The organism is Streptomyces sp. NPDC051218 (genome assembly GCF_044455475.1).
GTDB lineage: Bacteria > Actinomycetota > Actinomycetes > Streptomycetales > Streptomycetaceae > Streptomyces.
Genome location: NZ_JBITEU010000007.1, coordinates 447,141 through 504,811 on the forward strand (window position 1 = coordinate 447,141; position 57,671 = coordinate 504,811).

At 70.0% G+C, this 57,671-nt stretch carries 24 protein-coding genes and 2 pseudogenes (2 of these 26 cut by a window edge); 17 read left to right on the forward strand and 9 right to left on the reverse strand.

Features of this window, described 5'->3' with window-relative positions:
• Positions 1–471, reverse strand: the start of a protein-coding gene (locus ACIBCK_RS23295) for an AAA family ATPase (protein ID WP_399393066.1). Its footprint begins 2,508 nt before the window's first position; only the first 471 of its 2,979 coding nucleotides appear in the window; its start codon is at positions 469–471; the stop codon falls past the left edge of the window.
• A 101-nt stretch (positions 472–572) separates the two neighbouring features.
• Complete coding sequence (locus tag ACIBCK_RS23300) at positions 573–1,169, reverse strand: TetR/AcrR family transcriptional regulator (protein WP_399393067.1); 597 nt, start codon at positions 1,167–1,169, stop codon at positions 573–575.
• Positions 1,170–1,343: 174 nt separating this feature from the next.
• On the opposite strand from ACIBCK_RS23300, the gene ACIBCK_RS23305 reads away from it, so the two are divergent.
• Positions 1,344–1,769, forward strand: a complete 426-nt coding sequence (locus ACIBCK_RS23305; protein ID WP_399393069.1) for a RidA family protein — start codon at positions 1,344–1,346, stop codon at positions 1,767–1,769.
• A 59-nt stretch (positions 1,770–1,828) separates the two neighbouring features.
• On the forward strand, positions 1,829–2,926 hold the full coding sequence (locus ACIBCK_RS23310; protein WP_399393071.1) for an alkene reductase: 1,098 nt from the start codon (positions 1,829–1,831) through the stop codon (positions 2,924–2,926).
• Between the two features lie 1,168 nt (positions 2,927–4,094).
• Here the strand turns inward: ACIBCK_RS23310 and ACIBCK_RS23315 are convergent.
• Both ACIBCK_RS23315 and ACIBCK_RS23320 read right to left on the reverse strand, forming a co-directional pair.
• Positions 4,095–4,622, reverse strand: coding sequence for a GNAT family N-acetyltransferase (locus ACIBCK_RS23315; protein WP_399393132.1), 528 nt, complete (start codon positions 4,620–4,622; stop codon positions 4,095–4,097).
• Positions 4,623–4,721: 99 nt separating this feature from the next.
• Positions 4,722–5,117, reverse strand: a pseudogene (locus ACIBCK_RS23320) (GNAT family N-acetyltransferase); the annotation flags it as partial.
• Positions 5,118–6,209: 1,092 nt separating this feature from the next.
• Here ACIBCK_RS23320 and ACIBCK_RS23325 point away from each other — a divergent pair.
• From ACIBCK_RS23325 to ACIBCK_RS23345, 5 genes are all read left to right on the forward strand, one after another.
• Positions 6,210–7,184 carry a hypothetical protein gene (locus ACIBCK_RS23325; protein WP_399393073.1) on the forward strand — a complete coding sequence of 325 codons (975 nt, stop codon included), beginning with the start codon at positions 6,210–6,212 and terminating at the stop codon, positions 7,182–7,184.
• Positions 7,185–7,208: 24 nt separating this feature from the next.
• Positions 7,209–7,484, forward strand: coding sequence for a hypothetical protein (locus ACIBCK_RS23330; RefSeq protein WP_399393075.1), 276 nt, complete (start codon positions 7,209–7,211; stop codon positions 7,482–7,484).
• 351 nt (positions 7,485–7,835) lie between these two features.
• Positions 7,836–8,891 carry a type II toxin-antitoxin system Phd/YefM family antitoxin gene (locus ACIBCK_RS23335; RefSeq protein WP_399393077.1) on the forward strand — a complete coding sequence of 352 codons (1,056 nt, stop codon included), beginning with the start codon at positions 7,836–7,838 and terminating at the stop codon, positions 8,889–8,891.
• Positions 8,892–9,393: 502 nt separating this feature from the next.
• Entirely contained in the window at positions 9,394–9,924 is a 531-nt protein-coding gene (locus ACIBCK_RS23340; RefSeq protein ID WP_399393133.1) for an immunity 26/phosphotriesterase HocA family protein, read from the forward strand.
• Positions 9,809–10,333 carry a DUF6985 domain-containing protein gene (locus ACIBCK_RS23345; protein WP_399393135.1) on the forward strand — a complete coding sequence of 175 codons (525 nt, stop codon included), beginning with the start codon at positions 9,809–9,811 and terminating at the stop codon, positions 10,331–10,333. The genes ACIBCK_RS23340 and ACIBCK_RS23345 overlap by 116 nt, the downstream gene beginning before the upstream one ends.
• Before the next feature lie 22 nt (positions 10,334–10,355).
• Here ACIBCK_RS23345 and ACIBCK_RS23350 read toward each other — a convergent pair.
• Positions 10,356–10,775, reverse strand: a pseudogene (locus ACIBCK_RS23350) (transposase); the annotation flags it as partial.
• A gap of 570 nt (positions 10,776–11,345) precedes the next feature.
• On the opposite strand from ACIBCK_RS23350, the gene rfbA reads away from it, so the two are divergent.
• Entirely contained in the window at positions 11,346–12,218 is an 873-nt protein-coding gene (gene rfbA, locus ACIBCK_RS23355; protein ID WP_399393079.1) for a glucose-1-phosphate thymidylyltransferase RfbA, read from the forward strand.
• Between the two features lie 9 nt (positions 12,219–12,227).
• Positions 12,228–13,214: a dTDP-glucose 4,6-dehydratase gene (gene rfbB, locus ACIBCK_RS23360; protein ID WP_399393081.1), complete on the forward strand. Its 987-nt coding sequence runs from the start codon at positions 12,228–12,230 to the stop codon at positions 13,212–13,214.
• Positions 13,215–13,452: 238 nt separating this feature from the next.
• On the opposite strand, the gene ACIBCK_RS23365 is transcribed toward rfbB, so the two are convergent.
• Together ACIBCK_RS23365 and ACIBCK_RS23370 are read right to left on the reverse strand one after the other, a co-directional pair.
• On the reverse strand, positions 13,453–14,220 hold the full coding sequence (locus ACIBCK_RS23365) for a thioesterase II family protein (RefSeq protein ID WP_399393083.1): 768 nt from the start codon (positions 14,218–14,220) through the stop codon (positions 13,453–13,455).
• Between the two features lie 306 nt (positions 14,221–14,526).
• Positions 14,527–17,397 (reverse strand): AAA family ATPase, encoded by a 2,871-nt coding sequence (locus ACIBCK_RS23370; RefSeq protein WP_399393085.1) that lies wholly within the window; start codon positions 17,395–17,397, stop codon positions 14,527–14,529.
• A 600-nt stretch (positions 17,398–17,997) separates the two neighbouring features.
• Here ACIBCK_RS23370 and ACIBCK_RS23375 point away from each other — a divergent pair.
• Complete coding sequence (locus tag ACIBCK_RS23375; protein ID WP_399393087.1) at positions 17,998–19,596, forward strand: acyl-CoA carboxylase subunit beta; 1,599 nt, start codon at positions 17,998–18,000, stop codon at positions 19,594–19,596.
• A gap of 43 nt (positions 19,597–19,639) precedes the next feature.
• Here the strand turns inward: ACIBCK_RS23375 and ACIBCK_RS23380 are convergent, their stop codons facing one another.
• The gene (locus tag ACIBCK_RS23380) at positions 19,640–21,424 is read right to left on the reverse strand and encodes a fatty acyl-AMP ligase (protein WP_399393089.1); all 1,785 of its coding nucleotides are present in this window, start codon (positions 21,422–21,424) and stop codon (positions 19,640–19,642) included.
• Between ACIBCK_RS23380 and ACIBCK_RS23385 the strand changes: the two genes are divergently transcribed.
• The 3 genes from ACIBCK_RS23385 (at position 21,423) to ACIBCK_RS23395 (ending at position 24,354) form a co-directional block, all read left to right on the forward strand.
• Positions 21,423–21,656, forward strand: coding sequence for a hypothetical protein (locus ACIBCK_RS23385; RefSeq protein ID WP_399393091.1), 234 nt, complete (start codon positions 21,423–21,425; stop codon positions 21,654–21,656). The two genes, ACIBCK_RS23380 and ACIBCK_RS23385, sit on opposite strands and share 2 nt — an antisense overlap.
• A 256-nt stretch (positions 21,657–21,912) precedes the next feature.
• Positions 21,913–23,169 carry an activator-dependent family glycosyltransferase gene (locus ACIBCK_RS23390; RefSeq protein WP_399393093.1) on the forward strand — a complete coding sequence of 419 codons (1,257 nt, stop codon included), beginning with the start codon at positions 21,913–21,915 and terminating at the stop codon, positions 23,167–23,169.
• A gap of 75 nt (positions 23,170–23,244) precedes the next feature.
• Positions 23,245–24,354, forward strand: coding sequence for a DegT/DnrJ/EryC1/StrS family aminotransferase (locus tag ACIBCK_RS23395; protein WP_399393095.1), 1,110 nt, complete (start codon positions 23,245–23,247; stop codon positions 24,352–24,354).
• Between the two features lie 88 nt (positions 24,355–24,442).
• Here the strand turns inward: ACIBCK_RS23395 and ACIBCK_RS23400 are convergent, their stop codons facing one another.
• Positions 24,443–25,639, reverse strand: a complete 1,197-nt coding sequence (locus tag ACIBCK_RS23400; protein WP_399393097.1) for a cytochrome P450 — start codon at positions 25,637–25,639, stop codon at positions 24,443–24,445.
• 379 nt (positions 25,640–26,018) lie between these two features.
• On the opposite strand from ACIBCK_RS23400, the gene ACIBCK_RS23405 reads away from it, so the two are divergent.
• The 4 genes from ACIBCK_RS23405 to ACIBCK_RS23420 all read left to right on the forward strand — a co-directional run.
• Complete coding sequence (locus ACIBCK_RS23405; RefSeq protein ID WP_399393099.1) at positions 26,019–27,263, forward strand: cytochrome P450; 1,245 nt, start codon at positions 26,019–26,021, stop codon at positions 27,261–27,263.
• A 201-nt stretch (positions 27,264–27,464) separates the two neighbouring features.
• Complete coding sequence (locus ACIBCK_RS23410; protein ID WP_399393101.1) at positions 27,465–43,730, forward strand: type I polyketide synthase; 16,266 nt, start codon at positions 27,465–27,467, stop codon at positions 43,728–43,730.
• Positions 43,727–48,478, forward strand: a complete 4,752-nt coding sequence (locus tag ACIBCK_RS23415; protein ID WP_399393103.1) for a type I polyketide synthase — start codon at positions 43,727–43,729, stop codon at positions 48,476–48,478. The genes ACIBCK_RS23410 and ACIBCK_RS23415 overlap by 4 nt, the downstream gene beginning before the upstream one ends.
• A 50-nt stretch (positions 48,479–48,528) precedes the next feature.
• Positions 48,529–57,671, forward strand: partial view of an SDR family NAD(P)-dependent oxidoreductase gene (locus ACIBCK_RS23420; protein WP_399393137.1) — the 5' portion only. It continues 1,465 nt past the right edge of the window; the window shows 9,143 of its 10,608 coding nt (coding positions 1–9,143); it begins with the start codon at positions 48,529–48,531; its stop codon lies off the right edge, out of view.

Here is a 57,671-nt window from a genome sequence, read left to right on the forward strand (position 1 = left end):
ACGCGAGGATTGGTCCGCCCAGTGGAGGTCCTCGATGACCAGGAGAAGCGGGTTCAGGGGCGTCAGATCGGCGAGGAGGCCGGCGATACCCTCAAAGAGCTGGAGGCGGCTGCCTGCGTCGGGCACAGGGCCCGCCCCCGCTGCCGTACCGATGAGGCGCTCCACTGCGGGATACGCGGCGAAGGCAGGGGCGAGCCGTTCGTCGGCGGCAGCCGCACCGAGGATCTCCGTGAACGGGAGGTACGGCAGGCCGACATCCCCGAGGTCCACGCAGTGGCCGGTCAGGACGGTCGTGCCGAGGGTTGCGGCGTGCGCTGCGGCCACGGTCAGCATGCGGGTCTTGCCGACGCCGGCGTCCCCGGCCACGAGGACGGCGCGCGGGTCGCCGGCCGCGGCCCGCTCCAGTACGCCGGTGAGCCGGGCGAGTTCGCTCGTCCGGCCGACGAACGGTGTATCGATTGTCTGGGCCACAGGTCCATCCAAGCACGCCCGGCCGGTACCGCTCGTGGGTCCCGCCGCGCTCCCCGGAGTGCGCGGATGCGGTGCGGGGAGCGCGGGGGTTGCTCTGTAGCTCACTCCGTGTTCGGCCGGGGCTTGAGGCCCAGCAGGACGTCCTGGACGAGGTCGGCGCTGCGCCTGACTGCGTCGTCGCCGAAGCCCAGGAAGTGCCGGTAGTGGATCGGCGCGTAGAAGAGGTCGACCATGACGTCGGTGGGGACGTCGGAGCGGAGTTGTCCGGCGGCGACGGCGGATTCCAGGCGGGCGCGGCACTCGACGATGCTGGGTTCGAGGATCGTTTCGCGGAAGGCTTTCATCAGCGCGGGGTCGTTCTGGGCCTCACCCATGACGCCTCTGAACGCTTCGCTGATCCTGCCGGTGATCAGACGCTGGCTCACCGCGGTGATTTGGCTCGTGAGGTCGGCGGCGATGTCACCGGTGTCAGGGAAGGCGAAGTCGTCACCGAGTTCCTCGTTCATCGCTTCCAGCACCACCGCCCCCTTGGACCGCCACCACCGGTAGATCGTGGGCTTGCCCACGCCTGCCTCGGCGGCGATGCCTTCGATGGTCACCTTCGCGAAGCCCTTACGGCTCACCAGGTCAAACGCCGCCTTGAGGATCGCCAGGCGTGCGCGCTCACTGCGCCGTTCACTGTTCGGATCGGGGGTCATGGTCCTCACCCTACCGCTCGCGTGACGTTACGTTTCGTTTTGACAAGCCCGCTTCGGGTGGCCTAGCTTCACATCGCGTTACGAAACGTTCCGTAACGCAAGGGTGGGGGCGGCGCAGGTTTGGCCCGAACAAGCGGTGACCGGGCGCGGGTCCCCCTGAGCAAGGAGAACGGCATGTCCAGCAACGAGAGCGCGGCCCGCGAGGAGCGCGTGAGCAAGATCGCGACCACCCCGGACTGGTACGCGCCGTACCTGATATCCCAGGCCGTCCGAGCCGGAGGCTTCGTGTACGTGTCCGGTCAAGCGGGCTTCGAGGAAGACGGAACGACCGTCGACGGCGGGTTCCTGGAGCAGGGGCGGCAGGCGTTCAAGAACGTCGCAAGAGTGCTCGAAGCAGCCGGTCTCGACTTCACCGACGTGATCAAAGTCGGCATCTTCGTACGGGACATGGCGGCGAACCTCCCGCATGTGATCACGCTGCGCGGCGAGTTCCTGATGGAGCCCTACCCCGCCGACACCCTGATCGAAGTGGTCTCGCTGGCCCAGCCCGACTGGCAGATCGAGGTCGAGGTCATCGCGCTGGACCGGAGCACCGCATGAACCCCGGGGTCATGACGGGACGGGCACAGGACGCAAAGACGCCGGAAGAGGGAGCAAGGATGCAGGAGTTGCTGGAGCCGTACCGGGCAGGGCGCCTGGAACTGGCGAACCGGGTGGCGATGGCCCCCATGACGCGGGGCCGCGCCGACGACGTCACGGGAGTGCCGAGCCCGCACGCGGCGACGTACTATCGCCAGCGCGCCGGAGCCGGATTGCTGATCACCGAGGGCGCGTACGTGAACGCGCTGGCCAAGGGCGGACCCGGTATCCCGGGGCTGGTGAGCGACGCGCAGACGCGCGGCTGGCGAGAAGTGACGGACGCGGTGCACGCAGAGGGCGGCACGATCTTCGCCCAGCTGTGGCACGTGGGCCGGATGACCCACCCGCTCACGCTCCCGGACGGCGAGCTGCCGGTCGCCCCGTCGGCCATCGGCATCGGGGGGAAGCAGATCTTCACCCGGGACGGGTTGCTCGACCATGTCACCCCGCGGGAGCTGACGACCCGTGAAATCGCTGAGACAGTGGCGGACTTCGCGTCGGCAGCCCGGCGTGCGGTAGAGGCGGGCTTCGACGGCGTGGAGATCCACGGAGCGAACGGCTACCTCATCCACCAGTTCGTCGCCGACAACACCAACCAGCGCACGGACCAGTACGGCGGCTCTACCACCGGCCGACTGCGGTTCGCGACGGAGATCGTCGAGGCGGTCGTCAGCGAAGTCGGCGCGGACCGCGTGGGCTTGCGCATCTCGCCGGACAACGCCGAGAACCAGCTCGTCGAGACCGACCCGCGCAGCACGTACCGTGCGCTGGTGGACACGCTCGACCCGCTGGGCCTGGCCTATCTGCACGTGCTGGAGAACGGCGCCTATGGAGCCATCGCAGATCTGCGGACCCGCTGGTCGGGGACGCTCGTCGCCAACACGAACGGTCCGGTGCCCAGCACCCCCGCGGCGGGCGCCCGGCTGATCCGGGACAAGCACGCCGACATCATCGCCCTCGGCCGCCTGTTCATGACCAATCCGGACCTGCCTGCCCGCCTGGCCAACGGCACCCCGCTCGCGGGGCCGCCGACGGAGAACCTGTACGGAGGTGGCGCGGAGGGCTACATCGACTACCCCGCCGCGACGGCCGACCCCCAGGTTCTGGCAGTCGCCTAACACACCCGGCCCGCGGCCCGCTGCCCTACGTATGGGCTGCTGCCGGCCAACCCGGGGCCAAGAGTGATGCGCTCTCGGGAGTCGCCGCGGGCACGGGCGGGGGTGCGGGTGTGGTGCCAACGCCGCAACACCACTGAGTAGGCGAGGACGTGCCCCTGCACGTCCGAACCGAAACGGTGCGCACCTTGCAGGACGGCTCCTAGGCCCTGCTGGCCGACACCCCGGGCCGGGAACGTCGACTTCTACCAGGACCCGGCGGGGGAGGTCGACTCCACCTGGAACGAGGAGAACAAACTCAGGAGACCTCAAGGGCCCCCAGGACCGGGTGACGACGTACGAGTACAACAACAACAATGACGTCCGCACGGAGACCGCCTACCGCGGCGGCACCGTGTACAAGTTCGACGTCGACAAGTCCAGCCGCCCGAAAAGATCAAGGCCCAACTTCGAGAGGCACCCGCACACAGCTCTGTCGATTCGGATGCCTGAACGTCGGTGGCGTGTGCGTCGACACTGATCATGCGGTTCCTGGCTCGGGGCGGGTCCGGCTGTAGTGGGTGGGTCCCGGTAGCCTGCGGCCATGGAAGACATAGTCGAGACAGCGTGTCGCATTTTGCGGACTGGATGACGGCGAGGCGCTGTTCGAGCACGGTTTTCCGAACTACGTCATCTGCGATTGCTGCGGCAATGAGTCCGGGATTGGTGACGACGATGTCATGCAGGTGCGGGAACTGCGGGGCTACTGGACCGGCCACGGTGCTCAGTGGGACCGCCCAAGGCGGAGGCCAGGTGACTGGGACCTGCTGACGCAGCTTGCCAACGTGCCACCCCGCTGGCGCTAGCTGCGCCCCTCCGACCGACGAGGCTCCTCAGACGATGGGATCAGCGCCACTGGGGAGGGACGTTGGTCAGATGCCTCAGCAGATCCCAGCCCCGCCCCTTCCGGATTCGTTCCTCCAGTGTGCTGTCCCACTGGGCACCGTGCCCCAGCCAATAGCCGCGGTAGTGGCGCAGACCGGCCGCGCTTGCGTCGGCGACATCGGACTGGTTGCCGCAACACGGGCCCGTACCAGCGCTGACCCTGATCCTTGCGTCCCGCGCGGGTACACGCTCCCTCTCTCGCTTTTGGCCGGGCCGCAATGGTGGAAGCTCCGCGGTGGCAAGGGCATCAGAAGGGCAGGCCCCGCAGGTCCACGCTGATGGTTGGGTGAGGCAGGCTGGTCAGGTCGTAGATCATGGTGGTCAGTGGCGAGGGCCGTGCGCCGTCGGGCTGCTGGATGGTGACGGGCACGGAGAGTTGGCTCCATCCCAGCTGCGTGAAGAGCTGTACCAGGTCCGGACGGCAGAGCAGAATCATCGTCTCGGCGCCGGCCGCTCGTGCGTGTTCGACCGCCACGCTGATCATCGTCCGGGCGATGCCCTGGCCTCGATAGGCAGGGTGCACCAGTACACCGCCCAGCCCCGCGGCACGGCGCGGCAATCCGTCGAAGGCCATGTCTCGCAGTATCCATCCTGCGGAAGCCACCGGTCGGCCTTCGGAGACAGTGGTGAGGGTGTGCTGCTTGTCAGCCCACACCAGACCGGTCCCGTTCAGCCCGAAGGGGTCGGGCAGGCCATCGTGGAGTACGTCATTGTCATCCGGAGAACCGGGTCCCAGCGCATGGATCAGCTGGAGGTCCGCGCAACCGTCGTCCACCGCATGCTCCGCAGCGGCGGTTACGGCGGGGTCGAACCGGTAACGCAAACAGTGCAGGCCACTGGAGTGGACAGTCCCGTCAGCGTGGGCGCCCAGGCGACGCAGTACCGCGATCGACGCCATATTGCCGGGCAGGACAAACGCGGAAACAGCAGGGAGTGAGAGGCGGCGAAACGCCAGGTCCAGGCACGCACGTCCTGCCTCGCCGGCGATTCCACGGCCTTGGGCCCGTGGGTGGAGGGCGAAACCGAGGTCAACTCCGTGCTGGGCCCGATTACGCAATCCCACCCGGCCGAGGAACGCGTGCGTTTCGGCATCCCTGACCGCGAAGTCGCCGTAGCCGTGTCTGGCCCAGTGGGCGACGTGGTCGTCGCACATGGCCCTGGCCGCGGATCGGCTGTCCGCCCGGCCGGTCGCCAGCCATTGCATGACGCTGTCCTGACTGACCACGGCCTCAAAGAGATCGTCGCTGTCTCTGCGGCGGATCGGCTCCATCACAAGCCTCTGGGTGCGCAGAACGGGTCCACTTAACCGGGCCACTCAACAACTCCTCTCGATCACGGACTGAAGGAGCGTACCCGGCGACTCCTTGGAGCGATCGGGAGGCAACCGGTGAACCGATTGGGCCACGTCACTAGACCGGTCAAGCTGCCATGGGCCTCCTCGGGTTGTCACGATTGAGTGCGCGGCGGCGGATTGTGGTGGTGTTGCCTGAACGCGACTGGTGCTTCCCGCCTGTGCTCGCAGCCATCGGGACAGCCGCAGCTCGTACCCGAACGACGATCGACGTGCACACCACCGGCTACGGCGACCACGGATGGCACCGGCTCACCCGACTTTCCCACCACCTGGCAGCGGCGGAGGGATTGCTCATCACGCCCCCGGGACCTGCCGGCGCCGCAGTTGCCGCACGCACCCGCCTGTTGCGAGAACTCCCGCTGCCGTACGTCCTTTTGGAACGAGCACCGTCTGGCATTGGTGACCCCAGCGAGCACGTGTCCACCGATTACGCCGGCGGCGTCTATCTCGCCCTCGCACACCTGGCCGCATTGGGCCACCGCGATGTGGCGCTCGCCTGCCACCGCTGGCAGGCGCCAATCAGGTCCAGGAACTCCAGGGCGTGGTTGACCTGATGGCGGGCGGCGTCGTCGGTCATGGCCGGTTGGCAGACAAGCCGTCGGAGGAATTCAGGTTCGGCAGGTCGGTTCGCCGGCCTGCCGAACCCCGGGGTTGCAGCCCTAGAGCTGTCCTGCGGCGGGCAGGTTGATGGGCTGGTGGCATGAAAACGGCAACGGGGGGCGCTGCCTGCACGGAGATCGGAGGTACCGGCGTGGAGGATGGTGATCTCTGATGAATATTTGGCTTCGCAGGTTGCTTTGATTTTGGACCTGAGATTGGAAGGTTATATAGGCGAGAATCCTTAGATCGTTTGAATATTTGAGGCTGATTTATGACTCTCGCCACAGCGTGTCCCGCTCTGTGTGTGATGGAGTTGATCTTGACCACAAGGCCTGGCAAACACCCATCGCCCTGACAGGGGTGGGTTGCGAGCCATGCCTGAAAAGCACGTTCAAAGGAGTACGGCGCGTGCAGAACAGCACACACCGTCGCCAGTTCAGCAAGCTTTCCCTCGCTGCTGTATCCGCCACCGCTGGGGCAGCGCTCTTCGCCGCCGCGATCCCGGCCAACGCCACTACCGCCACCACGCGTTCGGATGACGCGGCCCAGGCCGCTGCTGTCGTGGAAGCTGCCACGGGGACGGCCGACATCGCTGCGTCAACGGTGGCTCCGGGCACGCCGGCCAAGGCGGTCACCACCGCGGACGGAGCCGCCCTCACGGTCACCGCACCGGAGAAGGCGAACGGCGCCCTGCACGCGGCCGATGACAGCGGCTCTTCGTTCGGCCTCACGCTGCCGGGCGCCAAGGATGTCGCCGGAGTCAAGGTCGGCGCGGGCACGGTGATCTACCCCGACGCCGCTCCGGCCACGGACATCGCGGTGCAGCCGACCACGGACGGCGGAGCCCGCACCTTGGTCACGCTCAAGGACGATAAAGCCTCAGAAACCCATCGTTTCCGGCTCAACATTCCGCAGGATGCGAACATCGCCGAGGACGGCCAAGGTGGCTTCGAGATCACGCGTGAGGCCGCCGAGGGCATTCACGTCCCGGTCGCCACGATCGACGCGCCGTGGGCGAAGGACGCGAACGGCAAGAGCGTGCCCACCAGTTACAAGCTGGACGGCAACGACCTCATCCAGACCATAGAGACCGGCGGGGAGACCGCGTTCCCGGTGGTCGCCGACCCGAAGATGACGTGGGGCATCGTGACGGGCACCGCGTACTTCAACAAGAAGGAGACCAAGGCGATCGCCACCAATGGCGCTCTGTCCGGCGTGGTTTCGGGCTTCCTCCCGCCTGGCCTGAACATCTACTGGGGAGCGCACGCCGCGGTCATCACCACGACGGCGCTGAAGGCGAAGAACGCCAAGAAGTGCATCAAGGTCAAGTTTGCGGCTGGGATTTTCATCCCCGGCCAGTACTCCGGCGGAAACTGCAAGTAGCAACAACAGCAAGACGATCGGAGAATGGCTTTGAACAGCTCGTGGCTCATCTACAGCGGAGCCCTGTTGGTCCTCCTGTCCATCGGGGTCCTGTTCTTCGTCGGCAGACCTACGACGCCCGCCTGGCGCGACACCACGTCGATAGCCTGCGGCATCGTCGTTTTTGCCGTTGTGTGTGTTCTGGCGCTGCTCCTCCATGCACCGGCTCAGATTGCGGTGGCCGGCGCGTGCTTCTGGATGGCTGCAGCGATCACCGGCGTGCACGCCGTACGCGGCGGCCGTAACAGCTCGCAAAGTTGATCACGACGGCCCGCACCCTCGGCATGAATCGCCAGGAGTGCGGGCCGTTTTGCGTTGCACCGGCTGGCTGCATAGCTTTCAACGGGATCTGATCCACTTCTTGTGGTCACGTTACGCAGTGTGTTGCTGTCCCCTTGGTAGAGGACGTGTTGGTGGAGTCGGTCATGGTGACCGACGCGGTGGTGCGGGTCGAGGGCGGAGTAGGTGTCGGCAGGCGGCCTGCCCGGGGTGCGGCTGTCGCTACCAAGAAGCCTCTATGGCAGTTCCTCAGGTGGACCGGGCGCATGTGCCGTCCACGGCACCGTGCCCCTCGGCCCGGCCGCCGCATAGCCGCGCGTAATGTCCCCTCGCATGGACCACATTGAACTAAGCGATGCCATAGCGGACTTCGCGCGTCTGATCGGCCGCGTCGAAGAGACCGGCGAGCGGATGTGCATCATCGATGGCGGCGAGCCGACGAGTGTGCTCCTCCCCGCGGCCGAACTCGCCGAGCTGGAACACTTCGCCCAACGGGCCCCCAGCGGCGCGCGGCACCGGCCCAGAACCAGATCGGGGCAGGGGCACCCGTTCGGCCCGGACCCGCAGGGCCCGTACATCCGCTACGTGCACGCTGACGGGGAGCGGATGACCTTCGTGCGAGACCGGGTGGTGGTGGCCGAGTTGAGGTCGGTGGAGGAGATCGACTGGCTGGAGGACAGGGCGCGCACGGCCCGCCAGAGCTACATGCCCCCGAAGCAGGCGGACGCGTTCGAGGAGTTCCTCGCCCGCCAGGGCCCGGTGGGCGACGGCGTGGCGTGGATCGCCGACAGTTGGCGGAACCAAGAGCCCTTCACGGAAATCGTGTTCATCAACGGGTCGACCGCCGAGGATGTGGCCCTCGCCTACGGGGCCGACGCGCAGGACATCGCCGACGGGCTGCTGCTCCACCAGGTCGAGGAACAAGACGCACGGGAGGGTACCGACAACCTGACCCGTGTGCTGGCCTTTGGGGAGGAGAACGGCTGGACGTGGCTGGGCTACCACGACTTCGACCATGCCTTCTCGCGCTCCCTGAACCCGCCACCCGAGCAGCAGATCACGCTCAGCGCGACCATGGCCAAGGCCATCTACGAGTTCAGCTACTTCGAGGATGGGGCGTACCAGAACCCCTTCCCGATCGAGGACGGTGCCGAAGACCGGCGGGACATGTACGAACTCATCTGGTACACCCCGGGGGAGGCGCCGTTCGCCCCGGAAGCGCCGCTGTCCTTCCTCAACCTCCACCTCCGCATCGCGGAGAAGGCAGGCAACTGGACGGACAACATCGCGCTGTTCTTCGAAGGCCTGGAACGGGCCTTCGGCCTCGCCTTGCCCCGGGACGCGATCACCTCCGGCAACGTGCGCTGCGCCCGTCCGGCCCGCCGCTGAACCAGGGGTGGACCCGGACAGCGGCGAGGAATCGGCTGCTGCCTGCGATGACTATCCCGGTGCGCGCGACGCTGAACCACCCCTGTCGCGCCTCGGTCGGAGGCGGCTGCAGGGACCGCATCGCGGTCCGAGGTCCTCATCCGTGACGTCAAGAGGCTCCGGCAGGCTCAGCCCGTACGAGTGCAGGCACCAGAGGTCGAAGATCTCGCTCCCGTCTGCCCACTCCGGCTGATCCGGCGCGAATGGACGAGGCCGAGGACATCTGCGAGTCGCTCGAGCGAGGGGATCGCCACCCGCGCGGCCTCGTCAACCCCGTTCAGAGCGTCGACGTGACCAAGCACGAGCTCCCGTGCGTCCTCGACCCGTTCCATACGGCGTTACCCCCCCCTGAGCCCGTGGTTGAAGGGATTGGTCCATGGGCCGCTGACGTCTCCGCAGGACGACATTCTGAAACGATCAGTAAGCGACTTCCGGCAGGATTGCCTGTATGCCTTTGAAGGAGATGAGGGGTCAGCGTCGTAAGCATGTGGCTGGGGACGTCTTTGCCCTTCAGCTGGACGACGCAAGTTATCGGTTCGGCCGGATCGTGAGGATCGGTGAGAGTGGCCCGGCAGGTCGTTTTCCCGGCGGGATCCTCGCGTACCTCTACGACGTTCCCTCGACCGACCAGGATCCAGATCTGTCCGTACTGACCCCGGACCGGCTCCTGATGCCCCCCTTCTTCACTGTGAGTTGGGTATGGAACAAGGGCTATTTCTGCACCGTGGCCCACGAAGATCTGGTGCCTTCCCAACTGCTGGAGCAGCACTGCTTCTATGACGCGTTGCGGGACTGGTGGGTGGCGCGCTGTGCGTCGTCACGTCGTCTTGGCGTGTGCGCCGTGCTCTGGGTGAAGGCCGTAGAGTTCCCGAATGGAGATCCCCGGCCTCGGCCCCGTGACCGTCGATGCCGACCTTGGCGCCTACGTGAGTCCGTTGCTTCCCGTTCCCGTGTTCGGGGGTGCTCTGTGTCAACTCCTGGTCGCCGGCTATGACGATGACGGCGCGAAGGTCGACTTCGAGACGGCCATCAGCGCGTTTCTGGGGCTTGACGAGGCTGCTCTGCGGTCCGCTTCGGTGCCGGTCTTTCAGTACTACCTGGATGTGAAGGCCGAGGCGGGCGACCATGACAACCTCGTGTCGATCGCCACTCCGGACGACGTGTGGTCGCATGTCCGGCCCGGCGGCGAGGTGACCGTCCAGCGGGAGGACGCCCACGGGGACCGGCAGGTGCATGTCTCCGTTGAGTGCGAATGTGCTTGGGAGCCCGAACACGGGCTTCAGATGGTGTTCCGCCGCGGTTGCTCGGTGTCGAAGGTGGGTCCGTTCGACAGTCACCTCACCAATGTCTCCTCCTTCGACCGTACGGATCTCGCTGACGTCGTCTATCACCGGTTCGGCTAAGAGGTCGTTTCATCCTGTTGTTTCATCCCTGGCTGCGGCTTTGGTGTGCTGGTGTCGAGTCTCGCCAGGAGATGGTGTTCTCGCCGGTGATACGGCGGGCCATGAGGTCGGTCATGGCGAGGTGGATCATGGCTTCGGAGCGGTGCGGGCGCCTCTCGTAGTCGCGGGCCAGGCGGCGATGCAGCATCAGCCAGCCATAGGTCCGCTCGGCCGCCCAGCGTTTGGGAATCGGAGCGAAACCCCTGGGTCCGGGGATGAGTTGAACGATTTCGAGGTCGATACCGAGGGTGGCTGTGTGCTCGATGAAGTGTTTGCGGTAGCCGCCGTCGACCCAGGCCTTGCGCAGGCCGGGATGGTCGGAGGCGGCCTGGTCGAGCAGGGTGCGGCCGGCGGTGGAGTCCTGGACGCTGGCCGCGGTGACCAGCACGGCCAGCAGCAGGCCTTGGACGAACTCAAGGGCAAGAAGTCGACCGATGAGGCCACCCGGCGACGCGACCGCAGCACGCCACACGCCGACGACGATTCCTATTACGGCGTAATAGCGGACGCCACGGAGAGTGCGGGAACGGGAACGCCCGCACCTGAAGCTGAACCTCCTCAACACCACACCCCAGAGCCGCACGCTCGGGCAGAGGAGCCGAGACAGCGAGAACCGCTGCCAGACCTGCCGAGAAGCTGGAACAGCTGATCGAACTCCTCACCAACCGAACCTGAACCACTGCGCTGACGTGGCCACTCCTCAGCCTGTTGGCTGGGGAGGGGAGCGGGCGCGGGCGCAGCCGGTCGGCGTACGCGGCCACGCCGCTGTGCGAGGGGAGTGCTTCGCAGCTGTAAAGACTGGTGAGGTCGTCCTCGGACCTCCGATCGCCTTCGACGAGAAGAATAGCGTGACAGTGGACGCCATCACGCGCTGAGCGATATTCTCAATCCCTGACTTCGGCATGATCTCGGTTGAGTGGCGGTTCGCCCGATCCACCCTGAGTTCATCATCGGACACGGGGGGTTAACCAGCATGAAAGGTATCGTTCTGGCCGGGGGGAGTGGGACGCGACTTTATCCGCTCACCCATGCCGTGTCCAAGCACTTACTGCCCGTCTACAACAAGCCGATGATCTACTACCCGCTCTCGGTCCTCATGCTCGGCGGCATCAAGGACATTCTGGTGATATCGACCCCATCGCATATCAGTCTCTTCCGGGAGTTGTTGGGTGACGGGAGTCACCTTGGTCTCTCCGTCGAATACGCCGAGCAGCCACGGGCCAACGGCATCGCGGAGGCCTTGGTCATCGGTGAGAAATTCATCGGCGATGACTCGGTAGCGTTAATTCTGGGCGACAACATCTTTCATGGCCCCGGTCTTTCGGCTCTACTGAGCGATCAGTGCAAGAATGTCGACGGATGTGTGCTGTTCGGTTACGCGGTGAAGGACCCGGAACGCTACGGCGTAGGGGAGACCGATGACCGGGGTGAGCTGGTTTCGCTGGAGGAGAAGCCGGTCAATCCTAGGTCTAACCTGGCGATCACCGGGCTCTACATCTACGACAACGGCGTGGTGGACATCGCGCGAAAGGTTCGGCCCTCCGCCCGTGGCGAACTGGAGATCACCGATGTCAATCAGGTGTATCTCCAGCAGGGCAGGGCCAGGATGGTCGACCTGGGGCGCGGATTCGCCTGGCTCGACACCGGAACACACGATTCCCTGCTCCAGGCCGGGCAGTACGTACAGGTTCTGGAGGAGCGTCAGGGCGTACGGATCGCCTGCCTGGAGGAGATTGCCTTCCGTATGGGATTCATCGACTCCGCCGCCTGCTACGCACTGGGCGGGCAGCTGGGGAATTCGGACTACGGTTCCTATCTCATGGCCATCGCGAGCGCGGATCACTGAGGGGGCGGCATGCGCATCGTAGTGACCGGCGGAGCCGGGTTCATTGGTTCCCACTTCGTCCGACAGGCCGTGGCCGGCGCGTATACCGGTGGCACCGCGCCCGAGGTGGTGGTGCTTGACAAGCTCACGTACGCGGGCAACAGGGCCAACCTGGCTCAGGTTCAGGACGATCCGCGACTGACCTTCGTGCACGGCGATATCTGTGACCACGCACTGGTCGCGGAGACACTCAAGGGTGGTGACCTGGTCGTACATTTCGCCGCGGAGTCACATGTGGACCGCTCGATCAGCGGGTCCGAGGAGTTTATCCGGACTAATGTGCTCGGTACCCAGGTACTGCTGGACGCCTCGATGCGTGCCGAGGTGGGGAAGTTCGTCCACGTCTCGACGGACGAGGTCTATGGCTCGATCGATGAGGGGTCATGGACTGAGGACCGGCCCCTGGAGCCCAACTCCCCCTATTCGGCGTCCAAGGCGTCTTCCGATCTTCTGGTACGAGCTTTCCATCGCACCCACGGACTACCGGTGTGCATTACCCGGTGTTCCAACAACTACGGGCCGTACCAGAACCCCGAGAAGATGATTCCTCTTTTTGTGACGCAGCTGCTGGACGGGTGGAAGGTGCCGCTGTACGGGGACGGCGGTAATGTGCGGGACTGGTTGCATGTGGACGACCACTGTCGGGCCATCGCGCTGGTGGCGGATAAGGGAAAATCGGGCGCGGTCTACAACGTCGGCGGCGGTACCGAGTTGACGAACCGTGAACTTACCGAGCGGCTACTGCGTATGGTCGGCGCGGATTGGTCCATGGTGGAGAACGTGGCGGATCGAAAGGGCCACGATCGTCGATACTCGGTCGACATCACGACTATCTCCACGGAACTCGGCTACCGACCGCGGGTCTCTTTTGATGAGGGTCTTGCGGAGACCGTCGAATGGTACAAGACGCAGCGCGATTGGTGGGAACCGCTGAAGAGGCGGAGAGGGAATGGGTAGGGCGGCATCACGCCGCGGCGGCACTCCCGCATTCTGAACTCCCGCATTCTGACCGCCGAGAATTCGGATGGAATCCCCGTGCGGTGACCGGTGAATACGAAGCGAGCCCTACCTCGTCAGCCAGGAGAAATGCGCGTGACTCGAGAGCCGGCATACGTCGAGCTGAACCGCCGCTATGGAAAGGCATCGGTAAAGCCGAGATTCTCGTAAGCAAACGTAATGGAGGAGTGTCCGGTCGCTAGCGTCCGGCAGTGGCGGCGGGCACCAACCATCCGGCGATCTCCTCGGTCACCGCCGGAGCATGGGCGTTCAGGAAGAAGTGGCCGCCCGGGTAGAGGGTCATCTCGAACTGTCCCGTGGTGTGGTCGGCCCATTTGCGCACTTCGTCGGTGGTGGCCTTGGGGTCGGCGTCCCCCGTCAGGGCGTAGACGGGCGTCGACAGCGGCGGACCGGGCTCGTAACGGTAGGTCTCAGCGGCCTTGTAGTCGGCGCGGATCGACGGCAGGACCATGCGCCTGATCTCGTCGTCTTCGAGCAGCTGGGACTGGGTGCCGTCGAGTCGCCTGATCTCCTCCAACAGGCCCTCGTCGCCGCGCAGATGCACCCGCTCGTCCCGGAGCGCGCTCGGCGCCCGCCGCCCGGACGCGATGAGCGCGGCGGGCAGAGTCCCCTGTGCTTCCAGACGCAGAGCCACCTCGAAGGCGACCGAGGCACCCAGACTGTGTCCGAACAGCGCCAGCGGCTTGTCCTGCCACGGACCGAGGGCCTTGACGATCTGGTCGGCCAGGTCCCGCACCGTCTCCAGGCACGGTTCGTTCCTGCGGTCCTGCCTGCCCGGGTACTGCACGGCCAGGGTTTCGACGCGCGGAGCGAGACGTTGTGAGACCGGGTAGAAGTAGCTCGCGGAGCCCCCCGCGTGCGGCAGGCAGAGCAGTCTGACCGGCGCCTGGGGTGCAGGATGGAAGCGGCGCACCCACAGGTCGCTCGCGTCGCTGCTCGTCGCCATCGTTCGTCGTCCCTTCAAACCGGTGTCATTCGCCCCCGGGTGGGAGACGTCCTCGGCGTTCGCCGCCAACGCCGCCGTCGGCGCGCGGCCGCACATCGGCCCAGGCCCAGACGATCGCAGCGCCACCAGTCGCCGACAACCCCTAACGATCGCGGACGAGCGCCCAGCCGGCGCCGACAGCCGCCCCAACTGCCCGCCGCACGCTCCACCCCTGAGCGTTTCGCTAGGGGGCCGGGCGAGTAGGGGTAAGGGGGTAAGGCGTCAACCGCCGCGCACCGTATGGCGGTTGACGCACGTTCGGCCGACCTACGCCATCGGCTCGGCGAGAGCCATGAGCCGGTTCGGCAGGTCCGTGCGGCTCTTGACGTCCAGCTTCCGGTACACCCGGGTGAGGTGCTGCTCCACCGTGCTCACCGTGATGTAGAGCTCGTTGGAGATCTGCCGGTTGGTACGCCCCCGGGCCGCCAGTACCGCGACCCGGCGCTCCGCCTCGCTCAGCAGCCTGTCCTGATCCCGCGCATCGAAGTCGTCCGAAGGCGAATCCGAAGGCGAATCCGAAAGCGAGTCCGACAGCGAATCCGAGGGCGAAACCGCCGTCGATGCCGCGCCGCTGGGCGCGCTCCGCCGCTCCCTCTGCTGCGGCAGCTCCGGCGCCCTGCCCGAGCTCTGTGCCAGCCGGTTGGCGCGATGTACGAACAGCCGGGCCCGTGTGGAGCCACCGGCCTGTTGGAGCGCCTGACTCGTGTCGGACAGGGCCCGGGCCAGCTCCTGTTGGTCGCTGCACGACTGCAACACGGTCACCGCCTTGGACAGCAGCTTGCGCCGGTGATCCGGCGCGGCCGTGGAAGCGAGCAGCCGCAGCGCCCGGCCCCGGGTACGATCGTCCAGCCCATGGGCCACCCGCAGCTGCTCATGCAGCAGCTGCGCGGCGTGCGTTCTGTTGCCGAGGCTGAAGTGCACTCGAGCCAGCTCCAGGCGCCACGGAACCAGTCCGGCTACGTCGATGCCCCAGGAACGGACCAACTCACCGCACCGGTGCAGATCGGCGGAGGCCGCCTGGTGCCGCCCCATGGCCAAATGCTGTCGGCTCCGGGCGATCAGATAGTGCGCGCCCACCGGAGTGCGGAAGACGCCGGGCGCTACCGGCTGCGACAGCCAACGGTCGGCCTCGAACAGCCGGCCACTCTCGGTCGTGCAGGTGATGAGCGTGCCCAGCGGACCACCGACGGCCACGCCCCACGCCGGCGCGGGCAGATCCTCCAGCGCCAACCGCGCGCCCCGCTCCGCCGCGTCCAGGTCTCCCAGGCGCAACGTCGCTTCCGCGTGGATCGCCCGTACGACACCCCGCCAGGCCGGTGGGTGCTGGACGCCTGGGCGGGCGAGCAGCCGTTCGCCCCAGACCGTGACCCGGTCGGAGCGGCCCGTGCAGAGCAACGCCAGGAGGGGGGCGGTCAACAGACCCAGGGAGCCGCTGTCCAGATGATGCCGCTCCAGCAACTGCTCCGCGGCGGCCACGGTGTCCACACCGCCGGTCGGCATCAGCGCGCTGCCGAGCACCGACACGGCCTGCAGCTGCGGACTGACAGAGTGCGGCGCCGTCGCGGCCCCCGTCCAGGAGCTCGGGTTCTCCCGAACCGCCCCCAGGTAGTCCGGATGGGACAGCGCGATCAGTAAGCGGGTCAGTCGCAGTTCGTTCGACGCGGGGCCATGGTCGTCCGTGTCACAGCCGCTGATCGCATCGGCCGCCTCCTCCGCCCGTCCTTGCCACAGCAGATACGGCACCGCGGACACGGCCATGGAATGAGACGACTCGTCGGTCCGCGCCTCTTCCACCAACTGACTCACCTGACCGGTCACGGCCAGGGGATTGACCTGCCAGCGAGCGGTGATCAGCATCGCCATCAGCGAGTTGCGCCGGTCCTTGTCGGTTTCGGCTCGACCGCCCAGGCGTAGACACGCGGCGGCGTGGTCGGGGCGGCCGGAGGACAGCGCCTGCGCAGCGGCGTCCCTGAGGACGGGCACCACCCACGCGCCGTCGGCCCACGCGGATGACACCAGATGCTCGGCGACCACGCTCGCCTCCGCACCGTTCTCGTGCAGCACCTCGGCCGCCCGCTGGTGTAACCACCGCCGTTCCTCGGCCGGCATGTCGGAACGCACCGAATGCAGTATCCGCGGATGGCGCAGCTGGTCGGCGTGGACGAGCCCCGCGCCCTGAAGGGCGCGGACGGCGGGCACGGTGGAGTCGGGCAGGACGTCGAGTAGTTGACCGAGCAGCTCCTGCGATGCCGGGCGGTTCAGCACCGCGAGCGCCTGAGCCACTCGGCGTACGCCCGGCTCGTGACGGTAGAGGCAGCTGAGCACGGCCCGGTCGAACGTGTCGCCGACCCTCGATCCGGTCGCGGGGGCGCTGTCCGTCTCGCGGTTGGCCTGCTCGTCGACCAGCGCCTGGGTGAGCAGCGGATTGCCGCCGGTCACCTGCAGAAACCGGCTGGCCTCCTCGCGTACGTCCTTCGCCCCGACATCGTGGCCGAGCAGCCGGGAGACGGAGTCGACGGTGAGGGGCGGAAGGGTGACGCGGGTGAAGCGGGGCAGGCTACGCAGCTCCGCGTGGAACAGCGGATGCGCCGGACGAAGCGTTGTCGCCTCCGACAGCAGCACCATGATGCGGGCGTTTCTCAGTCTGCGGGTGACATACAGCAGACCGTGCAGCGAGGCGGTGTCCGTGTGCTGGAGGTCGTCGACCGCCAGTACCAGGGGCCCTTGGTTGGCCAGTGTCAGGAACGTGTCGAAGGTGGTCCGCAGTAGCGGCTCCCAGAGTCCGTCCGCTGTTAAGACCTCGGCCGCCGCGTCGCTTTTGGCCTCCGCCGTGGGTACCGACAGCGCGACCTCGCGTATGAGCTCCTCGACCTGCTGGATTTCTTCTGGTTGGAGCCGCGCGCTGTGCAGAAGTTGTCCGAGCACTCCGAATTGGAGTCCCTGCTCGGCCCGTGACCCGGCGGCACTCAGCACTTGCCCACCGGCGGTGGCAGCCCACTCCCCGAAGGTCTCGAGCACCTGAGTTTTACCGCTGCCCACAGCGCCGGTAACCAGCGCTACTTGTCCGTGTCCGTGCTTCTCGCAGGCATGGAAAGCCCAATGTAATTGAGTCAGTTGTTCGTCTCGCTGGACCAGCATGACTGGCGTCTGCCTCCCCGTTAGCAGTTCCGAATGGGGATCGCCAAGCACTGGCCGGCACAGCCTCCGTACCGCCCCCGTTCACACGTGTTTGAGCACGTGCAGGGGTAACCCCCTAGGCCACGTGTGGGGTGGCCTTTCCAAGCTGCTTCGAACGCACTCGCCCTCGACGAGGACAAGTGTTTGAGAATCTTTCACAGGTACCCGCCGCGCCACAACGGCTTCTTGACTAAAACATGACTGAAACATGACTGAGCCCATGACGACTTTTCGACGAGGTGATGGAGCAAGCCGAGAAACCCCTGGTAGACACGTTGCCCGCTGCCGGCGAGCTGCGTATCCATGTCAACTCAGCTTGGCGTTCAACTTGCGGCAGCCTGGTGTTCTTTGTTCGATTCGGCGCGTTTGACCCTCTTGGCGACGTTGTAACGGGCGGGCCGAGCACGGCCGCGAGCTCAACTCCCGTACGCGGACAGCGATGTGGGCACGATCGGCGGTCAGTGGGTCTAGGGGCGCGGGCGGGCGATTAGGGGTGATGCCGGTGGCCTGCTTCCAGGAAGATCGGAGGCAGGGTCGTCGTGTTTGGAAGGTAGGGCTGGTATGTCGCTCCAGGAGCCTGTCTCACCGGTCGAAGGGTTGCCCACGTCCACGGCTGACCGCATCGCAGATCTGGCCGCCCGGCACGAGGAAGCCGTCGTCCTCGCCGAGAAGAAGGCCGCGGACCGGCAGCACATCAAGGGGAAGCTCACCGCCCGCGCACGCATCGACCTGCTGCTCGACCCCGGCTCGTTCGTCGAGCTCGACGAGTTCGTGCGTCACCGGACCGCCGACGCAGGCATTCCACGCCCCTACGGCGACGGGGTGGTGACCGGCCACGGCACCATCGACGGACGCCAAGTGTGCGTCTTTTCCCACGACTTCTCCACCCTCGGCGGCAGCATGGGCGAGGCCTTCGGCAGCAAGGTCATGAAGATCTACGACTTCGCCATGAGCGTCGGCTGCCCCGTCATCGGGATCAACGACTCCGGAGGCGCCCGCATCCAGGAAGGCGTGATGTCCATCGCCTACTACACCGAGCTGGGCGTCCGCAACGTTCATTCCTCCGGTGTGATCCCGCAGATCTCGCTCATCATGGGCCCCTGCGCGGGCGGTTCGGTCTACTCGCCGGCCATGACCGATTTCACGGTCATGGTCAAGGACATCTCCTACATGTTCGTCACTGGCCCTGAGGTCGTCTCCGCCGTCATGGGCGAACAGGTGACGTCCGAGCAACTCGGCGGCCCCACCGTCCACGCCGAGGTCTCCGGCAACGCGCACTACGTCGGCGACGACGAGCAGGACGCCATCTCCTGGGTTCAGACCCTCCTCGGCTACCTGCCGTCCAACAACCTGGACACCGGCCCGGTCTACGACCACGACTGCGACCCCGGCATCACCGAGGGAGACCTGTCCCTCGACACCGTCATCCCCGACAGCGAGCAGCAGTCGTACGACATGGCCGACGTCATCACCGCGGTCCTCGACGACGGCGACTACCTCGAGATCCACCCGGACTTCGCGCGCAACATCATCTGCGCGCTCGGCCGGATCGAGGGGCACTCGGTGGCCGTCGTCGCCAACCAGCCAAGTCACCTGGCCGGCGTGCTGGACATCGACGCATCCGAGAAGGCTGCCCGTTTCATCCGCTTCTGTGATGCCTTCAACATCCCCGTCCTCACCTTCATGGACGTTCCCGGATACCTGCCTGGCGTCGGGCAGGAGCACCAGGGCATCATCCGCCGCGGCATCAAACTCTTCTACGCCTACGCCGAGTCCACGGTCCCCAAGGTCACCGTCATCACCCGCAAGGCCTACGGCGGCGGGTATGCGGTGATGGGTTCACGGCAGATAGGCGCCGACCGCGTGATGGCCTGGCCCACCGCCGAGATCGCCGTGATGGGCGCCGGGAGCGCCGTGCCCATCCTGCACCGCCGCGAGCTGGCCGCCGTCCCGCCCGAGGAGCGCGCGGCCGTCAAGGACAACCTCATCGATGACTACCGTCGCAGATTCGGCAACCCCTACGAGGCTGCCGCACACGGCTACGTCGACATGGTCATCCAGCCCTCCCGCACCCGGGCCGAGGTCGCCAGGGCGCTGGCGAGCCTGCGGAACAAGCGGCAGGCGCGCCCGGAACGCAAGCACGGAAACATTCCGTTGTGACGCCGTTCGTCGTGCCGGCCACGCCCGTTCGTAGGGCCGCTCATCACCGGCCCGGCGACGGAGCGGCGAGGTCGGCCAGTTCGCCCTCCTCGTACAGCCTGCGGCAGGCGCGGCGTTGCACTTTGCCGCTGGAGGTCTTCGGTATCGCGCCCCTGCGGACGAGGAGGACCGTATCGGCCGTCAGGCGGTGGTGGTCGTGGACAGCGCGGACGATCCGTTCACGCAGGCTCTCCGTGCCCTGGGCCCGCACCGTCCGGCCGTCGGCCTCGACGACGACCACGAGGCGTTCCTTCTCGTCGCGTTCGACGGCGAACGCCACGGCGCAGTTGGGGTGCAGGCCGTCCGCGGACTTCTCCGCGGACAGTTCGACGTCCTGGGGGTAGTAGTTGCGGCCCTGGTAGATGATCACGTCCTTGAAGCGGCCGGCGACGTGCAGTTCACCGGCGTGCAGGAAGCCCAGGTCCCCGGTGCGCAGGTAGGGCCCGTCCCCGGGGCCTCCGTCGGCGTCCCTCATCCGTGCGCGGAAGGTCTCCGCGCTCGCTTTCGGACGCCCCCTGTACTCCGCCGCCACACACGGCCCGGTGACCCAGATCTCGCCGATGACGTCCGGCGGACAGGCGCGCAACGTGCCGGGATCGACGATCCGCACCTCGGTGCCCGGGACGGTGCGACCGCTGCTGGTGACCGGGACGGCGCCGGGTGTCCGCGCATCGACGATCTCCGCCCGGCCTTCCCTCAGCGCCCTCGCGGACAGCCATACGGCCGTGGGTTCGCGGTCCTGGTCGCCGCCGGTGACCTTGAGGGTGTTCTCGGCGAGCCCGTAGCCCGGGCACATGGCTTCGGGCCGGAAGCCGTGCGGGGCGAACACCTCGGTGAAGTCCGTGATCGCATGCCAGCGCACGGGTTCGGCGCCGTTGGCCGCCACGCGCCACGAGGAGAGGTCACCGACCCCGCCGGCCTTCCCCTCCGCCGCCATCCGCGCGCACAGTTCGTACGCGAAGCTGGGCGCCGCGGAGTGGGTACCGCGGAACCGGGCTATCGCCTCCAGCCAACGGGCGGGCCTGCGGATGAAGGCGGCGGGTGTCATCAGGTACGAGGGGATACCGGCCCACAGCGGCATGACGACGCCGAACAGCATTCCCATGTCGTGGAAGAGGGGCAGCCAGTTGACGACTGTGCCGTCGGGCGCGCACGGCCACAGGGCATCCGTCTCGGCGACGTTGGCGAGGAAGTTGGCGTGGGTGACCACGACACCTTTGGGGTCGCCGGTGGAGCCCGAGGTGTACTGGAGCAGGGCCACGTCATCCCGACCGGGGGCGGGACCCGACCCGACCGACGTCATCACGTCGCTTCCTGCCGCGGCGAGTTCGGCCGTGTCGAGGACCGCGAGGCCCAGCAGGTCCTCAAGGTCCCCGAACCGGTCCTCCAGCTCGCGCCTGACCGAGGTTTCGGTGAGCACGGTCGTGGCGCCGGCGTCCTGCGCGATGCGGCGGATGCGCTCCACGTCCTTGAGGTGGCGCGGCGCCTGGACGGGCGCCGCGGCCACCTTGGCCCCCATGCACCCCAGGAGGGTACGGACGAACTCCAGCCCCGACGGATACATGAGCACGGCGCTCTGCCCGCTCATGCCCCGGGCACCGAACAACCGGGCCCGGAGGTCCACCGCTTCGGCAAGCTCGCCGTAGGTGAGGGACTCCCGGGGGTCCTCACCGTTGTGCAGGAAGACGTAGGCGGTGTCGTCGGGTTGCCGCTCACCGCGCAGGCGCAGCAGTTCGGGCAGTGTCGGTGTCTCGTCGCCCGAGCGGACGCCATCGAGAACGGTGGCCATGGGGCAGGTCTCCTTGTTGTCCGGGGCTCCCCGGGTGAGCCCGGGACAATTCCTGTTCGGCGCGGAGTTGCTCAACCTGACTTTCGGTCACGCCGATGAATACGGGATCGCATTTCTCCGGATCGGCCGCACCTCGTCCTGCGACGACGAAATCCCTCTTATCGGCGATTGCGCATCGCTTCCGCCCAGGATTCTCCGGTCATCCGGTGCGCTTCAGCGGGAGCGCGAATGATAAGAGATCGATGGCGTGGAGTTCCGTGACTCCAAGAGAATGCCAGAAGCGTACGTCGGCCGCCTCTCTGTCCCTTTCGTGATCACCCCTATGTTGAATGGCGCAGCCCCGGCGTCCTACTGGGGTGGCTCCGGTCAGGTTTAGGGGAGGTAGGGGTTGTTCCTCGTTCGCACCAGTCCATAGGTTCTCAGCGTGAACCGAGCATAAGGAACGAGTCCGAACTGTTTCCGTCGGCGGGCCCGCCTGGAGGACGACAATGCGCATACTCTTCGTCGCGCACGCGGAGAAGACGCACTTTTTCAGCATGGTGCCGCTCGCCTGGGCACTGCGAACAGCAGGCCACGAGGTCCGGATCGCCACCCAGCCGGACATGGCGGGGGCCGTCACCGAGGCTGGGCTCACGGCGGTTCCGCTGGGGTCCGACCACCGGTGGAAGCAGGTCATGGAGGCCAACCAGGACGAAGGCTGGCCGGCCCGGGTCGCCGAGGCCGTGACACATTCCGCGGACCTGGGGCACGACGAACTCCTGCGGTTCTTCGACGAGACCACTACGCGGTACTTCCGCACCGTCAACAACGACGAGTTCCTCGACGCGCTGGTCGCGTACTCCCGGTCGTGGAAGCCCGACTTGATCGTGTGGGAGCAGTTCACCTGGGCCGGCGCCGTCGCCGCCCAGGTCACCGGCGCCGCACACGCCCGCATGCTGTGGGGGGCGGATGTGGTCACCCGCTCCCGCAACGACTTCCTGGCCCGGCTCGCCGAGCGTCCCGAGGACCAGCGGGTGGACCCCCTGCGGGACTGGCTCACCGAGTCCCTCGCCCGGCACGGCGCCGCGTATGACGAGACCGTGGCCAACGGGCAGTGGACGATCGACCCCAACCCGCCCAGCCACCGGATCGACAACGGTCTGTCCGTGGTCAGTGTGCGGTATGTGCCATACAACGGGCAGGCGGAGCTGGCCGAGTGGCTGGCTGTCGAGCCCGCCAAACCCCGCGTCGCCGTGACCGCCGGTATCTCGGTCCGCAGCTACTTCGGGTTCGACATGTTCGGCATCAGCGCCCTTCAGGCGTTCGCCGGGCTGGACATCGAGCTGATCGCCACGCTGCGGCCGGGGCCGGGAGAGTCGGTGGACATGGCACCGGAGAACGCCACCATCGTGGACTTCGTGCCCATGCACGCCCTGCTGCCCACCTGCTCGGCCGTCATTCACATCGGCGGCGCGGGTGTGCAGTCCACCGCCGCCTACTACGGCGTCCCCCAGATGATCCTGCCAGGCCTCTGGGACACCGTGGTCCGCGGGGACCTCCTGGAGCAGTCCGGCGCGGGCCTCTCGGTGTCGCTGGATCAGGTCAGCCCCGAGCGGGTGCGTGACTCCCTGGTGCGGCTGTTGGAGGATCCGGCGTTCCGCGAGGGAGCCGCCGCACTCCGCAAGGACGTACTCGCCGCGCCCTCACCCAACGAGGTCGTCCCGGTCCTCGAGGAGCTCACCGCCCGCCACAAGACCACCGGCTGAGGGGTCCGCAGTCTCACGGCGCGCACTCGAAGGAGGGCGGACGCTTCCAGGCCGACCGGAAGGAAGGGAACGGTCATGACCACGCGCGTATGGGACTACCTCGCCGAGTACGAGGCGGAGCGTGAGGACATCCTCGACGCTGTCGACCAGGTGTTCCGCTCCGGACAACTGATACTCGGGCCCTCCGTCAGTGGCTTCGAGGAGGAGTTCGCCGCCTACCACGGCCTTGCGCACGGCGTCGGCGTCGACAACGGCACCAACGCCCTCGTCCTCGCGCTGCGCGCCTCGGGCGTGGGACCGGGCGACGAGGTGATCACTGTTTCCAACACGGCCGCGCCCACTGTCATCGCCATCGACCAGGTCGGGGCCACCCCCGTCCTCGTCGATGTGCGCGAGAGCGACTACCTGATGGACACCGCCCAGGTCGAGGCCGCGATCACCCCTCGCACCCGCTGCCTGCTGCCCGTTCACCTCTACGGTCAGTGCGTCGAACTCCCCTCGTTGGAGGAACTCGCCACCCGGCACGGCCTGGTGATCCTTGAGGACTGCGCCCAGTCGCACGGTGCCCGGCAGAACGGCCGGCTGGCCGGCACCACCGGCAGGGCCGCGGCGTTCTCCTTCTACCCGACGAAAGTCCTCGGCGCCTACGGTGACGCAGGTGCGGTGGTCACCGACGATGCCGGCACCGACGCCGCGTTGCGCAGTCTCCGCTACTACGGCATGGAGGAGCAGCGCTGCGTCGTCCGGACTCCAGGCCACAACTCCCGCCTCGACGAGGTTCACGCCGAGATCCTGCGCCGCAAGCTGCGGCGGCTCGACGGATACATCGAGGCCCGCCGCCGCATCGCGGCCCGCTACGCCGAGGCGCTGGCCGACACCGACCTGGTCCTGCCCGCGGTGACACCCGGCAACGACCACGTCTACTACCTCTACGTGGTACGGCACCCCCGGCGCGACGCGATCATCGAGGCCCTTCAGCCCCAAGGCATTCACCTTGGTGTGAGTTACCGCAGGCCGGTGCACACCATGGACGGTTTCGCCCACCTGAACCAGGCCAAGGGCTCGCTGCCCGTCACCGAGGCGCTGGCGGACGAGATCTTCTCCCTGCCGATGTACCCGTCGCTCTCCGAGGAACAGCAGGACAAGGTGATCGCGGCCTTGCGCGAGGCGCTGCGCACCGTCTGATACGGGCGCCGCCGGTGCTAACCGGACGGCTCTGCGCGCCCAACTTCCTTTGTGTTAAAGAAAGTTGGGCACGCGGCGGAGTGGGTGCTCAGCGGGAGAGCCGCAGTGGGAGCTCCAGCAGCCCGTGCAGGTTGAAGTGCTTGTTGATCGGCAGGTCCTCGCGAAGCAGCTCGATCTTCGAATACCGCTCCAGCAGTTTCGAGAACACGGTGGCCGCCTCCAGGCGCCCCAGCACCGCGCCCAGGCAGAAGTGCGGACCGGCGCTGAACGCCAGCGTTTTCGGCTCGGTGCGGGCCAGATCCAGGCGGTCGGGGTCGGGATAGCGTTCCGGGTCCCGGCCGGCGGCGTCCAGGAACCCGATCACATGGGAACCCGGCGGGATGAGCTTGCCGCCGAACTCCATCTCCGCGGTGGCGATCCTGCTGGACAGGGTCACCGGCGGGTCGAACCGGGACAGTTCATCCACGGCCGTCGACATCAGCCCCGGGTCCGCCCGCAGCGCCTCCAGCGCATCGGGCTGTCGCAGCAGGGCCAACATGCCGTTGCCGATCAGGTTGACCGTCGTCTCGTGACCCGCGTTGAAGATGAGGAGGATGTTGGCGACGACCTCCTCCTCGGTGAGCTGCTCGTTGTCCTCCGCCGTCATCAACACCGACAGCAGGTCGTGGTCCGGGTCGGCGTCGCGTCGGGAGGCCATCAGATCCAGCAGGTACCCGCGGAACTCCGGCTCCGCCTTGTTCATGGCGATGCGTCGGCGGGGCGTCACATCGGGGTCCAGGATGTAACCCACCTTGTCGGTCCAGTCACGGCACCGTGCGCGGTCCTCGACGGGAATCCCCAGCAACTCCCCGACCACCGCGACAGGCATAGGCAGTGCCAGGTCCCGTATCAGGTCGACCTCGCCCTCGCCCATGTCGTCGAGCAGGCCGTCGACGATCTCCCCGATCCGTGGCCGCAGACGGTCGATGTAGCGCGGCGTGAACACCCGCGCGATCAGCTTGCGCAGCCGACGGTGCTCGGCTCCGTCCTGCAGCAGCAGCCACTTGCTGACACTGCGCATCGCCGGGCAGGTCGGCCCGCCCCGGCTCATCGCCCAGCCCGGTTCCTTGGGGAAGGCGCTGGAGGAGTGCGGTGAACGCAGCAGCGCTTCGACGTCGTCGTACCGGGTGAGCAGCCAGTAACCCGTGGCGATCTGGTGTACCGGATCGGTCTCGCGCAGCCGCTTGTAGTAGGCGAACCTGTCGGCGGCAAGGGCGGGATCGTTCGGGTCGTAGAGAACGCTCATGCCGTCCATCCCTCTACGTCGGTGGTTGCCGTGTTTGCGGGGCGAGAGGCCCGCGTGCCTGTCTCTTGTCAGAGCCAATGGCCGACGCGGATAAAGACATTGGCTCCGGGGGCGTCATGTCGCCACCCTTATTTCGCCAGCCGATGTATGCCCCACAGGCTATGCGGGCTGCCGAGACGCGGAGAACCCCTAAAGTTGTCGGCCGAAGTCCTGACGGTCGGTATCGCGGGACGCCTCTGCTGGGTCCAAACTGCCCGCCACGCACGGGAGTTGGCCGGGCGCACCACGCGTCGGTTAGGGGTTGAGGCTAGGGGGACGTCCGCTCGTAGTGTGACGGCCGGTGCAGACGGGCTGCTCGACGCGCGGTGGGGTGGACGGCATGTCGGAACTTGAGGCGGAGCGCAGGGCGCACTACCAGGCGACCGTGGTGCAGGGAGCCCTGCGCACCGCGGCTGCGGGCGGCGACCCGTACGCCTCGATCTTGCTGGTTCCGGACGATCCCTATCCGCTCTACGAGCAGGTTCGCGAGCGGGGGACGCTCCACCGCAGCGCGGTCGGTGTCTGGACGACGACCAGTCACCGCGTCGCCAACCAGATCCTGAGGGACCGGCGCTTCGGTGTCCGTACGCCGGAAGGGGAGAAACCTCCCGAGTTCATGCCGTTCGACAACTCGATGCTCGGACTTGACCCGCCCGACCACTCGCGGCTGCGCAAGCTCGCCACACCCTCGCTGAACCCGCGCCGGCTCGCGCACTGGCAGCCGCATGTCGAGCGGTTCACCGACGAGCTGATCGACGAGATGCTGGCGGGGCGCGGTCAGGTCAACTTCATGCGGGCCTTCGCCCAGCAGCTCCCGCTGCGGGTGATCGGCGATCTGGTCGGCATCCCGCCCCACCACCGGCAGTTGTTCTTCCGGCTCAGCCGCCGCATGGCCTACTTGCTCGACGGCGTGGCCACCGTCCCGGCCGCGCGGGGCGTGGTGGGGGCCATCGCGGAGATGACGGTGATGTTCCAGGAGATCATCGCCGAGCGGCGGGCCGACCCGCGCGAGGACTTGATCAGCGACCTGCTCCCGGCGGTCGAGAGCGGTCGCATGACCATGGACGAGATGGTCCCGCTGTGCATGTTCCTGCCGCTGGCCGGCACCGAGACCACCGTCAACCTGATCGGCAACGGGCTGCTGGCCCTCCTCGAACACCCCGAGCAGTGGGACATGCTCGTCGCCGACCCGTCGCTGGCAGCCGCCGTCGTTCGCGAGACACTGCGCTACGACCCGTCGGTGCAGCAGTACCGCCGGATCGCGCACACCGAACTCCAGCTGGAGGGCGAGTCGATCGCCGCGGGCGACGAGGTCGCGATCTGCGCGGGCGGGGCCAACCGGGACCCAGAGGTCTATCCCGACCCCGGAAAGTTCGACATCACACGGGACCCGGGACCGGAGAACCTGGCCTTCTCGGCGGGTATCCACTTCTGCCTCGGCGCCGCGCTGGCCCGTATGGAGGCGGAGACCGCGCTGGCTGCCCTCGCCGCCCGGGTGCCCGGGATCCGCAGGGCCGGGCCGGTGCGCAGGCGCGGATCCTTCATCGTCCGCGGGATGCTCCAGTTCCCCGTCGACCTGCGCTGAGTACGACAGCGGCCGTGGCGCGGACCGCGCGCGGCGGTGACGCGAGATAAGGGGCGCCCTCACCCCATAGGGGGTTGTCCGCCTTCGCGAGGCGTCCATAGCGTGCGGACGCGGATGTGCGGATGTCCTGGATACGGCACCCGCGGCATGGCGGCTCCGGGTGGACCGTGGCCGAGCGGGAGCCTGGGAGGCACTGGCCAGATGGCAGAAGACGAGACGCTCCGGGACTACCTCAAGCTGGTCACGATCGATCTGCGCAGGACGAAGCAGAAGCTGCGCGACCGGGAGGCCGCCGACCAGGAGCCGATCGCGATCATCGGCATGAGCTGCCGCTACCCGGGCGACGTCCACACGCCCGAGGACCTGTGGCGGTTGGTGGCCGGGGAACAGGACGCGATCTCCGGATTCCCCGAGGACCGGGGCTGGGACCTGGCCCGGCTTTTCGACGGCGACCCGGACGGCGAGGGGCACAGCTCCGCACGCCAGGGCGGATTCGTCCACGACGCGACCGAGTTCGACGCCGACTTCTTCGGCGTCTCCCCCCGCGAGGCACTGGCGATGGACCCCCAGCAGCGGCTGCTGCTCCGGGCGGCCTGGGAGGCGTTCGAGCACGCCGGCATCGACCCCCAGTCGGTCCGCGGCACCCGCACCGGGGTGTTCGCGGGCAGCAATGACCAGGGCTATCTGCGGCTGCTGGCGAACGAACCGGGGTCCGTGGGGCACCAGTTGACCGGTGGTGCGACCGCAGTGATCTCCGGCCGGGTCGCCTACACCCTCGGCCTGGAAGGGCCCGCGGTGACCTTGGACACGGCGTGCTCGTCGTCGCTGGTCGCCCTGCACCTGGCCTGCCGGTCGCTGCGCAGCGGTGAGAGCACTCTCGCGCTGGCCGGTGGCGTCACGGTCATGGCCACACCCGGCGTTTTCACCGAGTTCACCAGGCAGCGCGGGCTGGCCGCCGACGGCCGCTGCAAGTCCTTCTCGGTGGACGCCGACGGCACGGGCTGGTCCGAAGGCGTCGGCGTCCTGCTGGTCGAGCGGCTGTCCGACGCCGTGCGCAACGGCCACGAGGTGCTGGCGGTGGTGCGCGGCAGCGCGGTCAACCAGGACGGCGCGTCCAACGGGCTCACCGCCCCCAACGGCCCCTCCCAGCAACGCGTCATCCTCCAGGCGCTCGCCGACGCCCGCCTCTCCGCGTCCGACGTGGACGTGGTCGAGGCGCACGGTACGGGCACGAGGCTGGGTGACCCGATCGAGGCGCAGGCACTGCTCGCCGCCTACGGCCAGGGCCGGCCCGAGGGGCGCCCGCTGCTGCTGGGCTCGGTCAAGTCCAACATCGGGCACGCGCAGGCGGCGGCGGGTGTCGCCGGCGTCATCAAGATGGTGCAGGCGCTGCGTCACGAGCAGCTGCCCCGGACACTCCACGTGGACGAGCCGTCCACACAGGTGGATTGGTCCGCAGGCGCGGTGGAGCTGCTGACCGAGGGACGGTCCTGGTCCCGGGGCGAGCGGCCGCGCCGGGCGGGTGTGTCGTCGTTCGGGGTGAGCGGTACCAATGGCCACATCATCATCGAGGAGGCGCCCGACGCGGGTGCCGATCAGGAGGCGACTGAGGCCGGGGCGGGCGCCGACGCCGGATGGTTGGCGTTGCCGCTGTCCGGCCGCTCCGCCGATGCGCTGCGCCGCCAGGCCCGGCGGCTGCTGCCGGTGGCTGCCCAGGCGTACCCGGCCGATGTGAGTCACTCGTTGGCGACGGGGCGTGCGGCGCTGGAGCACCGGGCGGTGGTGCTCGGCGACGGCCGGGAGGAACTGCTGGCCGGGCTGCGGGCGCTGGCCGAGGGCGAGGACGTGCCGTCGGTGGTGCGTGGCCAGGTCGTGCAGGGTGGCCTGGGGCTGTTGTTCTCGGGTCAGGGTGCGCAGCGGTTGGGGATGGGTCGGGAGTTGTACGGAGCGTTTGCGGTGTTCGCGGATGCTTTTGATGCGGTGTGTGCGCGGGTGGAGTTGGAACGGCCGTTGCGTGAGGTCGTGTTCGGCGACGACGCCGGGCAGCTGGAGCGGACCGTCTACACCCAGGCGGGGTTGTTTGCGTTGGAGGTGGCGCTGTTCCGGTTGGTGGAGTCGTGGGGTGTGAGCCCGGATGTGCTGGTGGGGCATTCGATTGGTGAGTTGGCCGCTGCGCATGTGGCGGGGGTGTTGTCGCTGGATGATGCGTGTGCCCTGGTGTCGGCGCGTGGGCGGTTGATGGATGCGTTGCCCGCTGGTGGGGCGATGTTGGCGGTGGAGGTGGCGGAGGAGGATCCGACGCTGCCTGATGGGGTGGACCTTGCCGCGGTGAACGGCCCTACCTCGGTGACGGTTTCCGGTGACGCGGAGGCGATCGCCGGGTTGGAGGAGCGGCTTCGGGCGCAGGGTGTGCGGGTCAAGCGGTTGGCGGTTTCGCATGCCTTCCATTCCCATCTGATGGAGCCGATGCTGGCCGAGTTCGCGGCCGTCGCGGAGTCGTTGACGTACCACGCCCCGCAGATCCCGGTCCTGACCACGGCCCCGGGTGCGATCGACACCCCGGAGTACTGGGTGGGTCAGATACGCGAGCCCGTCCGCTTCGCCGACGCGGTGCGCCAGGCCCGTGACGCCGGCGCCGGCGTGTTCCTCGAACTCGGCCCGGACGGTGTGCTCTCCGCCCTCGTCCCGCACCTCATCGAGGACGCGACCGCCGTCCCCGCTCTGCGTTCCGGCCACGACGAGCACCCCACGCTGCTGCGTGCCCTCGCAGGTGTCTACGCGTGCGGTGCGGACCTCGACCGGTCCGCCGTGTTCGCGCGCGGTGGTGGCCGGCGTATCGCGCTGCCTGTGTATGCCTTCGCCGCCGACCACTACTGGCCCTCCCGTGTCTCCTGGGTGGGCGATGTCGCGTCCGCCGGTCTCGGCGTCACCGATCACCCCCTGCTGGGCGCGGGTGTCGCGCTCGCGGAGGACGACGGATACCTCTTCACCGCCCGGATCTCGCCGGCTACCCAGCCGTGGTTGGCGGAGCACCGGGTGCACGGCCGGATCGTGGTGCCCGGCACGGCGTTCGTGGATCTCGCGGTGCGAGCCGGTGAGCAAGCGGCGACCGAGCGGCTGGACGAGCTGGTCCTGGAGGCGCCGCTGATCGTGCCCGAGGACGGCGCCGTGCAGGTTCAGCTGGCCGTGGGCGCGGCCGATGACGAAGGCAGACGGACCCTCACCGTGCACTCCCGGCGCGAGGACGGGGGCGCGTTCGACGGCTGGCCGGACCGTCCTTGGACCCGGAATGCCACCGGCGTCCTCACCCCCCGGACCCAGACCGTCGCCGAGGATCCCGAACTCGTCGGCGTATGGCCACCCCAGGACGCCACACCCACCGACCCGGCCGCGCTCTACGAGCGGCTCGGGGCCGCCGGATTGGAGTACGGCGAGCTGTTCCGTGGCGTAGCCGCCGCGTGGACGCGCGGCGAGGACGTATTCGCCGAACTCGCCCTGCCCGAGAGCGCCGCCACTGGCTTCGGGCTGCACCCGGCCCTGCTCGACGCCGCGCTCCAGTCGGCCGCCGTGAAGGGGGACGGCGGCGCCGAGATGGGCCTGCCCTTCTCCTGGTCCGGGGTGACGCTCTGGGCATCCGGAGCGTCCCTCCTGCGCGCCCGGGTCTCGCCCGCGGACGACGGTGACGGTGTCCGTGTGCGGGCGGTCGACCCGGCCGGCAGCCCGGTCGTCACCGTGGAGCGTGTCGTCACTCGGCCCACACCGGCCTTCACCGACGAGGCGCGACGGCCCGATGACCTCTACCGGCTGGAGTGGGCACCGGTCCCGGCGGCCGGGCCCGGACCCGGCGAGTTCGCGCAGTTCGGGGGCGGCGAGCCGCTCGTCGACCGGGCGGGCACGCTCGACGACCTCGCTGACAGCGGCCGGATCCCCACCCATCTGGTGCTGTCCGCCTGCCCGGACGCGCACACCCCCACCGACGCGCAGGCTGTGCTCGCGCGTACCACCGAGGTGCTCGGACAGCTGCGGTCCTGGCTCGGCGACGAGCGGTACGCAGGCAGCAGCCTGGTCGTTGCCACCCGTGGCGCGGTGCAGGCGGACCCCGCCGACACCGTGCCCGATGTGGCGGGGGCTGCCGTTTGGGGCCTGGTGCGCTCGGCGCAGTCGGAGCACCCCGGCCGGATCATCCTGGTCGATCTGGACACGTCCGCTGGGGACGACACCCAGGCGCTCGCCCTCGCCGTCATGTCCGGTGACCCACAGACCGCCGTACGCGGGGACACCGTGCTCGCGGCACGGCTGACGGCCGCGGACCGCGGCCTCGTGCCGCCTCCTGGTGAGGCGTGGCGGGTGGGGGTGTCGGAGCGCGGCGCGGTGGAGAACGTGGCGTTGCTCGCGGCGCCGGACGCGGCGCGGGAGTTGGAGCCGGGCCAGGTGCGGGTGGCGGTGCGTGCGGCGGGGGTGAACTTCCGTGACGTGTTGAACGTGTTGGGGATGTACCCGGGTGAAGTACTGGTGGGGGGCGAGGCTGCCGGCTTGGTGGTGGAGGTGGGTCCTGGGGTCTCCCGCTGTGCGGTGGGGGACCGGGTGATGGGGTTCTTCGACGGCGCGATGGGTCCGCTTGCGGTGACCGATGAGCGGCTGGTGGCCCAGGTGCCGCAGGGGTGGAACTTCGCGCAGGCGGCGGCGGTGCCGATCGCTTTCGTGACGGCGTACTACGGGTTGGTGGATCTGGCGGGGTTGTCGGCCGGCGAGTCGGTGCTGGTGCACGCGGCGGCCGGTGGTGTGGGGATGGCGGCGGTGCAGCTGGCGCGTCATCTGGGCGCGGAGGTGTACGGGACGGCGTCGCCGGCGAAGTGGGGAGCCACGGAGCTGGACGCGGAGCATCTCGCGTCGTCGCGGGATGTGGGGTTCGAGGGGACGTTCAGGGAGCGGACCGGTGGGCGCGGCGTGGATGTGGTGCTCAACGCGCTGGCCGGTGAGTTCGTGGATGCCTCGGCACGGTTGTTGGTGCCGGGGGGACGGTTCGTGGAGATGGGCAAGGCGGACGTACGGGAGGCAGACGCGTTCGCCGGGTGTCGTTATCGGGCGTTTGATCTGGAGGAGGCGGGGCCGGAGCGGATCGGGGAGATCCTGGCCGAGGTCCTGGGGCTGTTCGCGGCGGGGACGCTGGTGTTGCCGCCGGTACGGGTCTTCGACGTGCGGCGGGCGCCGGACGCGTTTCGTTTCGTGAGCCAGGCCCGGCACATCGGCAAGGTCGTGCTGTCGGTGCCGGGTGCGTGGAATGCGGAGGGGACGGTGCTGGTGACGGGTGGTACGGGGGCGCTCGGCGCCCTCACCGCCCGACACCTGGTCGCCGAACACGGCGTGCGCCACCTGCTGTTGGTCGGACGACGGGGAGCTGAAGCCGACGGCGCCGCCGAACTGAGCGCCGAACTGACCGCCTTGGGGGCCGAGGTCACCGTCGCAGCCTGTGACGTCACCGATCCCAGGGCCCTCGAAGCCCTGCTCGCCGAAGTCCCGCAGCGGCATCCGCTCACCGCCGTGGTGCACGCGGCCGGCATCCTCGACGACGGCCTGGTCGAGTCGCTCACGGAGGACCGGCTCGCGGCTGTCCTCGCGCCCAAGACCGCGGCCGCCGCACTGCACGAGGCAACGGCCGGCGCCGACCTGGCCGCGTTCGTCATGTACTCCTCGATGTCCGGGACCTTCGGCAGTCCCGGGCAGGGCAACTACGCGGCGGCCAACGCCTACCTGGACGCCCTCGCCCGTCACCGGCACGCCCGCGGACTGCCCGCGCAGTCCCTCGCCTGGGGTCCCTGGGCCGGCGTCGGCGGCATGGCCGACGCGCTGACCGAGTCCGAGGCGGCCCGCATCGGCCGCTCCGGATTCCCGCCGCTGAGCCCCGAGCGCGGCCTCGGCCTGCTGGAGACCGCCCTGGCGCTGCCCGACCCGGCGCTGCTCCCCACCGCCCTCGACACCGCCCGGCTCGCGGCTTCCCCGGCGCTGCCCCCGCTGCTACATGGACTGGTCCGTCCCGCACGGCGGGTCGCCGACCGTTCCATCGCCCCGGACGGCCTCGCCGAGCGACTGCGCCGGCTGCCCGTGGAGGACAGGGTCCGCACCGCGCTCGACTTGGTACGCGGCCAGGTCGCGTCGGTGCTCGGCTTCGCCTCGCCGGATGCCGTGGACCCGTCGCGGCCGTTCAAGGACCTCGGCTTCGACTCGCTGACCTCGGTGGAGCTGCGCAACCGCATCGGCCGGACGGCCGGCCGCAGGCTGCCCGCGACCCTCGTCTTCGACCACCCGACTCCCGAGGCCCTCGCCACCCATCTCGTCACGGAGGTCCTCGGCGACCTCGCCGCGCCCGCACGCACCACGCCCGCAACCACCCGTGCGGAGACCGTCGGTGACCCCATCGCGATCGTCGGCATGGCCTGCCGCTTCCCGGGCGGGGCCGACACCCCCGAGGCGTTGTGGCGGCTCGTCGCCGATGAGACCGACGCCGTCGGCGACTTCCCCACCGACCGGGCCTGGGACCTCGCACACATCTACGGCGAGAGCGAGGAGTCCGACGACCGGCGTACCTTCGAGGGCGGCTTCCTCTCCGATGCCGGCGGATTCGACCCGGCGTTCTTCGGCATCTCGCCCCGTGAGGCGCTGGCGATGGACCCGCAGCAGCGGCTGCTCCTCGAGACCTCCTGGGAGGCCTTCGAGCGGGCCGGCGTCGATCCGGCGGAGCTGCGCGCCAGTCCCACCGGGGTGTACGTCGGCACCGCTACCTCCGGATACGGCCTCGGCCGGTTCGACGTGCCCGACGGCTCCCGCCCGCACGTCCTCACCGGCACCGCGACGAGCGTCATCTCCGGCCGGCTGGCCTACACGTTCGGGCTCGAAGGGCCGGCGGTGACCGTGGACACCGCGTGTTCGTCGTCGCTGGTGGCGCTGCACCTGGCCATCGGGGCACTACGGCGCGGAGAGTGCGCGATGGCGCTGGCCGGCGGTGCCACCATCATGTCGATACCGGGCATGTTCACCGACGCCGCGCAGGGCGGCGCGCTCGCGCCCGGCGGCCGTTGCCGGGCCTTCTCCTCCGACGCCGAAGGCACCGGCTGGGGCGAGGGCGTCGGGATGCTCCTGGTCGAGCGGCTCTCCGACGCGCGCCGCAACGGGCACCCGGTCCTGGCCGTGGTGCGCGGCAGCGCGGTCAACCAGGACGGCGCGTCCAACGGCCTCACCGCCCCCCACGGCCCCGCCCAGCAGCGGGTCATCCGGGCGGCGCTCGCCGACGCGGGACTGGAGACCGCCGACGTGGACGCGGTCGAGGCGCACGGCACCGGCACGGAACTCGGCGACCCCATCGAGGTCCAGGCCCTGATGGCCACGTACGGGCGCGGGCGCGACGACGAACAGCCGCTGTGGCTGGGGTCGCTGAAGTCCAACATCGGGCACACCCAGTCGGCCGCCGGCGTCGCCGGGATCATCAAGATGGTGATGGCCCTGCGCCACGGCGTGCTGCCGCGCTCCCTGCACATCACCGAGCCCACCCGGCACGTGGACTGGGACGGCAGCGGGGTCCGGCTGCTGACCAGGCAGGTGGAGTGGGCGGACGCGGGACGTCCGCGCCGGGCCGCCGTCTCGTCGTTCGGCATGAGCGGGACCAACGCCCACACCGTCCTCGAACAGGCACTCCCGGAGCCGGGACCGGACGCGTCGGGGGCAGACTCCGGGGCCGGGACCGACGCGGGCCCGGAGGTCGAGCTCCCCTGGCTGCTCTCCGCCCGTACCCCCGCCGCCCTGCGCGCCCAGGCCGGGAGGCTCGCCGCCCACCTCGACGCCGACCCCGCACTCGGCGGCGACGACGTGGCCCACTCCCTGGCCGCCACCCGCTCCTGTTTCGAGCACCGCGCCGTCCTCCTCGGCCCCGACCACCACGCGCAGCTGACCGCGTTCGCCGAGGGCACCCTCACGCCGGGACTGGTGACGGGGACAGCGGGGCGGCCCGGCCGGGTGGCGTTCGTGCTTCCCGGTCAGGGCTCGCAGTGGCCCGGCATGGCCGACCGGCTGCTGGAGGAGTCCGCGACCTTCCGGAACACGCTGCGGACCTGTGCGCAGGCACTGGAGGAACATCTCGACTGGTCGGTCGAGGACACGCTGCGCGGCCTGCCCGGGGCCGGGAACATGGAACGGGCCGATGTCATCCAGCCCGTGCTGTTCGCGACGATGGTGGCGCTCGCCGGACTCTGGCGCGAGCACGGCGTCGAGCCGGAGGCGGTGATCGGCCACTCGCAGGGTGAGATCACCGCCGCCCACTTCGCCGGCGCGCTGTCCCTGGAGGACGCCGCGCGGGTCGTCACCCACCGCAGCCGCCTGCTGTCCCGGGTGGTCGCCCAGGGGGCGGTGGCCTCGGTCTCGCTGCCCGCGCAGGAGACGCTGGCGCGGCTCGAACGCTGGCGCAACGCGCTCAACATCGCCGCCGTCAACGGGGTTTCATCCGTCTCCGTCGCGGGCGACGAGGCACCGCTGGACGAGTTCCTCGCCGAGCTGGAGGCCGAGGGCATACGTTGCCGCAAGCTCCGGATCAAGGGCGCGGCGCACTCGGCCGTCGTCGAGCCGCTGCGCGAGGAGGCGCTCGCGGTGCTGGCGCCCGTACGGCCACGTGCCTCCCGCATCCCCTTCTACTCCACCGTCACCGGCGGCCTGCTCGACACCACCGAGCTGGACGCGGAGTACTGGTACCGCAACATGCGGCAGACCGTGCAGTTCGCCCCGGCCACTCGCGCACTGCTCGCCGACGGGTTCGGCGCCTTCATCGAGTGCAGCCCCCACCCGGCACTCGCCGGGGCCGTACAGGAGACCGCGGAGGACGCCGGCGCGCCCGACCCTGTGTTGCTGGCCTCGCTGCGCCGTGAGGAGGGCGGGCTCGAACGTTTCTCCGTCTCGCTCGCCGAAGCGTTCGCCCGGGGTGTCAGTCCCTCCTGGGCCTCCCGCGGCAGCGCCGTCGACCTGCCCACCTATCCCTTCCAGCGGGACCGCTACTGGTGGGAGCCCCTCCCGGAGGAGACGGCAGGCCCCGCCCAGGGCGGTACGGCCGAGGAAAGCCGATTCTGGGCGGCGGTGGAGGGCGGCGACGCCGAAGCGCTCGCCGAGTCCCTGGGCACCGACGCCCTCGCCCCCGCACTGCCCGCGCTCGCGCAGTGGCGGCGGCGCTCCCACGACCGGTCCACGGTGGACGGCTGGCGCTACCGGGTGGAGTGGAAGCACGCGCCCCTCACCGGGCCCGGCCGACCCGCGCTGACCGGCACCTGGGCGATCGTCGCCGGGGAGGAGCAGGAGGAACTGGCCGGTCGGCTCGCCGCGCTGGTGAACCAGGCCGGCGGCAAGGCCCACGTGACCGCCGAACCGCCCGAGGAACCGTCCGGGGAACAGTCGCTGTCCGGGGTGATCTCGCTGCTGGCGCTCAACTCCCGCCCGCACCCCGTCCACAAGGGCGTCAGCGTCGGAGCCGCGTGGAACCTCGCCCTGCTGCGCACCGTGACCGCCCGCCCGGCCCCGGTCCCGCTCTATCTGGTCACCAGCGGTGCCGTATCCGTCGGCCGCATGGACCCGGTACGGGACATCGCGCAGGCCGCCACCTGGGGTCTTGGCCTGGTGTCCGGTCTGGAGCGGGCCGACTGCTGGGGTGGCCTCATCGACCTGCCGGAGGAGCCGGACGACCGGGTTCTGAACAAGTTGCTGCGGCTGCTCGCTCAGCAGCCCGGGGACTCCCGGGACTCCGGTACGGAGGACCAGTTGGCGCTCCGTCCCGCCGGAGTCTTCGTACGCCGCATGGTCCGGGCCCCGGAGAGCACGCCGGTCCGGTCCTGGCAGCCTGGTTCCACCGTGCTGATCACCGGCGGTACCGGCGGCATCGGACGGCACCTCGCACACCACATGGCCGCCCGGGGCACACGCAAGCTCGTCCTCACCGGTCGCCGTGGCCCGGAGGCCCCAGGCGCCCGTGAGCTGGCCGCCGAACTCACCGCACGAGGCGTCGAGACGATCGTCGCCGCATGCGACGTCACCGATCGGAACCAGATCGCCGCGCTGCTCGCCGAGCACCCCGTCGACGCGGTGATCCACGCCGCCGGTGTGGCGCAGGCGACCGCGCTCGCCGACTGCGAGGAGACCGAACTCGCCGCGGTGACCGCCGCCAAGACCGAGGGTGCCAGGCACCTGGACGAACTGGCCGGTGACGTCGGCACGTTCGTGCTCTTCTCCTCCGGCGCGGGCGTCTGGGGCGGCGCGGGCCAGGCCGCCTACGCGGCGGGCAACGCCGTACTCGACGCGTTGGCCCAGGACCGCCGGGCCCGCGGTCTGGCAGGCACCGCCGTTGCCTGGGGCGGCTGGGCCGAGGGCGGCATGGCCGACGACGGGCAGGCCGCCGCGGAACTCGGCCGGCGCGGGCTGCACGCGATGGATCCCCGCCTCGCCCTCGAAGCGCTCGACCAGGCGCTGGACGCCGACGAGACCTGCCTGACCGTCGCCGACATCGACTGGGCACGCTTCGCACCCGGCTACACGGCGGCCCGCGCCCGTCCGCTGATCATGGACATCCCCGAGGCCCAGGCCGCGCTCGCGACGCCCGACACCCCGGCCAACCGCCCCGGCGAGGCCGACGAACTGTACGACGAGCTGGTCGAGTTGACCGGACCGCAGCGGGTCACGTACCTGCTCGATCTCGTACGGGAGCACGCCGCCGCCGCGCTCGGCTACGCCGACTCCGCCGCGATCGAGTCCGGCCGCGCCTTCCGGGAGCTTGGCTTCGACTCACTGATGGCCGTGGACGTACGGAACCGCTTGCAGGCCGCCACGGGCCGCAAGCTGCCGCCGACCCTGGTGTTCGACCACCCCACCCCCGCCGATCTGGCGGACCACCTGCTCGTCGAGGTGCTCGGCGAGCAGGGCGCGGCCGATGGCACCGCGGCCCGAGCCGTCGGCGCCGCCGAGGACGAGCCGCTGGCCGTGATCGGCATGAGCTGCCGGTACGCCGGCGGCGTGGACTCGCCCGAGGACCTGTGGCGGCTCGTGCTGGACGGCACCGACGCCATGGGGCCCTTCCCGCAGGACCGCGGCTGGGACGTGGACAACCTCTACTCCCCGGACCCCGACCACCCCGGCACCTCCTACGTCAAGGAGGGCGGATTCCTCGCGGACGCCTCCCACTTCGACGCGGCCCTCTTCGGCATCAGCCCCCGCGAGGCGGTGGCCACCGACCCGCAGCAGAGGCTGCTCCTCGAGGCGACCTGGGAGGCGATGGAACGGGCCACGATCGACCCGTCGTCCCTGCGGGGCAGCCCGACGGGCGTCTTCGTCGGCACCTCGTTCGTCGGTTACGGCGTAGGGGCCCAGCAGCCGGGCAACGAGGCCGAGGGCTTCTTCCTCGCCGGCACCGGCACCGCCGCCGCGTCCGGCCGCATCTCCTACACCTTCGGCCTCGAAGGGCCCGCCGCCACCGTCGACACGGCCTGCTCGTCCTCCGCCGTGGCCATCCACCTGGCCTGCCAGGCGCTGCGGAACAACGAATGCGACATGGCGGTCGCGGGCGGCGCCGCCGTCCTGGCCACCCCTGCCTCCTTCACGGAGTTCAGCCGCCAGCGCGGCCTCGCCGCCGACGGCCGGTGCAAGCCGTTCGCCGCGGCGGCCGACGGCACCGGCTGGGGCGAGGGGGTCGGTGTGATCCTGGTGGAGCGCCTCTTGGACGCGCTGCGCGAGGGACACCCGGTCCTCGCGCTGATCCGCGGCACCGCCGTCAACCAGGACGGCGCCTCCAACGGCCTGACCGCCCCCAGCGGCCGCGCCCAGCAGAAGGTCATCCGCCAGGCGCTGGCCAACTCCCGTCTGGACGCCGCCGACATCGACACCGTCGAGGCGCACGGCACTGGCACCACCCTCGGCGACCCCATCGAGGCCCAGTCGATCCTGGCGACGTACGGCCAGAACCGCGCCGAGGACCGGCCGCTGTGGCTCGGCTCGGTGAAGTCCAACATCGGTCACACCCAGTCGGCGGCCGGTGTCGGAGGCGTCATCAAGACGGTCATGGCGCTGCGCGAGGGGGTCCTGCCCGGGACCCTGCACATCGACGCGCCGACCCCGCACGTCGATTGGTCGACGGGCGCGGTCGAGCTGCTGACGGAGACCACCCCCTGGCCCGACACCGACGGGCGCCCCCGGCGGGCCGGCGTGTCCTCCTTCGGCGGCAGCGGCACCAACGCCCACCTGGTGCTGGAGCAGTACGTCGAACAGCCCGCGCCCGTCCAGGACCCGGAGCGTGCCCCCGAGGCCGGCCGGACCCCTGAGCCCGACCGGGCTCCCGAGCTCGACGGCGTGGTGGCACCCTGGATGCTTTCCGCCCGCAGCGTGGAAGCGCTGCGGGGCCAGGCCCAGCGGCTCCTCGAGCACCTGGACGCCGCACCCGCCGCCCACCCCGCCGACCTCGCCCACTCGCTGACCGCCACCCGTGCCCTGCTCGGACACCGTGCCGCCGTGGTCGCCGCCGACGACGCCGACCGCCGGGCCGCACTCGCCGCTCTCGCCCGCGGCGAGGCCGCACCGCACCTGGTCCAGGGCGCCGTGCGGCCTGGAAAGGTCGCCTTCGTCTTCCCCGGGCAGGGCGGCCAGTGGGAGGGCATGGCCGTCGAACTGATGGAGACGTCCGAAGTCTTCGCCGCCGAGCTCTACGCGTGCGGCGAGGAGTTCGCCCACCACGTGGACTGGTCGCTGATCGACGTGCTGCGCGGCGCCGACGGCGCCCCGCCGCTGGACCGGGTCGATGTGACACCGGTCGTGCTGTTCGGTGTGACCGCGGCGCTCGTCGCACTTTGGCGGGCCCACGGCGTCGAACCCGACATGGTTCTCGGCCACTCGCAGGGCGAGATCGCCGCCGCCTACGTCTCCGGTGCGCTCTCGCGCGCCGAGGCGGCCCGGGTCGTCGCCCTGCGCGGCAAGGTACTTCTCCCGCTGGCCGGCATCGGCGGCATGGCGTCCGTGGCCCTGCCGGCCGAGAGGACCCGCGAGCTGCTGGAGCCGTGGGGCACGCGGCTCTCTCTGGCCGGGATCAACAGCCCCGCGTGGACCGTCGTCGCCGGGGAACGCGAGGCGCTGGGCGACTTCCTCGCCGCCTGCAAGGAGGACGGCGTCCGCGCGAACCGTATCCGAGTGGACTTCTCCTCCCACTGTGCCCAGGTGGAGCCGGCGGCACAGGAGTTGGCGGAACTGCTCACCGACCTCAGCCCCAGGACGGGCGGCCTCCCCTTCCACTCCACGGTCACCGGAGAGCGGACGGACGGCGAACTGCTCGACGCCGCCTACTGGCAGCAGAACCTCGCCACCCCCGTCGACCTGGACCGGGGCGTGCGAGGGCTGGTGGAGCAGGGCGCTCGGTTCCTGGTGGAGATCGGTCCGCACGCGGTCCTCGCGCCCGCGCTCGGCGAGATCCTCGACGACATCCCCGACCTCGCCCCGGGCGAGGTCACCGTACTCGGTACGCTCCGCCGCGACGAGGGCGGCATGGAACGCTTCCTCCTCTCCGTCGCCGAACTCCACACCCACGGGGGCGCGGCCGATCTCACCACGCCCCTCGCCGGGCTGCCGGTGCGGACCGTTCCGCTGCCGGTGTACCCCTTCCAGCGAGAGCGGTACTGGCTCGACACCGTGTCGCCGGGCGTCGGCGACCTCGGCGCGGCAGGCCTGAGCAGCACCGGGCACCCGCTGTTGACCGCCACGCTGACGCTCGCCGACGGCGCGAGCACCGTGTTCACCGGGCGGCTGTCCTCGCGCACCCACCCCTGGCTGGCCGACCACGCCGTTCTCGGCGCCGTCCTGCTGCCGGGCACCGCCTTTGTGGAGATGGCCCTGCACGCCGGCGCCCAGGTGCAGGCCCCGGTGCTGGAGGAACTCGCCCTGGGCGCACCCCTGGTGCTCGGCGAGAACCATGCCGTGGAGGTGCAGCTCACGGTCGGCCCTCCCGGCGAGGCAGGCCGCCGGGAGGTGTCCGTCCACGCACGCGACGCCGACCTCCAGGACGCCCCGTGGGTCCGGCACGCCACCGGCACCCTGGCGCCCACCGCCGTCGCGTCCGCTGCCCACTCGCTCACCACCTGGCCTCCGCCGGGCGCCGAACCAGTTGAACTCACCGGCTTCTACGAGGGCATCGCCGACGCCGGCTACAGCTACGGCCCCGCCTTCCGGGCGCTCACCGGAGCCTGGCACCGTGACGACGAGCTCTTCGCCGAGGTGCGTCTGTCCGACGAGGTGTCCGACAAGGGCTTCCTTCTCCACCCGGCGCTGTTCGACGCGGCTCTGCACGGCATCGGCCTGCTGCGCCGCCTGCGCGACGGTGCCGAGGCCGGCCGTACCGCTGACCTCCCCTTCATGTGGCGGGAGGTGACGCTGCCCGCCACCCGCGCCGTGACACTCCGCGTGCGGCTCACCGAGTCCGACGACGGCATCGGCGTCGAACTCTTCGACGACACCGGAACTCCGGTCGGCGGGGTGGGAGCCCTGGTGGCGCGGCCGGCGGGTGCCGAACTGGCGGCCGTCCGCCATGGTCTGGCCGACACGCTCCTGCACGTGGACTGGGGGACCGAGGTGTCGCTCCCCGCCGTCGCTCCCGGCCGGCTCGCGCTGCTCGGGGACGTCACCTGGCTGGACGGGGCGTTCGGGGACACGAAGCCCGACGAGGCCGACATCATGGTCGCGCCGTTCGTCGACCCCGCCACCGGACCCGACACGGCCGACGCCGTGGAGGAGGCTGTCACCCGGGTTCTCGGCCTGATCCGTGACCGGGTCGCCGACGAACAGCAGACCGGACAGCCCCTGGTACTGGTCACCCGGGGCGCGGTCGCCACAGGTGACGACGACCTGACGGACCTGGTCAACGCGCCCGTACGCGGCCTGGTGCGCTCCGGGCAGGCCGAGCACCCCGGCCAGTTCCTGTTGGTCGACCTCGACCCGGCGACCGAGCCGGACCCCGCGCTGCTGCACAGGGCCGTCGTCGCCGCACTGGATGCGGGGGAGACCGAGGTCGCCGTACGCGGCGGACTGGTCCTCGCGCCCCGGCTGGTCCGGATGCCCGTACCCGAAGGACGGACCGACGGGCCGGAACCGGGGCCGCGTACCGGCCTGGAGACGGCCGACGGCACAGTACTCGTCACCGGCGCCACCGGCACCCTCGGCAGCGCCCTCGCCCAGCACCTGGTGCGACACCACGGGGTGCGGCACCTGCTGCTGATCAGCCGCAGCGGCCCGGCCGCTCCCGGCGCCGACGAGCTGGTCGCCGAACTGGCGGAGCTGGGAGCCCGGGCAACCGTGGCCGCCTGCGACGTCGCCGACCGCGAGGCACTGGCCGACGCCCTGGCCCGGATCCCCGCGCGGCACCCGCTGACCGCGGTGGTGCACACCGCCGCCGTCCTGGACGACGGCGTACTCGCACACATGACGGATCAGAGCGTCGCGCGGGTGCTCGGGCCCAAGGTACGAGGGGCGGTCAACCTCCATGAGCTGACTCAGGACGCGGAACTCACGGCGTTCGCGCTGTTCTCCTCCGCGGCCGGCGTGCTCGGCGGAGCGGGGCAGGCCAACTACGCCGCGGCCAATGTGTTCCTGGACGCCTTCGCCGCGCACCGCCGCCGGCTGGGGCTGCCCGCGGTGTCGCTGGCCTGGGGGCCGTGGGCCGAACGCACCGGGCTGACCGGGACCCTCACCGAGGCCGACGTGCGCCGGGTGACGCGCTCCGGCATGAGCACGCTCACCACGGAGGACGGCATGGCCGCCTTCTCGGCAGCCTGTGCCGCCGACCGGCCGCTGGTGGTGCCGATGGCGTTTCGGCCGGCGGCCCTGCGGGGCCGCGACCTGGTGCCCCCGCTGTTCAGGACACTGGTTCCCCGCCAGAAGCAGCGGACGGAGGCCGGCGCGGGAGACCCCGCGGCCTTGCGGGCCGCGCTCTCCGGAGTGCCCGAGGCCGACCAGCGGCGCGTCGTGCTCGACCTGGTCCGCGGCCAGGTGGCCGCCACCCTCGGCTTCGCCACCGCCGGGGAAGTCGACGTCGACCGGGGCTTCTTGGAACTCGGTCTGGACTCCCTGACCGGCGTCGAACTGCGTAACAGGCTGGCCGCGTCCACCGGGCTGCGGCTGCCCGCCACGCTGGTGTTCGACCACCCGAACGGCACCGAACTCGCCCACTATCTCCGCGGCGAACTGGCTCCCGAACCGGTACGGGAGGCCGACAAGCTCCTTGCCGAACTGGCCCGCCTGGAAGCCGGCTTGGCGCGGGTGGACGGAGACGAGGAGGGCCGGGCCCGGGTGGCGGCCCGGCTGCGGGCCCTGGCCGACCGATGCAACGGCGAGCAGACCAGGCGGGAAGAGAACCTGGACTCCGCCTCGATCGAGGAGGTCTTCGACCTGCTCGACACCGAGTTCGAGACGTCGTGAGAGGACGCGAACAGCAGATCATGAGCGACACGGACCCGGACCAGCAGGAGAAACTGCTCGCTTACCTGAAGCGAGCCACGACGCAACTGCGCGACGCCAACCGCCGCGTACGCGAACTGGAGGACCTGCCGCGCGAACCGATCGCGGTGATCGGCATGGCTTGCCGGTACCCCGGCGGCGTCCGCTCTCCGGAGGACCTGTGGGAACTGGTCGAGTCCGGCACCGACGCGCTCGGCCCGCTGCCCACGAACCGGGGCTGGGACCCGGCACAGACGGCAGCCGCGCCACGCGGCGGATTCGTCCACGACGTCGGCGACTTCGACGCCGGGTTGTTCGGCATCAGCCCGAGGGAAGCCGCCGCCACCGATCCGCAGCAGCGGCAGCTCCTCGAAACGTCCTGGGAGGCGTTCGAGCGGGCAGGCATCGACGTACGCACCCTGCGCGGTGGACGCACCGGAGTCTTCGCCGGCGTGATGTACCACGACTATCCGTCGGTGGTCGATCCCGAAGCGCTCGACGGCTACCTGGGCACCGCCAACGCCGGCAGCGTTCTCTCCGGCCGTATCGCCTACGCCTTCGGACTGCAGGGGCCGGCGGTTACCGTGGACACGGCCTGCTCCTCGTCCCTGGTGGCGCTGCACCTCGCCGCGCAGTCGCTGCGCGGCGGCGAGTGCGAACTCGCCCTGGTCGGTGGGGTCACGGTCATGTCCGGGCCGATGATGTTCGCGGGATTCGGCTTGGAAGAGGGCAGTGCCGCCGACGGCCGCTGCAAGGCGTTCGCCGCCGCCGCCGACGGCACCGGCTGGGGTGAGGGCGTGGGCGTGCTCCTGGTGGAGCGGCTGTCGGATGCCCGTCGCAACGGGCACCGGGTGCTTGCGGTGGTGCGTGGCAGCGCGGTCAACTCCGACGGCGCATCGAGCGGCCTCACCGCCCCCAACGGACCCGCCCAGCAGCGTGTCATCCGCCAGGCCTTGGCGAGCGCAGCACTCGTACCGGCTGAGGTGGACGCGGTCGAGGCCCATGGCACCGGTACGACCCTGGGTGATCCGATCGAGGCGCAGGCGTTGCTGGCCACCTACGGTCAGGAGCGTGCGGAACCCCTGTACCTGGGCTCGCTGAAGTCCAACATCGGCCACACGCAAGCCGCTTCCGGCGTGGCCGGAGTGATCAAGATGGTGGAGGCGATCCGCCGGGGCGTACTCCCGGGAACGTTGCATGTCGACGAGCCCACGCCGCAGGTGGACTGGTCGGCGGGTGCGGTGGAGCTGCTGACCAAGGCACGTCCCTGGCCGGAGACCGGCCGACCTCGTCGGGCTGGGGTGTCTTCGTTCGGTGTGAGCGGTACGAATGCGCATGTGATCGTGGAGGGGGTTCCGGCTGAGGTGCCGGGGGCCGGGGTGGTTGGTGGGGGGTCTGGTCCTGGGTCGTCTGCTGGTCTGTGGGTGCTGTCTGGTCGGGATGAGCGTTCTTTGCGTGCTCAGGCTGAGCGGTTGCGTGGGTTTCTTGTGGCGCGGCCTGAGTTGGCTGTGGTGGATGTGGGGTTGTCGCTGGCGACGACGCGGGCTGCGTTGGAGCAACGTGCGGTGGTGGTGGGTGATGGGCGTGAGGAACTGCTGGCTGGGTTGGGGGCGTTGGCCGGGGGTGCGCCGGGCGCGGGTGTGGTGAGCGGGGAGGTTGGCTCGGGCAAGTTGGCGCTGTTGTTCTCGGGTCAGGGGTCGCAGCGGTTGGGGATGGGTCGGGAGTTGTACGGGGCGTTTGCGGTGTTCGCGGATGCTTTTGATGCGGTGTGTGCGCGGGTGGATGTGGGGCGGCCGTTGCGTGAGGTGGTGTTCGGCGAGGACGCGGGGTTGTTGGAGCGGACTGTCTACGCCCAGGCGGGGTTGTTCGCGTTGGAGGTGGCGCTGTTCCGGCTGGTGGAGTCGTGGGGTGTGAGCCCGGATGTGCTGGTGGGGCATTCGGTGGGGGAGATAGCCGCGGCGCATTGTGCGGGGGTGTTGTCGCTGGAGGATGCCTGCGTACTGGTGTCGGCGCGTGGGCGGTTGATGGATGCGTTGCCCGAGGGCGGCGCGATGCTGGCCGTGGGGGTGGCGGAGGAGGATCTGACGCTGCCTGACGGGGTGGACCTTGCGGCGGTGAACGGCCCTACGTCGGTGACGGTTTCCGGTGAGGCGGAGGCGATCGCCGCACTGGAGGAGCGGTTGCGCGTTGAGGGTGTGCGGGTGAAGCGGTTGGCCGTCTCGCACGCTTTCCATTCCCGCTTGATGGAGCCGATGCTGGCCGATTTCGCGGCGGTCGCGGGGTCGTTGACGTACCACGCTCCACAGATCCCGGTCCTGACCACGGCCCCGGGTGCGATCGACACCCCGGAGTACTGGGTGGGTCAGATCCGTGAGCCGGTGCGTTTTGCGGATGCGGTGCGTGTGGCTCATGACACTGGGGTCACTCGGTTCCTGGAGCTGGGTCCGGCTGGGGTGTTGTCGGCGCAGGCGGGGCTTTGTCTGGCTGAGCGTTCCGAGGTGACGGTGCTGCCTTTGCAGCGTTCGGGCCGTGACGGTGTGGGGGCTCTGTTTGCCGCGATCGCGGGAGCGCATGTCGCTGGAGTGCGGTTCGACTGGGGCGAGGTCTTCGGGTGTCTCGGCGGTCACGTCGTGGACCTGCCCACCTACGCCTTCCAACACCAGAGGTACTGGCCGCTGCCCGCGTCCGGCACAGGCGGAGCCGGCGGGCAGGGCGCCGCCGACGACGCCTTCTGGGCCGCGGTGCGCGGTGGCGACGCTGACGCCGTGGCCGGACTGCTCAGTGTGGACCACGGCGAGGACCGGGAGCGGCTCGACGACATGTTGTCGGCGCTCGCGGGTTGGCACGACCTCTATTCCTCTCGAAGCCTGCGATACCGGGAGGAGTGGCAGCCCGTCTCCCTTCCTGTGGACCCGGTTCTTGTGGGCGGTTGGTTGGTGCTGGCACACCCCGAACACGAAGAGATCGCCGCCGACTGTGCCGAGGCGATCCGCCGCAGCGGCGGAACCCCGCTCCTCCAGATGGTTGACCAAGCTGATGCGGCGGCCGAACTCCGGCGACTGGTGGAGCGCTCCTCCTCCGACCGCCCCTGGGTGGGGGTGCTGTCACTCCTCGGCCTGGCCGAGGACACCGCCGTAACCACCGGGCTCGCCCTCGTCCAGACCCTGGCCGACACTGACACGCGCCTGTGGTGCGCCACCCGAGGAGCCGTGGCGCTACCGGGCGAGGAACCCCCTGCGGCGGGCGGCCACGCCCTGTGGGCGCTGGGCCGGGTGGCCGCGCTGGAACATCCCTCGCTGTGGGGAGGGTTGATCGACCTGCCCGAGACCGGGGCCGGCGACGCCTCACTGGTCGCGGTCCTCTCCGGGGTCACCGCCGAGGACCAGGTCGCTCTCCGGGACGTACCGCTCGCACGACGGCTGGTCACCGCGCCTCCGGTCACCACCGCGCCTTGGTGCCCCCAGGGCACGTTGCTGATCACCGGCGGAACGGGTGCGCTGGGCTCCCGTGTCGCCCGGTGGGCGGCCCTCGGCGGCGCCACACGACTGGTGCTTGCCGGTCGGCGCGGTGCCGCCGCACCGGGTGCCGGCGAACTGGTCACGGAGCTGAAGGAGATGGGGGCGGAGACCACGGTGGTCTCCTGTGACTTCGCCGACCGGGACGCCGTCGCCGCGTTGCTGGCCGAGTACTCGCCGAACGCCGTGGTGCACGCCGCGGGCGTCGGGGGCTTGGGAAGGCTGTCCGAACTCACCGAGGAGGACCTGGCGGCGGCTCAGGCGGGAAAGGCAGCCGGCGCCGAGAACCTGGACGAACTCTGCGGCGACCTTGATGCCTTCGTGCTGTTCGGTTCGGTCGCCGCCGTCTGGGGCGGCGCCGGACAGGCCGCGTACGCCGCCGCCAACGCCCGGCTGGAGGCCCTGGCCCTGCGGCGGGCGGCCCGTGGGGCGCCCGCAACCTGCGTCGCCTTCGGCGCCTGGGGCGGAGAGGGCATGGCCGAGGGTGCGGACACCGAACTCGCCCGTCGGGGAGTCCTGGTGATGGATCCGGACCTGGCGCTCGCCGCCATGGCCGACGCTGTCGCGGATACGGCTCCCACGGTCACTGTGGCCCACGTCGACTGGCCGGTGTTCGCGGGGACGTTCACCTCCTCCCGGCCCAGCTCCCTGCTGGCCGAGCTGGAGGGCGGCGCGGCCTCCACCAGGGCGGAGGCGGCCGGAGCGCCCGGTGACCTGCGCGCCGACCTTCTCGCCCTGCCGCGGTACGAGAGGTCCGACACGGTCCTGGAACTGGTGCGAGCGCAGACCGCTCTGGTGCTCGGGCACGCGCACGGCGGTGACGTCAAGCCCGACCGGGCTTTCCGGGAGCTCGGCTTCGACTCGCTCACCGCCGTGGAGATGCGTAACCGGCTCACCGCGATCAGCGGCCTGTCGCTTACCGCCACGGTGGTCTTCGACTACCCGACGCCCGCCGAACTCGCCGAGCACCTTCTGGAGGAGTGCGGCATCGCCCCGGACGTCGACGAGGGCGAGGCCAACGAGGAACAGCGCGTTCGCGCCGCCCTGGCCGCCGTACCGACGGCCCGGCTCCGGGAGGCCGGACTACTCGACGCCCTGCTGAGACTGGCGGGGGAGAGGACCGGCGACGTGGAGGCACCAACCACGCACGCGGTGGACGAACTGGACGGCGAGGCACTGCTGAAGCTCGTCGAAGCCAACGACGGGGAGCACTGACCATGGCGGCGTCCGCCGACGAACGTTACGTCGAAGCCCTGCGCACACTGATCAAGGAGAACGAACAGCTCAAAACGCGTAACCAAGAGCTGATCGTCGCCGGGCACGAGCCGATCGCCATCGTCGGGATGGCCTGCCGGCTGCCCGGCGGGATCGACTCGCCCGAGTCGCTCTGGGACCTGGTGTCCGCCGGAGGCGACGGCATCAGCGAGTTCCCCGCCGACCGCGGCTGGGACCTCGGCTCTCTGTACGACCCGCACTCTCGGGGTGAGGGCACCTCGTACTCCCGACAGGGCGGCTTCGTCCACGACGCGGGACGCTTCGACGCGGACTTCTTCAGCATCTCGCCCCGCGAGGCCGCCGCGATGGACCCGCAGCAGCGCCTTCTCCTGGAGGCCTCCTGGGAGGCGTTCGAGCGAGCCGGGATCGACCCGAAGGGAGTCAAGGGCACTCCGGTCGGCGTGTACGTCGGAGCCGGGACCTCCGGCTACGGCACCGGCGTCCCCGTCGCCGAGGAAGCCGCGGGCTACGCGCTGACCGGCACCGCGACCAGCGTGCTCTGCGGCCGGGTGGCGTACAGCTTCGGCTTCGAGGGGCCGGCGGTCACCGTGGACACGGCGTGCTCGTCGTCCCTGGTGGCGCTGCACCTGGCCGTACGCGCGCTGCAGGCCGGCGAGTGCTCGATGGCGCTGGCGGGCGGGGTCACCGTCATGGCCACCCCGGCCGCCTTCGTCGAATTCAGCAGACAGCGCGGTCTGGCACGTGACGGCCGCTGCAAGGCGTTCGCCGCCGCCGCCGACGGCACCGGCTGGAGCGAGGGCGTGGGCGTGCTCCTGGTGGAGCGGCTGTCGGATGCCCGTCGCAACGGGCACCAGGTGCTGGCGGTGGTGCGCGGCAGCGCGGTCAACTCCGACGGCGCCTCCAACGGCCTCACAGCCCCCAACGGACCCGCCCAGCGACGCGTCATCCTGGACGCGCTGGCCGCTGCCCGGCTCTCTGCCGCCGAGGTGGACGCCGTCGAAGGCCACGGCACCGGTACGACCCTGGGTGATCCGATCGAGGCGCAGGCGTTGCTGGCCACCTACGGTCAGGAGCGTGCGGAACCCCTGTACCTGGGCTCGCTGAAGTCCAACATCGGCCACACGCAAGCCGCTTCCGGCGTGGCCGGAGTGATCAAAATGGTTCAGGCGATGCGGCACGGCGTGCTCCCCATGACCCTCCACGTCGACGCGCCCAGCCCGCACGTCGACTGGGCCTCGGGCAGGGTCGAACTGCTTACCGAGAACCGATCGTGGCCCGACTCCGGAGAACCTCGTCGGGCTGGGGTGTCTTCGTTCGGTGTGAGCGGTACGAATGCGCATGTGATCGTGGAGGGGGTTCCGGCTGAGGTGCCGGGGGCCGGGGTGGTTGGTGGGGGGTCTGGTCCTGGGTCGTCTGCTGGTCTGTGGGTGTTGTCTGGGCGGGATGAGCGTTCTTTGCGTGCTCAGGCTGAGCGGTTGTGTGGGTTTCTTGTGGCGCGGCCTGAGTTGGCTGTGGTGGATGTGGGGTTGTCGCTGGCGACGACGCGGGCTGCGTTGGAGCATCGTGCGGTGGTGGTGGGTGGTGGGCGTGAGGAACTGCTGGCTGGGTTGGGGGCGTTGGCCGGGGGTGTGCCGGGCGCGGGTGTGGTGAGTGGGGAGGTTGGCTCGGGCAAGTTGGCGCTGTTGTTCTCGGGTCAGGGGTCGCAGCGGTTGGGGATGGGTCGGGAGTTGTACGGGGCGTTTGCGGTGTTCGCGGATGCTTTTGATGCGGTGTGTGCGCGGGTGGATGTGGGGCGGCCGTTGCGTGAGGTGGTGTTCGGCGAGGATGCGGGGTTGTTGGAGCGGACTGTCTACGCCCAGGCGGGGTTGTTTGCGTTGGAGGTGGCGCTGTTCCGGTTGGTGGAGTCGTGGGGAGTGACCCCGGATGTGCTGGTGGGGCACTCAATTGGTGAGCTGGCCGCCGCGCATGTGGCGGGGGTGCTGTCGTTGGACGACGCGTGTGCCCTGGTGTCGGCGCGCGGGCGGTTGATGGATGCGTTGCCCGAGGGCGGCGCGATGTTGGCGGTGGAGGTGGCCGAGGACGAGTTGCAACTGCCCGACGGGGTGGACCTTGCGGCGGTGAACGGCCCTACGTCGGTGACGGTTTCCGGTGAGGCGGAGGCGATTGCGGGGTTGGAGGAGCGGTTCCGGGCGCAGGGTGTGCGGGTGAAGCGGTTGGCCGTCTCGCACGCCTTCCATTCCCGCTTGATGGAGCCGATGCTGGCCGAGTTCGCGGCGGTCGCGGGATCGTTGACGTACCACGCTCCACAGATCCCGGTCCTGACCACGGCCCCGGGTGCGATCGACACCCCGGAGTACTGGGTGGGTCAGATACGTGAGCCGGTGCGTTTTGCGGATGCGGTGCGTGTGGCTCATGACACTGGGGTCGCTCGGTTCCTGGAGCTGGGTCCCGGTGGGGTGTTGTCGGCGCAGGCGGGGCTTTGTCTGGCTGAGCGTTCCGAGGTGACGGTGCTGCCTTTGCAGCGTTCGGGCCGTGACGGTGTGGGGGCTCTGTTTGCCGCGATCGCGGGAGCGCATGTCGCTGGAGTGCGGTTCGACTGGGGCGAGGTCTTCGGGTGTCTCGGCGGTCACGTCGTGGACCTGCCCACCTACGCCTTCCAGCGAGAGCACTTCTGGGCCGCCGTACAGCCTTCCCCTGAAGGCGCCGACCCAGCGGATTGGCGGTACGCGGTCACCTGGCAGCGTCTGCCGGAAGCCGAGCAGCCGGTACTGCGTGGGACCTGGCAGGTACTGGCGGACCCCGATGCGCTGGACCACGAAGTGGCCGCCTGGTGCGCCGAAGCGCTGGGTGCACACGGCGCCACCGTCGTCGTCGGACGCACACCCGCTCCGGACGTCGACGGGCTGATCCTCCCGCACGACCCCCGGCCGCACTCCGCCCACCCGGAGCTGTCCCTCGGGCTGGCCGCACTGCTCGCCGCGGTGCGCGGGGAGGGTGCCCCGGTGTGGGTACTCACCCGAGGTGCGGTCACGACCGGTGCGGATGACTCCGCCGCCGACCCAGGGGCGGCACAGCTGTGGGCGATGGGCCGGGCAGCCGCGCTGGAGAAGCCACACCGCTGGGGCGGCGCCGTCGACCTTCCGGAAGAACTTGACGGGGACGCCGCGCGGAGACTGACGGCCGTGCTCGCCGGCATGGGCGAGGACCAGGTGGCCATCCGTGCCGAGGGTGTCTTCGGCCGGAGACTGGCTCCGGCGCCCGTGAGCCCGGCCGAGCCCTGGCGGCCGCGCGGCACCACCCTGATCACGGGCGGCACCGGCGCGCTCGGCGCCCATGTCGCCCGATGGCTCGCGGACCGCGGCGCCCCGCACCTGGTGCTGGCCGGCCGACGCGGCGCCGAAGCCCCGGGCATGACCGAACTCACCGCCGAACTCACCGCAGCGGGAGCCGAGGTCACGATCGCCGCCTGCGACGTCAGTGACCGCGTCGCCCTCGACGAGCTGCTGGCCGCGCATCCGCCGAGCGCCGTGGTGCATGCCGCCGGAAGCGGTGAGTTCGGAACACTCGACGATGCGAGTGAGGCCGACATCGCCACCGTGCTGGCCGCCAAAGTCACCGGAGCCCTCCACCTCGACGACGCGCTCCGGGACGCGGATCTCGATGCCTTCGTGCTCTTCTCATCGGTCTCCGGCATCTGGGGCAGCGGCAGCCAGGCCGCCTACGGGGCGGCCAACGCCGCCCTCGACGCCATCGCATCCCGTCGCGCCGCCCGGCGCCTGCCCGCCACCTCGGTGGCGTGGGGCCCTTGGCGCGGCAGCGGGATGGCCGGCGCGGAGGAGACCGCCGACTACCTGCGGCGTCGCGGACTGCGCCCCATGGAACCGGCGAAGGCACTCGACGCGTTGGGCGCGGCGGTGGACGGCGGGGACGTCTCCGTGGTCGTGGCCGACGTGGAATGGGCCCGCTTCATTCCCACCTTCACCGCCGCGCGGCCGCAACGGCTCTTCGACGGGCTGCGCGGCGTCCCGCCGCAAGGCGGGGGAGAGGAACCGGCAGGGAAGGCCGACGCGGAGGCGGGTTCCGCGTTCGCGGCCCGCCTCGCCGCGCTCGGGGCCAAGGAGAGGCGGCGTGAACTGGTCGATTTGGTGCGTGCCCGCGTCGCCGTCGTACTCGGTCACCACGACGCCGATGCCGTCGATCCACGCAGGGCGTTCAGGGACCTGGGTTTCGACTCGCTCACCGCCGTCGAGTTGCGCAACCTCCTCGCCGAAGCCACCGGCTTCAGCCTGCCCGCCACCGTCGTCTTCGACCACCCCACCCCTGCCGTGCTGGCCGGCCACCTCGACGACCTCATTCTTGACGTGGACGGTGATGGGGGCGTGGTGGCCTCTGCCGCCGCCGATGAACCCGTCGCCATCGTCGGCATGGCCTGCCGCTACCCGGGAGGCATCACCTCGCCGGACGAGTTGTGGCAGTTGGTCGCCGAGGGCCGCGACGGCATCACCGACTTCCCCGAAGACCGGGGCTGGGACACCGCACGGCTCTACGAACCCAACGGCAGTGCGGGCACCTCTTACGTCCGCGAGGGCGGATTCCTCAGCGATATCGCCGAGTTCGACGCCCGCTTCTTCGGTATCTCCCCGCGCGAGGCGGTGGCCACCGATCCGCAGCAGCGCCTGATGCTGCAGGTCGCCTGGGAGGCCATGGAGCACGCCGGCATCGATCCCGCCGCGCTGCGCGGCAGTGACACCGCCGTGTTCGCGGGCACCAACGGGCAGGACTACCCGGTACTGCTCGCCGGAGATCCCGAAGTCAGCGAGGGACACCAGGGCGCCGGCAACGCGGCTGCCGTACTCTCCGGCCGCCTCGCGTACACCTTCGGCTTCGAGGGACCCACCCTCACGGTGGACACGGCGTGCTCGTCGTCCTTGGTGGCGCTGCACCTGGCGGTGCGCGCGCTGCGGGCCGGCGAGTGCTCGATGGCGCTGGCGGGCGGGGTCACGGTGATGTCGACACCGACCGCCTTCGTGGAGTTCAGCCGACAGCTCGGACTGGCGGCCGACGGCCGCTGCAAGGCGTTCGCCGCCGCCGCCGACGGCACCGGCTGGGGCGAGGGCGTGGGCGTGCTCCTGGTGGAGCGGCTGTCGGATGCCCGTCGCAACGGGCACCGGGTGCTTGCGGTGGTGCGCGGCAGCGCGGTCAACTCCGACGGCGCCTCCAACGGCCTCACAGCCCCCAACGGACCCGCCCAACGACGCGTCATCCGCAGGGCGTTGGCCGACGCGGATCTGCGGCCTTCCGACGTCGACGTGGTGGAGGCGCACGGTACGGGCACGAAGCTGGGTGATCCGATCGAGGCGCAGGCGTTGCTGGCCACCTACGGTCAGGAGCGTGCGGAACCCCTGTACCTGGGCTCGTTGAAATCGAACATCGGGCATACGCAGGCCGCCGCCGGGGTGGCGGGTGTGATCAAGATGGTGGAGGCGATCCGCCGGGGCGTACTCCCGGGGACGTTGCATGTCGACGAGCCCACGCCGCAGGTGGACTGGTCGGCGGGTGCGGTGGAGCTGCTGACCGAGGCACGTGACTGGCCGGAGACGGACCGGCCCCGCCGGGCCGGGGTCTCCTCCTTCGGCGTCAGCGGCACCAACGCCCACGTGGTGCTGGAGGCCGTTCCGGCAGCGGAACACGCAGAAACACAAGCACCGTTGAGCGACAGCACCCCGCTGCTCCCGCTGCTGCTCTCCGCCCATACGGCGGACGCGCTTCCGGCACAGGCGGAGAAGCTGCGAGCGGCCCTTGACGGGCACCGGATCGCTGACGTGGCCCACTCGTTGGCAACGACCAGGGGAGCGCTGGAGCACCGTGCCGTGGTGCTGGCAGCCGACAGCGAAACAGCGGACGCCGCGCTGCGGAACCTCAGCAGCGCTGTCGTCGGACGGGCCGAGGAGGACGGTTCTCTGGCGCTGTTGTTCTCGGGTCAGGGGTCGCAGCGGTTGGGGATGGGGCGTGAGTTGGACGGGGCGTTTGCGGTGTTCGCGGATGCTTTTGATGCGGTGTGTGCGCGGGTGGATGTGGGGCGGCCGTTGCGTGAGGTGGTGTTCGGTGAGGACGCGGGGTTGTTGGAGCGGACCGTCTACACCCAGGCGGGGTTGTTTGCGTTGGAGGTGGCGCTGTTCCGGTTGGTGGAGTCCTGGGGAGTGACCCCGGATGTGCTGGTGGGGCACTCGATAGGCGAGTTGGCCGCCGCGCATGTGGCCGGGGTCCTGTCGTTGGACGACGCGTGCGCCCTGGTGTCAGCGCGGGGGCGGTTGATGGACGCACTGCCCGTCGGCGGGGCGATGCTAGCGGTGGAGGTGGCGGAGGAGGATCTGACGCTGCCTGACGGGGTGGACCTTGCGGCGGTCAACGGCCCTACGTCGGTGACGGTTTCCGGTGACGCGGAGGCAATCGCCGGGCTGGAGGAGCGGCTTCGGGCGCAGGAGATACGGGTCAAGCGGTTGGCTGTTTCACACGCCTTCCACTCCCGCCTGATGGAGCCGATGCTGGCCGAGTTCGCGGCCGTGGCGGAGTCGTTGACCTACCACGCCCCGCAGATTCCGGTCCTCACCACCGCCCCCGGTGAACTGGCCACCCCCGCCTACTGGGTGGGTCAGATACGCGAACCGGTCCGTTTCGCCGACGCCCTCGCCTCGCTCACCGGGGTGCGGACGGCGCTGGAGCTGGGTCCGGACGGAGTGCTGTCGGCGGCCGCCTCGGCACTGCTGGATCAGGGCATGGCCGTACCGGCGCTGCGGCCCAGGCGCGACGAAGCCGAAACGCTGCTCCGCGCTGTGGGAACCCTGCATGTGCGGGGTGTCGCGGTGGACTGGGCCGCCCTGCTCGCCCCCGCAGGCGGTCGGCGCATCGAGCTGCCCACCTACGCGTTCGCTCGCGAGCGCTACTGGCCCTCGGCCTCGGCACGCCCTGGTGACGTGGTTTCCGCCGGACTGGGGGAGACCGGGCACCCGGTCCTCGCCGCCGGTGTGGAACTCGCCGATGACGGCCGTCTGTTGTTCACCGGACGCATCTCCCTCCGCACACACCCGTGGCTCGCGGAACACCGTGTGCACGGCCGGATCGTGGTGCCCGGCACGGTGTTCGTCGACCTCGCGGTGCGCGCCGGCGACCAGACGGACTGCGACGTCGTGGACGAACTGGTCCTGCACACACCGCTGGTGCTGACCGCCGAAGAGTCCGTCCAGCTTCAGGTCACCGTGGGCGCCCCGGGCGAGGACGGCGGCCGGGAGATCACCGTCCACTCCCGTACGTCCGATGGCACCGGCTGGTTCGGCCAGCCGTGGACCAGGCACGCTTCCGGCACGCTGCGGGCCGCCGCCCCGGTTGCCGCGCCGGAGCTGTCCTGGCCGCCGGTCGACGCGCAGGCGGTGCCGATGGACGAGCTTTACCCCGAACTGGCCGCGGTCGGCCTGGACTACGGGCCCGTGTTCCAGGGCCTGCGCGGAGTCTGGCGAGCGGGTGAGGAACTCTGGGCCGAGGTCGAGCTGCCCGAGACGGCGCACGCCGACGCCGGACGCTTCGGACTGCACCCGGCGCTGCTCGACGCCGCACTCCACTCGCTGGCCGTAGGGGCGGTGGCATCCGACGGCCCCGCCGGATCCCCCGGACTGCCGTTCTCCTGGTCGCAGATCGCGCTGGCCGTCACCGGCGCCACCACGCTCCGTGTGCGTGTCTCACCACGCGGCGCCGACGGTGTGGAGCTGTTGGCCGTCGACCCTGACGGGCAGACCGTCGTCTCCGTCGGACGAGTGGTGCTGCGTCCCCTCGCCGAGGACGCCGCGACGGGTGCCGCCCTGTCGCGGCCGGCGCACCGGTTGGACTGGATTCCGCTCCCCGACGCGGCACGCACCACTGACACCTGGGCCGTCCTGGGCGACGACCCGTACGGCGCGGCCGAGGCGCTCTCGGTCCTGGGGGCCGACTGCGCGCGGGCGTCCGACATCGCCACGGCCTCGGCCGACTTGCTGCTGGTCACCTCGGCACCGGACGACGGCCGGGACGACGCGGAGGCGCGGGTGACCGCGATGCTGGCCACCGTCCAGGACTTCCTCGCCCGCGAGGACACCGACGCCACACTCGTGGTGCTCACCCGGGGCGCTGTCGCCGCCGGCGAGGGCGACGACCTCTCCGACGTGGCGGGCGCCGCCGTGCGCGGCCTGCTGCGCAGCGTGCAGTCGGAGAACCCCGGCCGCCTGCTGCTGGTCGACGTCGACGCCGACCCGTGGACCGCGCTGCTCAGCGTGCCGGGCGCGGACGAACCAGAACTCGCCGTCCGCGACGGCCGGTTGTACGCCGCCCGTCTGACCTCGCTCGCGGAACGCACCCTGCGTGCGCCCGAGGGCCCGTGGCGGGTGGGTGTGGTGTCGCGGGGCGCTGTCGAGGGTGTGGGGTTGGTGTCCGCGCCTGATGCGGAAGCCGCACTGGAAGCAGGACAGGTGCGGGTGGCGGTACGAGCGGCGGGGATGAACTTTCGGGATGTGCTGAACGTGCTGGGTATGTACCCCGGGGAGGTGGAGCTGGGGGGTGAGGCCGCTGGTGTGGTGGTGGAGGTAGGGCCCGGGGTCTCGAATCTGGCTGTGGGGGACCGGGTGTTGGGGTTCTTCAGCGGGGCGATGGGGCCGTTGGCGGTGGCGGACGCGCGGCTGGTGGCTCCAGTTCCGGAGGGGTGGTCCTTCGTCCAGGGCGCTGCGGTTCCGATCGCGTTTGTGACCGCGTATTACGGGTTGCTGGACGTGGGCGGTCTGGTGGCCGGGGAGTCGGTCCTTGTACACGCGGCCGCGGGCGGGGTCGGGATGGCGGCGGTGCAGATCGCGCGGCATGTGGGAGCCGATGTGTACGGCACGGCCTCGCCCGGCAAGTGGGGCGCGACCGGGCTGGACGCGGGGCACCTCGCCTCCTCGCGGGATCTGGAGTTCGAGAAGATCTTCGCGGAGCGTACGGGCGGGCGTGGGGTGGATGTGGTGCTGAACGCGTTGGCGGGTGAGTTCGTCGACGCTTCGGTCCGTCTGCTGACCGCGGGCGGACGGTTCGTGGAGATGGGGAAGGCCGACGTACGTGATCCGGACTCGGTGGAGGGCCGGATGTACCGTGCGTTCGATCTGAGCGAGGCGGG

Coding starts and splice junctions, on each gene's coding strand:
- ACIBCK_RS23335 (WP_399393077.1), top strand. CDS start 7,836: ATGGACCACATTGAACTAAGCGATGCCATAGCGGACTTCGCGCGTCTG.
- ACIBCK_RS23370 (WP_399393085.1), bottom strand. CDS start 17,397: ATGCTGGTCCAGCGAGACGAACAACTGACTCAATTACATTGGGCTTTC.
- ACIBCK_RS23300 (WP_399393067.1), bottom strand. CDS start 1,169: ATGACCCCCGATCCGAACAGTGAACGGCGCAGTGAGCGCGCACGCCTG.
- ACIBCK_RS23395 (WP_399393095.1), top strand. CDS start 23,245: ATGACCACGCGCGTATGGGACTACCTCGCCGAGTACGAGGCGGAGCGT.
- ACIBCK_RS23400 (WP_399393097.1), bottom strand. CDS start 25,639: ATGAGCGTTCTCTACGACCCGAACGATCCCGCCCTTGCCGCCGACAGG.
- ACIBCK_RS23340 (WP_399393133.1), top strand. CDS start 9,394: ATGAGGGGTCAGCGTCGTAAGCATGTGGCTGGGGACGTCTTTGCCCTT.
- ACIBCK_RS23405 (WP_399393099.1), top strand. CDS start 26,019: ATGTCGGAACTTGAGGCGGAGCGCAGGGCGCACTACCAGGCGACCGTG.
- ACIBCK_RS23385 (WP_399393091.1), top strand. CDS start 21,423: ATGGGGCAGGTCTCCTTGTTGTCCGGGGCTCCCCGGGTGAGCCCGGGA.
- ACIBCK_RS23390 (WP_399393093.1), top strand. CDS start 21,913: ATGCGCATACTCTTCGTCGCGCACGCGGAGAAGACGCACTTTTTCAGC.
- ACIBCK_RS23330 (WP_399393075.1), top strand. CDS start 7,209: ATGGCTTTGAACAGCTCGTGGCTCATCTACAGCGGAGCCCTGTTGGTC.
- ACIBCK_RS23305 (WP_399393069.1), top strand. CDS start 1,344: ATGTCCAGCAACGAGAGCGCGGCCCGCGAGGAGCGCGTGAGCAAGATC.
- ACIBCK_RS23310 (WP_399393071.1), top strand. CDS start 1,829: ATGCAGGAGTTGCTGGAGCCGTACCGGGCAGGGCGCCTGGAACTGGCG.
- rfbB (WP_399393081.1), top strand. CDS start 12,228: ATGCGCATCGTAGTGACCGGCGGAGCCGGGTTCATTGGTTCCCACTTC.
- ACIBCK_RS23365 (WP_399393083.1), bottom strand. CDS start 14,220: ATGGCGACGAGCAGCGACGCGAGCGACCTGTGGGTGCGCCGCTTCCAT.
- ACIBCK_RS23375 (WP_399393087.1), top strand. CDS start 17,998: ATGTCGCTCCAGGAGCCTGTCTCACCGGTCGAAGGGTTGCCCACGTCC.
- rfbA (WP_399393079.1), top strand. CDS start 11,346: ATGAAAGGTATCGTTCTGGCCGGGGGGAGTGGGACGCGACTTTATCCG.
- ACIBCK_RS23410 (WP_399393101.1), top strand. CDS start 27,465: ATGGCAGAAGACGAGACGCTCCGGGACTACCTCAAGCTGGTCACGATC.
- ACIBCK_RS23380 (WP_399393089.1), bottom strand. CDS start 21,424: ATGGCCACCGTTCTCGATGGCGTCCGCTCGGGCGACGAGACACCGACA.